The 57671-nt window shown below is 37.6% G+C and carries 60 protein-coding genes (2 of these 60 cut by a window edge); 57 read left to right on the plus strand and 3 right to left on the minus strand.

All coding sequences use genetic code 11. The features are described 5' to 3' along the window. Positions 1–177 carry the end of a beta-galactosidase gene (locus tag ACQRBN_RS04300; protein ID WP_427737731.1) on the plus strand. It extends 1851 nt beyond the left edge of the window, so the window shows 177 of its 2028 coding nt (coding positions 1852–2028); its start codon lies beyond the left edge, outside the window; it ends in the stop codon at positions 175–177. A gap of 110 nt (positions 178–287) precedes the next feature. On the opposite strand, the gene ACQRBN_RS04305 is transcribed toward ACQRBN_RS04300, so the two are convergent. Further along, positions 288–1352, minus strand: a complete 1065-nt coding sequence (locus tag ACQRBN_RS04305) for an Rpn family recombination-promoting nuclease/putative transposase (RefSeq protein ID WP_427737732.1) — start codon at positions 1350–1352, stop codon at positions 288–290. Positions 1353–1799: 447 nt separating this feature from the next. On the opposite strand from ACQRBN_RS04305, the gene ACQRBN_RS04310 reads away from it, so the two are divergent. The 43 genes from ACQRBN_RS04310 to ACQRBN_RS04520 all read left to right on the plus strand — a co-directional run bounded on the left by ACQRBN_RS04310 (position 1800) and on the right by ACQRBN_RS04520 (position 47877). Continuing rightward, positions 1800–3689 (plus strand): alpha-amylase family protein, encoded by a 1890-nt coding sequence (locus tag ACQRBN_RS04310; RefSeq protein WP_427737733.1) that lies wholly within the window; start codon positions 1800–1802, stop codon positions 3687–3689. 316 nt (positions 3690–4005) lie between these two features. After that, positions 4006–5862, plus strand: coding sequence for a polysaccharide biosynthesis protein (locus ACQRBN_RS04315; RefSeq protein ID WP_427737734.1), 1857 nt, complete (start codon positions 4006–4008; stop codon positions 5860–5862). 114 nt (positions 5863–5976) lie between these two features. Beyond that, positions 5977–6582, plus strand: a complete 606-nt coding sequence (locus ACQRBN_RS04320) for a sugar transferase (RefSeq protein ID WP_427737735.1) — start codon at positions 5977–5979, stop codon at positions 6580–6582. A 43-nt stretch (positions 6583–6625) separates the two neighbouring features. Continuing rightward, positions 6626–7459 (plus strand): aldolase/citrate lyase family protein, encoded by an 834-nt coding sequence (locus ACQRBN_RS04325; RefSeq protein ID WP_427737736.1) that lies wholly within the window; start codon positions 6626–6628, stop codon positions 7457–7459. A gap of 20 nt (positions 7460–7479) precedes the next feature. Next, positions 7480–8370 carry an NAD(P)-dependent oxidoreductase gene (locus tag ACQRBN_RS04330; RefSeq protein WP_427737737.1) on the plus strand — a complete coding sequence of 297 codons (891 nt, stop codon included), beginning with the start codon at positions 7480–7482 and terminating at the stop codon, positions 8368–8370. A 287-nt stretch (positions 8371–8657) separates the two neighbouring features. Next, positions 8658–10013: a hypothetical protein gene (locus tag ACQRBN_RS04335; RefSeq protein ID WP_427737738.1), complete on the plus strand. Its 1356-nt coding sequence runs from the start codon at positions 8658–8660 to the stop codon at positions 10011–10013. An 11-nt stretch (positions 10014–10024) separates the two neighbouring features. After that, entirely contained in the window at positions 10025–11395 is a 1371-nt protein-coding gene (locus tag ACQRBN_RS04340) for a Na+/H+ antiporter NhaC family protein (protein ID WP_427737741.1), read from the plus strand. A gap of 23 nt (positions 11396–11418) precedes the next feature. Next, positions 11419–12552, plus strand: coding sequence for a glycosyltransferase family 4 protein (locus ACQRBN_RS04345; protein ID WP_427737742.1), 1134 nt, complete (start codon positions 11419–11421; stop codon positions 12550–12552). Between the two features lie 23 nt (positions 12553–12575). After that, positions 12576–13661, plus strand: a complete 1086-nt coding sequence (locus ACQRBN_RS04350; protein WP_427737743.1) for a polysaccharide pyruvyl transferase family protein — start codon at positions 12576–12578, stop codon at positions 13659–13661. Continuing rightward, the gene (locus tag ACQRBN_RS04355) at positions 13661–14890 is read left to right on the plus strand and encodes a Coenzyme F420 hydrogenase/dehydrogenase, beta subunit C-terminal domain (RefSeq protein WP_427737744.1); all 1230 of its coding nucleotides are present in this window, start codon (positions 13661–13663) and stop codon (positions 14888–14890) included. The genes ACQRBN_RS04350 and ACQRBN_RS04355 overlap by 1 nt, the downstream gene beginning before the upstream one ends. Positions 14891–14930: 40 nt before the next feature. Continuing rightward, positions 14931–15917: a glycosyltransferase family 2 protein gene (locus ACQRBN_RS04360; RefSeq protein WP_427737746.1), complete on the plus strand. Its 987-nt coding sequence runs from the start codon at positions 14931–14933 to the stop codon at positions 15915–15917. Positions 15918–15969: 52 nt separating this feature from the next. Then, positions 15970–17076: a glycosyltransferase gene (locus tag ACQRBN_RS04365; RefSeq protein WP_427737748.1), complete on the plus strand. Its 1107-nt coding sequence runs from the start codon at positions 15970–15972 to the stop codon at positions 17074–17076. Continuing rightward, positions 17054–17872, plus strand: a complete 819-nt coding sequence (locus ACQRBN_RS04370) for a hypothetical protein (RefSeq protein WP_427737749.1) — start codon at positions 17054–17056, stop codon at positions 17870–17872. Before ACQRBN_RS04365 ends, ACQRBN_RS04370 begins: the two co-directional genes overlap by 23 nt. A gap of 141 nt (positions 17873–18013) precedes the next feature. Further along, positions 18014–18919, plus strand: coding sequence for a hypothetical protein (locus ACQRBN_RS04375; RefSeq protein ID WP_427737750.1), 906 nt, complete (start codon positions 18014–18016; stop codon positions 18917–18919). Positions 18920–18979: 60 nt separating this feature from the next. Continuing rightward, positions 18980–19984, plus strand: a complete 1005-nt coding sequence (locus ACQRBN_RS04380; RefSeq protein WP_427737751.1) for a glycosyltransferase family 2 protein — start codon at positions 18980–18982, stop codon at positions 19982–19984. Further along, on the plus strand, positions 19977–21161 hold the full coding sequence (locus ACQRBN_RS04385; protein ID WP_427737753.1) for a glycosyltransferase: 1185 nt from the start codon (positions 19977–19979) through the stop codon (positions 21159–21161). The genes ACQRBN_RS04380 and ACQRBN_RS04385 overlap by 8 nt, the downstream gene beginning before the upstream one ends. Before the next feature lie 106 nt (positions 21162–21267). Then, complete coding sequence (locus tag ACQRBN_RS04390; RefSeq protein WP_427737800.1) at positions 21268–22302, plus strand: EpsG family protein; 1035 nt, start codon at positions 21268–21270, stop codon at positions 22300–22302. 10 nt (positions 22303–22312) lie between these two features. Further along, positions 22313–23362, plus strand: coding sequence for a glycosyltransferase family 2 protein (locus ACQRBN_RS04395; RefSeq protein WP_427737754.1), 1050 nt, complete (start codon positions 22313–22315; stop codon positions 23360–23362). A gap of 13 nt (positions 23363–23375) precedes the next feature. Then, positions 23376–24536, plus strand: a complete 1161-nt coding sequence (locus ACQRBN_RS04400) for a glycosyltransferase family 2 protein (protein WP_427737755.1) — start codon at positions 23376–23378, stop codon at positions 24534–24536. 126 nt (positions 24537–24662) lie between these two features. Next, on the plus strand, positions 24663–25478 hold the full coding sequence (locus ACQRBN_RS04405; protein ID WP_427737756.1) for a LicD family protein: 816 nt from the start codon (positions 24663–24665) through the stop codon (positions 25476–25478). Between the two features lie 11 nt (positions 25479–25489). After that, positions 25490–26500: a capsular polysaccharide synthesis protein gene (locus ACQRBN_RS04410; RefSeq protein WP_427737757.1), complete on the plus strand. Its 1011-nt coding sequence runs from the start codon at positions 25490–25492 to the stop codon at positions 26498–26500. A gap of 5 nt (positions 26501–26505) precedes the next feature. After that, a complete protein-coding gene (locus tag ACQRBN_RS04415; protein WP_427737758.1) occupies positions 26506–26916 on the plus strand; it encodes a sugar 3,4-ketoisomerase in 411 nt (136 codons plus the stop codon). 1 nt (position 26917) lies between these two features. Further along, positions 26918–28018 (plus strand): DegT/DnrJ/EryC1/StrS family aminotransferase, encoded by a 1101-nt coding sequence (locus ACQRBN_RS04420; RefSeq protein ID WP_427737759.1) that lies wholly within the window; start codon positions 26918–26920, stop codon positions 28016–28018. Between the two features lie 4 nt (positions 28019–28022). Further along, a complete protein-coding gene (locus tag ACQRBN_RS04425; RefSeq protein WP_427737760.1) occupies positions 28023–28544 on the plus strand; it encodes a GNAT family N-acetyltransferase in 522 nt (173 codons plus the stop codon). Further along, complete coding sequence (locus tag ACQRBN_RS04430; RefSeq protein WP_427737761.1) at positions 28537–29520, plus strand: glycosyltransferase family 2 protein; 984 nt, start codon at positions 28537–28539, stop codon at positions 29518–29520. The genes ACQRBN_RS04425 and ACQRBN_RS04430 overlap by 8 nt, the downstream gene beginning before the upstream one ends. Positions 29521–29534: 14 nt before the next feature. After that, positions 29535–30371, plus strand: coding sequence for an ABC transporter permease (locus ACQRBN_RS04435; RefSeq protein WP_427737762.1), 837 nt, complete (start codon positions 29535–29537; stop codon positions 30369–30371). 18 nt (positions 30372–30389) lie between these two features. Beyond that, positions 30390–31670, plus strand: coding sequence for an ABC transporter ATP-binding protein (locus ACQRBN_RS04440; RefSeq protein ID WP_427737764.1), 1281 nt, complete (start codon positions 30390–30392; stop codon positions 31668–31670). Positions 31671–31715: 45 nt separating this feature from the next. Continuing rightward, the gene (locus ACQRBN_RS04445; protein WP_427737765.1) at positions 31716–32654 is read left to right on the plus strand and encodes a glycosyltransferase family 2 protein; all 939 of its coding nucleotides are present in this window, start codon (positions 31716–31718) and stop codon (positions 32652–32654) included. Between the two features lie 336 nt (positions 32655–32990). Further along, positions 32991–33941 (plus strand): glycosyltransferase family 2 protein, encoded by a 951-nt coding sequence (locus ACQRBN_RS04450; protein ID WP_427737766.1) that lies wholly within the window; start codon positions 32991–32993, stop codon positions 33939–33941. Between the two features lie 328 nt (positions 33942–34269). Continuing rightward, a complete protein-coding gene (locus ACQRBN_RS04455; RefSeq protein ID WP_427737767.1) occupies positions 34270–35133 on the plus strand; it encodes a metallophosphoesterase in 864 nt (287 codons plus the stop codon). A gap of 64 nt (positions 35134–35197) precedes the next feature. Further along, positions 35198–35557, plus strand: a complete 360-nt coding sequence (locus ACQRBN_RS04460; RefSeq protein ID WP_427737768.1) for a Wzz/FepE/Etk N-terminal domain-containing protein — start codon at positions 35198–35200, stop codon at positions 35555–35557. Then, positions 35479–36651, plus strand: coding sequence for a hypothetical protein (locus ACQRBN_RS04465; RefSeq protein ID WP_427737769.1), 1173 nt, complete (start codon positions 35479–35481; stop codon positions 36649–36651). The genes ACQRBN_RS04460 and ACQRBN_RS04465 overlap by 79 nt, the downstream gene beginning before the upstream one ends. Beyond that, on the plus strand, positions 36629–38971 hold the full coding sequence (locus ACQRBN_RS04470; protein WP_427737770.1) for a pentapeptide repeat-containing protein: 2343 nt from the start codon (positions 36629–36631) through the stop codon (positions 38969–38971). Before ACQRBN_RS04465 ends, ACQRBN_RS04470 begins: the two co-directional genes overlap by 23 nt. 18 nt (positions 38972–38989) lie before the next feature. Then, the gene (locus tag ACQRBN_RS04475) at positions 38990–39868 is read left to right on the plus strand and encodes a hypothetical protein (RefSeq protein ID WP_427737771.1); all 879 of its coding nucleotides are present in this window, start codon (positions 38990–38992) and stop codon (positions 39866–39868) included. After that, on the plus strand, positions 39822–41030 hold the full coding sequence (locus ACQRBN_RS04480; protein ID WP_427737772.1) for an alanine racemase: 1209 nt from the start codon (positions 39822–39824) through the stop codon (positions 41028–41030). Before ACQRBN_RS04475 ends, ACQRBN_RS04480 begins: the two co-directional genes overlap by 47 nt. Before the next feature lie 39 nt (positions 41031–41069). Continuing rightward, positions 41070–41330 carry an acyl carrier protein gene (locus ACQRBN_RS04485; protein WP_427737773.1) on the plus strand — a complete coding sequence of 87 codons (261 nt, stop codon included), beginning with the start codon at positions 41070–41072 and terminating at the stop codon, positions 41328–41330. After that, positions 41327–42466 (plus strand): radical SAM protein, encoded by a 1140-nt coding sequence (locus tag ACQRBN_RS04490; RefSeq protein WP_427737774.1) that lies wholly within the window; start codon positions 41327–41329, stop codon positions 42464–42466. Before ACQRBN_RS04485 ends, ACQRBN_RS04490 begins: the two co-directional genes overlap by 4 nt. A gap of 7 nt (positions 42467–42473) precedes the next feature. Beyond that, entirely contained in the window at positions 42474–43982 is a 1509-nt protein-coding gene (locus ACQRBN_RS04495) for a class I adenylate-forming enzyme family protein (RefSeq protein ID WP_427737775.1), read from the plus strand. Then, positions 43972–44913 carry a hypothetical protein gene (locus ACQRBN_RS04500; protein ID WP_427737776.1) on the plus strand — a complete coding sequence of 314 codons (942 nt, stop codon included), beginning with the start codon at positions 43972–43974 and terminating at the stop codon, positions 44911–44913. Before ACQRBN_RS04495 ends, ACQRBN_RS04500 begins: the two co-directional genes overlap by 11 nt. A 210-nt stretch (positions 44914–45123) precedes the next feature. Then, entirely contained in the window at positions 45124–45309 is a 186-nt protein-coding gene (locus ACQRBN_RS04505) for a hypothetical protein (protein WP_427737777.1), read from the plus strand. A gap of 457 nt (positions 45310–45766) precedes the next feature. Continuing rightward, positions 45767–46021, plus strand: a complete 255-nt coding sequence (locus ACQRBN_RS04510; protein ID WP_427737778.1) for a hypothetical protein — start codon at positions 45767–45769, stop codon at positions 46019–46021. Between the two features lie 40 nt (positions 46022–46061). Continuing rightward, a complete protein-coding gene (locus tag ACQRBN_RS04515) occupies positions 46062–46598 on the plus strand; it encodes a Pycsar system effector family protein (protein ID WP_427737779.1) in 537 nt (178 codons plus the stop codon). Between the two features lie 334 nt (positions 46599–46932). Continuing rightward, positions 46933–47877 carry a hypothetical protein gene (locus tag ACQRBN_RS04520; RefSeq protein ID WP_427737780.1) on the plus strand — a complete coding sequence of 315 codons (945 nt, stop codon included), beginning with the start codon at positions 46933–46935 and terminating at the stop codon, positions 47875–47877. A gap of 229 nt (positions 47878–48106) precedes the next feature. Here ACQRBN_RS04520 and ACQRBN_RS04525 read toward each other — a convergent pair whose 3' ends face one another. Further along, a complete protein-coding gene (locus ACQRBN_RS04525; RefSeq protein WP_427737781.1) occupies positions 48107–48349 on the minus strand; it encodes a hypothetical protein in 243 nt (80 codons plus the stop codon). Continuing rightward, positions 48336–48770 (minus strand): ATP-binding protein, encoded by a 435-nt coding sequence (locus tag ACQRBN_RS04530; protein WP_427737782.1) that lies wholly within the window; start codon positions 48768–48770, stop codon positions 48336–48338. Before ACQRBN_RS04530 ends, ACQRBN_RS04525 begins: the two co-directional genes overlap by 14 nt. Before the next feature lie 373 nt (positions 48771–49143). Here ACQRBN_RS04530 and ACQRBN_RS04535 point away from each other — a divergent pair, with 373 nt between their 5' ends. The 13 genes from ACQRBN_RS04535 to ACQRBN_RS04595 form a co-directional block, all read left to right on the plus strand. After that, positions 49144–49632 (plus strand): hypothetical protein, encoded by a 489-nt coding sequence (locus ACQRBN_RS04535; protein ID WP_427737783.1) that lies wholly within the window; start codon positions 49144–49146, stop codon positions 49630–49632. Positions 49633–49755: 123 nt separating this feature from the next. After that, the gene (locus ACQRBN_RS04540; RefSeq protein WP_427737784.1) at positions 49756–50094 is read left to right on the plus strand and encodes a hypothetical protein; all 339 of its coding nucleotides are present in this window, start codon (positions 49756–49758) and stop codon (positions 50092–50094) included. A gap of 488 nt (positions 50095–50582) precedes the next feature. Next, on the plus strand, positions 50583–50951 hold the full coding sequence (locus tag ACQRBN_RS04545; RefSeq protein WP_427737785.1) for a hypothetical protein: 369 nt from the start codon (positions 50583–50585) through the stop codon (positions 50949–50951). Between the two features lie 4 nt (positions 50952–50955). Then, positions 50956–51177 (plus strand): hypothetical protein, encoded by a 222-nt coding sequence (locus tag ACQRBN_RS04550; RefSeq protein ID WP_427737786.1) that lies wholly within the window; start codon positions 50956–50958, stop codon positions 51175–51177. Further along, entirely contained in the window at positions 51164–51757 is a 594-nt protein-coding gene (locus ACQRBN_RS04555) for a hypothetical protein (RefSeq protein ID WP_427737787.1), read from the plus strand. The genes ACQRBN_RS04550 and ACQRBN_RS04555 overlap by 14 nt, the downstream gene beginning before the upstream one ends. A gap of 506 nt (positions 51758–52263) precedes the next feature. After that, the gene (locus ACQRBN_RS04560; protein ID WP_427737788.1) at positions 52264–52692 is read left to right on the plus strand and encodes a hypothetical protein; all 429 of its coding nucleotides are present in this window, start codon (positions 52264–52266) and stop codon (positions 52690–52692) included. 461 nt (positions 52693–53153) lie between these two features. Beyond that, the gene (locus ACQRBN_RS04565) at positions 53154–54110 is read left to right on the plus strand and encodes a hypothetical protein (RefSeq protein ID WP_427737789.1); all 957 of its coding nucleotides are present in this window, start codon (positions 53154–53156) and stop codon (positions 54108–54110) included. 307 nt (positions 54111–54417) lie between these two features. Continuing rightward, positions 54418–54690 carry a hypothetical protein gene (locus ACQRBN_RS04570; protein ID WP_427737790.1) on the plus strand — a complete coding sequence of 91 codons (273 nt, stop codon included), beginning with the start codon at positions 54418–54420 and terminating at the stop codon, positions 54688–54690. Between the two features lie 378 nt (positions 54691–55068). Beyond that, the gene (locus tag ACQRBN_RS04575; RefSeq protein WP_427737791.1) at positions 55069–55308 is read left to right on the plus strand and encodes a helix-turn-helix domain-containing protein; all 240 of its coding nucleotides are present in this window, start codon (positions 55069–55071) and stop codon (positions 55306–55308) included. 10 nt (positions 55309–55318) lie between these two features. Beyond that, complete coding sequence (locus tag ACQRBN_RS04580; RefSeq protein WP_427737792.1) at positions 55319–56263, plus strand: hypothetical protein; 945 nt, start codon at positions 55319–55321, stop codon at positions 56261–56263. A gap of 150 nt (positions 56264–56413) precedes the next feature. Then, entirely contained in the window at positions 56414–56788 is a 375-nt protein-coding gene (locus ACQRBN_RS04585) for a hypothetical protein (RefSeq protein ID WP_427737793.1), read from the plus strand. Between the two features lie 77 nt (positions 56789–56865). Next, on the plus strand, positions 56866–57174 hold the full coding sequence (locus tag ACQRBN_RS04590; RefSeq protein WP_427737794.1) for a hypothetical protein: 309 nt from the start codon (positions 56866–56868) through the stop codon (positions 57172–57174). A 298-nt stretch (positions 57175–57472) separates the two neighbouring features. Continuing rightward, a protein-coding gene (locus tag ACQRBN_RS04595; RefSeq protein ID WP_427737795.1) for an ATP-binding protein crosses the window boundary here: on the plus strand, positions 57473–57671 show its 5' portion. It continues 1076 nt past the right edge of the window; only the first 199 of its 1275 coding nucleotides appear in the window; the start codon lies at positions 57473–57475; the stop codon falls past the right edge of the window.

A 57671-nucleotide genomic window follows, 5' to 3' on the forward strand; every position in this document is an offset into this window, starting at 1 on the left:
GCAGCAGTAAGAGAGAATGAGAAGGGAAGGACGCTGTTCCTTTTGAACCATGCGGTGGACAGTAAGCAGGTAGTGCTGGATCGGAATTATGTGGATCTTGTATCTAAGAAGGAATATCGGGCAGGAGAGAAACTGGAATTGAAAGGAAAAGATGTAGTTATTCTGAGTGCAAGATAGTGTTATATAAAATGTGAAGACGATTGCCGGATTGAGACAACAAAAAAACCCCTGTTATCCCAATCTGGCAATCGTTTATAGTAAAGATTGTTTAGAACATGGATGAATTATTATTTCTGTGTCCGCTGGGATGACCATATGGTTAGAAATTCTTCCGGTGTTTTTGCAGGGTTGGATTTTACAATATCATAGAACGCCTGAATTCGTTCCGGTGTTTCTTCCAGTTCATCTGCAATTTCTTCCAGGCTCTTTCCCTTGAGGATTTTTTTGTGGACTAAAGCAATCAGAGTGGATGCGTGTCCCTCGTTCCAGCCCGTATCATGCCCTTCGTTCCAGCCTTCTTCCCGGCTGGTGCGTCGAATCTCCTGTACATCATATGCTTCAAAACTATCGAATAGCATGGGAAATCTCCTTTCCAAGATCTGATCGGTAAAGTCTGCAATCTCATCCTTCGGGACATTGATACGATGCATAAATGTGGAGACTACCGTAGCAATCACCTCCAGCAGATGCCGTGGGGAATTCTCCTGCAGATTCTCTAGATAATCCAGTGGCAGATCTTTTAACTTCTTAATATCTTCTGAATTCTTCAACTTATTCACGAACATGACCAATGAAAATTCGTTTCTTTTGCTGATGATTTCATCATCCGAATAATCGTGCACTCGTATGACTTCATATCTGAAATCAGGGATATATTCAGCAAAAATATTATTTAGGGCAATACGGTCTGCAAAGTGAGTCGCAACGTTCCAATTAGTGGTTCCCTCGAAATAGACAATCGGAAGAATGGCAGGGTATTTGAAATCCTTTGTTTTTGTGATGCCCTTCTTCTTTCGCTCCATCTCTTTTTCATAATCGGTCCAGATCATTACCATATAGCGTAGTAATTTCATTACCATCGTATAGTCAACCTTTGACTGATGTTCAATAATAGTAATCAGGTACATGGCCAGATCGGGATTCAGGTGAATCCGTTTTACGACATCTGAATCACGTTCATTGTCCCACATGGTAACAAAACGGCTGCTCATGTCTTCAATCTGCTCGGCTTTCAGGCCTTTCAGGCAATCAATTGGCACATAGCCATCCAGGAACTGGGCACACATCTCGGCATTTTCGAAGATGATCTTGGCTCCTTGGTCTTGTTCGTTTCTAACAGTTCCTTCACTCATAGGCACTTCCTTTCTATACGGTATGAGTGGTCGGAATGGAAGATAACAGAATATTTCTGTTTCTTTTTATTATAGATGAATTATGTAAGAATTCCAACCAGTTTCTCATACGGTATCGGTATTATTCTGTTATAGAGTATCGTAATTGTTCTGTGAATCGTTGGCTGAATCAGTCCTGGAATACAAAGAAATTTATCGGATGTATAATATAGAGATAGTGTAACATAATGATATGGGAAATGCGACAAGAAATTTGCTTTTATAGTAAAAAATATTTATAACAAACTGGTGATAAGTTGTCAAGTGCTAAAATAAACAAATATTATGATGGATATTCTCACAGGCTCTATCTTGGAAAGTCTTGAAATGAATTGAGGCGAAAGTGTATAATAATCCATAATTAAAGGGAAGAAACAGGTAACTTTTCAGGAGGTTAAAGATATTGCTATGGAGAAAGAAACAAAGAAAGTAACGGCAGCAGAAAACGCAGCCGGTAAAACTGCCGCGAAGGAAGTATATAATAAGAGATTCGAGAAACATATGGATGAGTTGAGATGGCTCTACATGGAACTCTATGATAACAGTTCTATGTATGCAGAGTTATGTGATAATCTGCATCGTTTCTACGAAGAGCGTAATGATGATCTGAAAGCAATTGATCAGTTAAGAGAAGCATCTCCGGACTGGTATAAGAAGAATGATATGCTCGGAATGATGTTCTATATCGATAATTTTGCCGGTAATATGAAAGGCGTAGAGTCCAAACTGGATTATCTGGAAAAGAGCAATGTAAATTACATTCATCTGATGCCATTTCTTGATACGGTAGAAGGACGTTCTGATGGTGGATATGCAGTGGCTGATTTCCGTAAGGTTCAGGAGAAACTGGGAACGATGGAAGACCTGGAGAGTCTGACTGCAGCCTGCCATAAGAAAAATATGAATGTTTGCATGGATTTCGTAATGAACCATACATCCGAAGATCATGAGTGGGCGAAGAAAGCGCGTCAGGGAGACGGTGAATACATGAGCCGTTACTTCTTCTATGAGGATTATTCTATTCCGGCGGAATATGAGAAGACGGTGCCACAGGTATTCCCAACTACGGCGCCTGGGAACTTTACCTGGCTTCCGGATGCGGAACATTTTGTACTGACATCTTTCTATCCATATCAGTGGGATCTGAACTATAAGAACCCAAGGGTATTCAACGAGATGATGTATAACTTCCTATTCCTGGCGAATAAGGGGATTGATATTATCCGTATCGATGCGGTTCCATATATATGGAAAGAACTATATACACAGTGTAGGAATCTGCCGCAGGTACATACGATCGTGCGTATGATGCGTATGATCAGTGAGATCGTGTGCCCCAGCGTATTGCTTCTTGGCGAGGTTGTCATGGAGCCTGAGAAGGTAGTGCCTTACTTCGGAACGGTCGAGAAGCCGGAGTGCCATATGTTATACAATGTTACGACGATGGCAACTACATGGCATACGGTAGCAACCCGTGATGTCAAATTATTAAAGCAGCAGTTGGATGTTGTAAATGGTTTGCCGAAGGAATATGTGTTCCTTAATTATCTGCGTTGTCATGATGATATTGGCTGGGGACTGGATTATCCGTCACTTGCGAAAGATGGTATGTATGAACGCCCTCACAAACAGTATCTGAATGATTATTTCCAGGGATATGCAGGGGACAGCACCAGCCGCGGAGAACTCTACAATGCAGACCCGGTAACAGGAGATGCAAGATTCTGTGCAACAACGGCGTCCATGTGTGGTATCGAAAAGGCTGGATTCGAGCAGGATGAAGAAGCGATGGAGAAGGCGATTCAGAAGGATGTGATGCTTCATGCTTATATGTTCATGCAGTCTGGTATTCCGGTGCTGTACAGTGGTGACGAGATTGGACAGGTGAATGATTATTCCTATAAGGAAGATCCGCATAAGGCAGAAGATTCCCGATATATCCATCGTGGAGCGATGAACTGGGAACTGGCTGAGAATATTACAGATGCAAATACTGTGGAGGGAAAGGTATTCCAGAGACTGGATCAGTTGGAGAAGATCCGTAAGAGCGAGCGTGCATTTGTATCTAACGCGGATACATGGACGATTGAGACTTGGGATTCGAGCATTCTGTGTATCGGAAGATATTATGAAGGTGAGAAGATCATCGGATTATTCAACTTCAGCGAGCACGATAAGACGGCGTGGATCAATGAGACGGATGGCGAGTATGAGGATATGATCTCCGGAAATAAGATGGAAGCAAGAGGAGTGAATATTCCGGCATTCGGGTTCTATTATCTGAAGAAGGAATTCTAAAAAAAGAAAGAGTTCTAAAAGAAGAAAAAATCTTAACAAGAATAAAAAAGAGTCAATATGAATTCTATCTGAAACAGAAGATTCATATTGACGTTTTTTTAGTACTCAGCATCTACCAGAGCATTTCATTATTGAATACGAATGTTAGTTTAAAATATATGAGTCAGTTAAGTCTTTGTTAAATAAATATAAAATGTCACGAAGCGTAACAAAACGTCAATTGTAATAATTAAACCTTCCGAAGAGAATAAAATTGTGGTATAATAACAAATTGAATGTAAGTGAGAGAGATACTTTAGATAAGAGGGATATATAAATGAGAACGAAAAAATTCAATTATCAACTAGTGATACGCAGAATTTTTTTAATCTTGTTAGATATTATATGTATTATACTAGCTTCGTTTTTTGCTTTAGCAACAAGATTTGAATTCATTATCTATCAGATTCCGGAGGAATATCTGGCAGAATTGACAAGATACGAGCCGATGTTTGTACTATCGACAATCATCATATTTGCATTATTTAGAATATACAGCAGCCTGTGGGAGTACGCGGGACCGCAGGAGATTATAAGTATCGTATGGGCATGTGTCGTATTAGGAGTATTAGAACTTGGAATTGTCATATTGAGCGGAGGATTCCTTCCGAGGAGTTATTATCTTCTTAGGACCATCTATCTGGTTATATTCGTGATCGGAACAAGGTTCTCTTACCGCTTGATAAGACTTAAGAAGCAGAATCGCAGTCTTCCGTGGAAACAGCAGAGAAAAGTTATGATCATCGGGGCAGGAGAGGCCGGTAGGTCATTGCTTGTTGAGATTCAGAACAGTAAGTATTTGAATCAGAGAGTGTGCTGCGTGATAGATGATGACCCGAATAAGGTTGGAAAATATATACGTGGTGTTAGGGTGGTAGGAGATCGCTATAGTATTAAGAAATATGCACATAAATATAATATACAGCAGATTATCATTACTATACCATCTGCTTCTGTAGTCCAGTTGCGACCGATATTAGATATCTGTAAAGAGACAGAGTGTGAACTGAAGATGCTTCCGGGAGTATACCAACTGGTCAATGGAGAGGTGAGTACCAGTAAACTGCGTCCGGTAAGTATCGATGATCTGTTAGGCAGAGAAGAAATCCAGGTTAATCTGGATGAGATTATGAGTTATGTATCCGGCAAAGTAGTTATGGTCACTGGCGGAGGAGGATCCATTGGAAGCGAGTTATGCAGACAGATAGCCAGACATCATCCAAATCAGTTGATTATCTTCGATATCTATGAAAATAACGCATATGATATTCAGCAGGAATTGCTGCATGATATTCCTAAACTGAATCTGGTTGTGCTGATTGGTTCCGTAAGAGATGAGAACCGACTGGATGATATCTTCGGACAGTATCATCCGGACATCGTCTATCATGCAGCTGCGCATAAGCATGTTCCGCTGATGGAGAATAGTCCGAATGAGGCGATTAAGAATAACGTGCTGGGAACTTATAAACTGGTTCAGATGGCTCATAAGTGGAAAGTAGAAAAATTTGTCCAGATCTCAACAGATAAAGCGGTCAATCCTACGAATATCATGGGAGCATCCAAAAGAATCTGCGAGATGATTATACAGACATTCGATAAGCACTCCGATACAGAGTATGTTGCGGTGCGTTTTGGTAATGTGCTGGGAAGCAATGGAAGTGTAATTCCGCTATTCAAGAGACAGATTGCAAGCGGAGGGCCTGTAACAGTAACGCATCCGGACATCATCCGCTATTTTATGACCATACCGGAGGCGGTATCTCTGGTGCTGCAGGCGGGGGCCTATGCAAGAGGCGGTGAGATCTTCGTGCTGGATATGGGAGAGCCGGTTAAGATCATGGATCTGGCGAAGAATATGATTCGGTTGTCCGGGCTTATATTAGGGAAGGATATAGAGATAGAGATCACCGGACTTCGTCCCGGGGAGAAGTTATATGAAGAACTTCTGATGGATGAAGAAGGAATGACAGATACTCCGAATAAATTAATCCATATCGGGCATCCGATTGATGTAGATGAAGGAAAATTGTATCAGGCTCTGCAGGTGCTGGATGAGGCTGCTGAGAATGAGACGGATGATATGAGGATGATTGTGGAGAGTATCGTGCCGACTTATCATCCGAAGCCATAGGTAGCAGATAAAGGTAGGGATATGAAATATCGCTACCTTATGTTGCATAGTAGCATATGGAAAGATTTTGTGAAGTTATAAAATTCTTATAAGCAGAGTCGGGGGAAGAAAAGAATGTATAAAAATGGATTCAAAAGGGTGATAGATTGTATCGTATCCTTCCTTGTCTTAGTTATAGGTGCAATTCCAATGTTGTTGGTTGCTCTACTTATAAAAATTGATTCGCCGGGTCCGATTTTATTCAAACAGGAACGAATCGGAAAAGATGGGAAAGTGTTTAAGATATTGAAATTCAGAAGTATGTGTCAGGGAGCGGAACATACAGGTTCAGGCGTTTATTCCGGCAAGGGTGATTCGCGTGTTACACGGATAGGTAGGATTATCCGTGCTACTAGTATCGATGAACTTCCCCAGGCAATCAATATTTTAAGAGGGGATATGGCTTTAATTGGTCCGCGTCCGCCGCTTACTTATCATCCCTGGCCTTATGAAGAGTATACAGATGAGCAGAAAAGAATGTTTCATGTTCGTCCTGGTATTACCGGATGGGCACAAGTGCATGGGAGAAAGGATGTTGAGTGGCACAAGCGAATTCAATTAAATGTTTGGTATGTGGATCATGTATCATTTTTGTTGGATGTTAAGATTTTCTTTATGACAATATTCAAAGTTCTAAGTAACGCTGATAATGAGAATGTAGGAGAAACCGTAAAGAGATGAGATAAGTTTGGCATATGCTTGTTATTGAAGAAGAGGAAGAATTATGGGATTAAAATTGATGTACATAACAAACAGACCTGATGTTGCAAAGATTGCGGAGAACGCAGGTGTAGATCGTATCTTCATTGATATGGAGTATATTGGAAAGTCGGAACGTCAGGGTGGAATGGATACAGTCCAATCACACCATACAGTAGAGGATATTAAAAGGGTGAAAAAAGCTGTCCATACATCAGAAATAATGGTTAGAGTGAATCCGATTCATGATGCAACGGCAGATTACTTTTCTTCAAAAGAGGAAATTGATGCAGTTATTAAGGCTGGTGCAGATGTCCTTATGTTACCTTATTTTAAGGCGGTGGATGAAGTCAATGAATTCGTAGAGTTGGTGAATGGTCGGGCAAAGACATTGCCATTGGTAGAAACACCGGAAGCGGTTGGGATTATAGATGAGATTCTAAAAATCAAGGGAATCGATGAAATCTTTGTTGGCTTGAATGATTTAAGTTTGGGATATGGAAAGAAATTCATGTTTGAACTTCTTACAGATGGCACAGTGGAAAAATTATGTTTGAAATTCAAACTGGCCGGAGTCCCGTATGGATTTGGCGGTATTGCTGCGCTTGGTAAGGGGATGCTTCCCGCAGAATATATAATCAGAGAACACTATAGGCTTGGTTCTACATGCGTGATTCTTTCAAGAAGTTTTTGCAATGTAAGTAAAATAAACGATTTGGATGAAATAAATACAACTTTTCTGGATGGTATAAGAGGGATTCGTAATCTGGAGCAGGAATGTAAGAAATACAGCGATTATTTCAAAGAAAATGAACAGATTGTTGCAGAAAAAGTGCAAATGATTCGTGGCAATATGTAAGATAAAAAGGAGAAACCTACATGAATCTATTGATTACGGGAGCATGGCAAAGCGCAAAAGAGAATATTGGTAAAATTGAGCAGATGGGACATGTGGTTTCTTTTTGCCAATATGAAAAGGATGAACTGCCATGCGAATATGAGTGGGTAGAGGGAGTTATTTGTAATGGACTGTTTCTTTACCATCCTATTGAAAGGTTTAGTAATTTGAAATATATACAGTTGACAAGTGCGGGATTTGACCGTGTTCCTATGGAATATGTGAAAGAACATGACATTGAGATTCATAACGCACGGGGTGTTTATAGTATTCCTATGGCGGAGTTTGCTGTAAGCGGAGTGTTGCAATTATATAAACAGGCATCTTATTTTCGTGAGAATCAGAAATTACATAGATGGGAAAAGCATCGTGGTTTGAAGGAACTGTATGGTAAGACAGTATGCATAGTCGGATGTGGCAGTGTGGGCACAGAGTGCGCAAAGCGGTTTCAGGCTTTTGGGTGTAATGTGATTGGAATAGCGACTTCTGAAAGAGAGCAGTTATATTTTGATGAAGTGAAAGCGGCTGATACTTTAGATGAAGTACTTGTTCGGGCGGATGTAGTTGTGCTGACGGTTCCCCTTGCGGAAGATACCTGGCACATGATTGATGAAGAACGATTTGAGAAAATCAAGAATGGAGCAATTCTTGTTAATATTGCAAGAGGAGCAATAGTTGATGGTAATGCATTAGAGAAAGCATTGGATGGACGACTGGGTGGCGCAGTTTTAGATGTGTTTGAAGAAGAACCGCTAAGTGCCGATAGCCCTTTATGGAATAAGGGGAATGTAATCATTACATCACACAATAGTTTTGTGGGAGAAGGAAACCAGGAGAGACTTTGTCATACTATATTTAGTAATATGGAATGAGGAGCAAAAGAAAGGAAAGTAAGATGTCTTATTATTCACCAAATGAAATGAAAAAAGTTTTGAATGACTGTCCGGAATTCAGGGACAAATTATATTGCAGGGGATTCTTAATTACGAATGAAAAACAGAATCTTGCGGAGGGTTATCCTTTTTATTCGAATTGGATGGAATGTACTATTGCAGATGGAAAGTATTTTATCTATACACATAAAGAAACTTATGTGTATGTATATGAAAAAGAAGGATATACATACTTTTTGATTGGTCATGCATATGATCCATATAATATGGTGATAGATGAGAATGAACTTTTAAAACGCATGGCAGAAGCCAGACAAAGTGGAACTGATGCTTTCTGGAAGGAAGAAAGCAATCTGACAGGTGTTTTTTGCGTAGGATATGCTACAAAGAATGGAGTAGTATATTCAACGGATTGTGCTGGAATGCAGTTGGTTTATCATGGGACAATAGATGAAAAATTATTCGTAACTTCTCATAGCAAATTAGTTGCAGATTTAAAGGGATTGCAGCAAAGTAAATATATTAAAAAATTAATAAATAATAGATTTTGGCATTATTGGGGGACTTGGTTACCTGGAGATTTATCACCATTTACAGAATTAAGAAGAATGCAACCCAATTGTGCCGGGATCTATGAGGAAAAGAGCGGACGAATCGTTACAAAGAGGTATTATCCTTTTTATGAAGTGAAGGAAACCCGGACAGAGGAAGAATATCAGAATACAATTCATGAACTTGGACAAATTATGTCCAATACGATGAAATGTATTGCTGATAAATGGCCAGAAAAAAAAGTTTCTATTTCGGTAACCGGGGGACGGGATAGTATGACAGCGCTATCTTGTGCTAATGGGATATACGATAAGTTTTCTTATTTTAGTTATATTTCTAATGTGGATGAATCTGTGGATGCGGAAGCGGCACAAAAGATATGTAAATATCTGGGGTTAAAGCATGAACTGTACGAAATACCAGAGGAATGGGATGGATATAAATACTTAGATGTATTTAAGAAAGTAATGGAATGCAATGCAGGATGTATAGGAGAGAATAATACGAATGATTTGAAAAAAAGATTGTATTTTTCTCAGAACCCGCCATGCGATATAGAAGTTAAATCTTGGGTTAATGAGATGGGAAGAGGATGGTATTATAATAAATATAATAAGAAAAAATTCCCGAAATATCCATATCCAAGTTACTGGAGAGCTATGCATAAAGTGTATGTAACACCGTGGCTGATAAAAGAGACGGATAAAGTTTTCGCGAATTATCTGAAACGATATTATAGCAAAAAGACATTTGACAAGTTGTCGTGGTTGGAACTTTATTTTTGGGAATTTGCATGGAGTGGCGGAGAAGGTGTCTTTCTGACATCGGAGCATCGGGTATCTTATGATATTACGATACCATTCAATAATCGAAAATATATAGAGAAAATGCTTACAGTTCCTTTGGAAAAAAGAAAAATAGATGCGATTCCTAATGATTTAATAACATATATGGAACCTAGAATTGTTGAAACAGGCATTGTAATAAAAGATATTTCACATACGAGTTTCAGGGCATTTATTGTAAGAATTTATTTGGAGATTTTTTCAAAGATAAGATTCCGTATTTGAGGAGAAATGTTATGAGTTATGGAATATTGACATTGCTGCCAGCCGTGCTTGTAATAATGACGGCTATCAAGACAAAACGTACAACGGAAGCTTTGCTGATGGGAGTCGTTTCTTCGTATTTGATTATTTGTATAGCTGATGGAAAGAATTTTATTACAACTATAACGGATTCTTTCTTTAGTGTAATAACAGATTATGATACAATGTGGCTGGTAATTGTATGTGGTTTGTTTGGAAGTTTGATAGCACTTATTAATGCGGCAAATGGTACACATGCAATTGCAAGATTTCTGGGAAAGATATGTAAATCACAGAAATCCACTTTGCTTGTTGCCTGGATATTAGGTATTATTATTTTTGTTGATGACTATATGAATATCCTGACGATCAGTGCATGTACAAAAAAATTGTCTGATGAAAGGAAAACACCGCGAGAAGCATTGGCATATGTTATTGATTCAACGGGAGCGCCTGTTTGTGTCTTACTGCCGTTTTCTACGTGGGCCATATTTTTTGCAGGTGTTTTTTATGAACAGGAGAGTGTGAAGAATCTTGGATATGGAAATGCTATTCAGACTTATATTCATGTAATTCCATATATATTTTATGCGATTGCGGCATTGCTTATAGTTCCGTTATTTATTTTTGGAATTATTCCAAGACTTGGAGCGATGAAAAAAGCTTATGAGAGAACAGAATTAACTGGGGCAGTGTATAGTAAAGAAAGTGAGAAACTTAATAGGCAGGAGCATGAGGAAGTTGATATCAATGCCAGTATTTGGGACTTTTTAATTCCTATTGCAACTTTAATAATCGTACAGTTGGTAACAGATGATATGTTTGTGGCTTTAGTTGCCGCTATACTTGTTTGTGCTTTCATGTACATACCAAGAAAAAAGCTATCGGGTGGAAAATTTTGTGATCTTTGGATTCAGGGATTTGCAGATCTGGTTCCGGCTTTGGCCATTATTATTACAGCATTATTTATGAGACAGGCTTCTGAAGACTTGATGTTATCCGAGTATGTTATTGGAATCATTCAGCCATTGGTGAGTGCAAAAATATTTCCTATGATTGCCTTTATTACCGTAGCAGGATTAGGGTTTATTACGGGAAGTAATTGGGGAATACCGGCGGTTTGCGCACCTATTATTATTCCGTTGGGTGCGGCACTTGATGTAAATTTGTTGCTCGTTATGGCAGCCATTGTTTCTGGTGGTACGTTTTGCAGTCACGCTTGCTTTTATTCAGATGCAACAGTAATAACTTCAAGCGCTTGTGGAATTGATAATATGGATCATGTGTATACGCAGATTCCCTATGCAATTCTGGCACTGATAATTGCATGTGTAGCATTTTTGATTGCAGGATTGGTTATGTAATTTCATCAAAAGGAAATAGAATTATGAAAAAAGTATTGCTTACAGCGACGGTACAGAGTCATATCGGACAATTTCATCGCCCGTTAGCGGAGGTTTTACATGAGAATGGGTATGAGGTGCATGTGGCGGCGAGGAATAACCTGGCAGAGAAGAATGGGCTGGAGTTGGATTTTGCAGATAAGATATATGATGTTCCGTTTTCTCGTTCACCGAAAAGTCTTGATAACATAAAAGCATATCGACAATTAAAAAAGATTATTGAACAGGAATCTTATGAAGTGATTCACTGTAATACACCTATGGGTGGTATTGTAACTCGTCTTGCTGCTGTTGGAGCAAGGCGAAAGGGAACGAAAGTGTTTTATACGGCTCATGGCTTCCATTTTTATCAGGGGGCTCCTAAGAAGAATTGGTTGATATTTTATCCTATTGAGCGAGTTATGGCGAGATTTTGTGATACGTTAATCGCTATTACGAAAGAAGATTATTTGCTCGCTGGTAAGAAATTCCATACTAATATTGAGCGTATACATGGTGTTGGCGTATATACAGATCGTTATCATTCAGTGAATTCTGAGACAAGATGTGCCATGAGGCGAGCAGAGAATCTAGAGAAAGAAGATTATGTGATTCTATGTACTGGAGAACTGAATGATAATAAGAATCAAAAAACTCTGATAGCAGCGACACCTATTCTCCGAGATAAGATTCCGAATCTCAAAATTCTTTTGGCTGGGAATGGTCCCCTAGAGGAGAAATTGAGAAATCAGATTATCAAACGAGGACTAGAAGATAATATTAGACTTCTGGGGTATCGCACAGACTTGGAGAAAATTACTCCTGCTGTTGACTTAGTTGTATCTTGCAGTTATCGGGAAGGTCTTCCATTGAATATTTTAGAGGCTATGCTTTGTAAGAAGCCAGTAGTTACATCTATTAATCGGGGACATAAAGAATTAGTGAAAAACGATTTTAATGGTTACATGATTCCGGCGGATGATATGAAACAGTATATATCTAGAATCTGTATGCTTTATGCTAACCCTAGCCAGGCCGCAAAGATGGGAATGAACGGATACCGCAAGGCTCAGGCGTATACGGTGGAATCAGTAAAGCAGGAATTAAAGAGAATTTATAATCTGAATGATGTAGGATAGTATATACTCTATGGTGGTATGATATGAAGATTGGAATATTAACACATTACAATGTAAATAATCAGGGGGCACAACTTCAGATGCTTGCCATGAAGTATTATCTGGAAGATATGGGGCATCAAGTGTGTATCTTGACTTATGAGAAGAACTTTGATTTTGATCAAAGTGAAGCAAGTAAAAACAGTATGTCTTTGCGTAATTTTCCTTATTATGTAAAAAATTATCTGATTGAAAAGGGAATTGGTCTTACTTTATTTAATACTAGAAAGGTATTGGCTCACAAGAGATCATGGAAGGAGTTAGAGTTCCAGCCCTATAATCATAATGATTGTGATATTATTATTATAGGTAGTGATGAGGTATATAGCATTGATGTGGGGTGCAATAAGATGATGTATGGATATAATCTGAATAAACCTGCAATTGCTTATGCACCTGCATTCGGAAGGACTACAGAGGAAGTATTAAAAAAATTCAATTGTTATGATATGGTAAAGTCAGGTCTTAGCAGTATGTATAGACTTTCTGCAAGGGATACACATACCAGGGAAATGATTTACAATATGACAGGACAGCAGGTTCCTTTGGTTAGTGATCCGGTTCTTTTGTATGATGGGCATGAATTTATCACATCAGTAAAGCCAATAAAGAAGAAATATCTTTTGGTGTATTCTTATGATAGAAATATGGTGGATAAGGATGAGGTTCGTAATATTAAGCGCTATGCAAAGAAACATGGATTAATTACGGTATCTCTTGGGACATATCATAAGTGGTGTGATAAGAATATTGTCTGCAATGCAAGGGAATGGTATTCATATTTTCAAGATGCGGAGTGTGTGGTTACCGACACTTTTCATGGTACTGTTGTAGCAATCAAAAATCATTGTAATGTTGCAGTATTCATTAGAGAGAGTATTAATGCCTTTAAGTTGCAATCATTGCTCGAAGAAACAGGATTACAGAAAAGAAGATTAAAATGTCTAACGGCAAAAAATCTGGAATATGTGTTGTCTCAGACAATTGATTACAAAGAAGTAGATGCGAAGATTGATGTATTGCTTACTGTTAGCAGACGATACTTAGAAGAAGCACTGGAGAAAATTTAATGAAAGAAAATATCATGAAAATGGCAGAACACCCTTGCTCAGGATGCGGCGCATGTGTGGCTGTTTGTCCAAAAAAAGCAATTCGGATTTTTTTGGATTCAACTGGATTTTTCGTTGCAAAGGTAGAAGATAATCTCTGCATTCGTTGTGGACTGTGTGTTCAGGTCTGTAATCGTTTTGTAGAAAGCCGGAAAATGGTAAGTTTGTATAATGCAAAATTGTATGCTTTGCAGAGTTCCAATGAGAAAACAGTGAGGAAGTGTTCGTCAGGCGGCGTTGCCCATGAACTTGCAGTAATGGCAATTCGTAAGGGATATAAAGTTGTTGGTGCTGTGTATAACCTAAAAACTAATCAAGTGGAGCATAAGATTGTAAATGAGTTGAAAGATATCTCTAGTCTGGACGGATCGAAATATCTTCAGAGTAATCCCTCTGAGGCATTTCGAGAAGCAGTGTTAGATGCAAAAAACAATTCGGAGAGCCGATTCTATGTATTTGGAACGCCTTGCCAGATTGCAGGTATGGATAGGGTGTTGAAAAAGTATCATATCCGTAATCAGTTTTTATTAACGGAAATCTTTTGTCATGGTGTTCCAAGTTATAAAGTCTGGGAAGAAAATTGTAAAAAATTGAAGAAAAAACTAGGAACCAGTACTTTTGATTCAGTCCTGTTCCGATATAAGAAGAATGATTGGCATACCTATTGCTTAAGAGTAGTTGCCAATGGAAAGAAATATTACGGTGCCCGGGAAACAGAGATGTTCTGGCAGGTTTTTTTTGAGAATATTCTGCTTAGTGATGCTTGTTATAAATGTAAGGCTAGAAAAGAATATTCTTCAGCTGATCTTCGAATTGGTGACTATTGGGGGGCTAGGTTTCAAAGTCATACAGATGGTGTCTCAGCCGTTTTTGCCTGTACTTCTCAGGGAAAAGAAGTGGTGGAAGGTTTGATCAGTACTAATCGTTTCTATGTTCTGAAGGAATCAGATGCTACGGATATGTTAGCGGCGCAGAATATGGAAGGTTATTCCCAGCAAAAACTGCATGATGAGACAATGGAAATTCTCAGGGAAAGCGGTAATATCAGAACAGCCATTCACTATTACCGCTCAAGAATGACTGGAAAGCAAAAATTAAAACGTATTCTTCTGCGAATAAGTGCTGTAATTCCAGATGGCTTACGTGCTAAACTACGTAAGGCGAATAGTAGCAGATTACTAAAAAAGTAAAAAATTAATGTATATATGAAAATAAAAAGAGTAAGAGAAGATGGATATAAAATATTCGGTAATTATTCCCGCTTACAATGCAGAAAAAACTTTGGAGCGGTGTTTAAATAGTTTAATTGTAAATCGTCGTGACGATGTGGAATTGATTTTGATTAATGATGGTTCAACAGATCAGACAGAAAAAATATGTTTATGTTTTGCAGAACAAAATAAGAATGTCCATTATTTTTGGAAAGAGAATGGCGGTGTGTCTTCAGCAAGAAATTTGGGGTTGGACTATGCCAAAGGTAAGTATATTTTGTTTGTAGACAGTGACGATTTTGTTAAAAAGGAATATTTTGATGTGTTAGATAAAGCGTTGCAATCAAATGTAGATTTCTTGCTTTTTGGAAGAATCATTTATGATGGTATTGATTTTATCCAACAATCTGTTAAAACTTGTTTTGCAAATTCAGACGATATTGTATCAAATATTTTGAGTTTGGCATTAAAGCGACAATTATTAAATTCTCCCAGCAATAAGGTTTTTAAACGACAGTTAATTGAAAAAAATAAAATTAGATTTAATGAGAGATTACCAATTGGTGAGGACAAAGTTTTTGTTGTTCAATATATTATGTATGTTAAAACAGTTGAGTTCATAGATTATCCGATCTATGTCATTTCTGTTGAAAATGAGGATTCTTTATCAAGAAAAAAAAGGGACAATTTAAGTGATTATATATTATTAGAACATCTATTGCTGTTTCGGATGGTTTATGAATCGGATTTAAGTGATTTAAATAAACGAAAATACTTAAAAGCACTAAATTATTCTTATTATCGAAGCGCATATACAGTTATTGCAGAATTATATAAATTCGATTGTTCTAAAAAAAGTAGATTAAAGTATACAAAAGTAATATGTAATAGATATAATAAGTTAGTGAAATGTAAGTATAGAGATTTTAAATGTATGCTGATTGCATTTCCGATCAGATGGCAGTTATGTAGAAGAATAGATTATGTGTTGTGTAAGAAATTATAAATAAAAGAAGTAACTATAAAAAATTATTGATAAAAAATTGGATAATAAACAAATGGATAAAATATTAATTATTTCTGGAGGATTGCAAATTGGCGGTGCAGAAAGAGTGGCTGCAAATATAAGCAAGTATGCTCCTAGGGGAAAATATGAATTTCATTATTTGGTTTTTGAAGGAATTGGTAATGTATATGGAGCGGAAATCGAAACTAGGGGCGGAAAGGTCTTTATTTTACCTTCGCCAAGACAAGGCTATAGAATTTATATACGTTCGTTAAAACAATTATGTGACAAATACCAGTATGTTGCCGTTCATTCGCATACAATGTTTAATTCGGGAATTAATTTATTTGTTGCAAAGTGTTGTGGTATTCCTTGTAGAATTGCTCATTCACATACAACGAAGACGGAAGTTAAAGTTTCTTTGATTCAAAAATTATATCAGCAGATAATGCGATTTATAATAAGGATATTTTCTACGGATTTAATGGCTTGTGGAGTAGAGGCCGGATATTGGATGTTCGGAAAAAGAGCATTTGACAAAAAAGGGGTTGTTATTAATAATGGCATTGACATAGATATTTTTAGATGGTCTAAAGAGAATAGAGATAAAATTCGGGAAATATATAATATCTATGATAAATTTGTAGTAGGTCATTCGGGTACAATTATACCTTTAAAAAACCAACGTTTTTTGATTGAATTATTACCTGATTTATTAAAAAATAATTGCGATACAGTGCTGATGCTTATAGGTGGCGGTAAAAAAGAAGATATAGATAATCTAAAAAACTTGGCTAATCAACTGGGCGTGGAGGAAAATGTTATTTTTACAGGTGCTGTCATGAATGTAAATGAATATTTGAGTGCACTAGATGTATTTGTATTTCCCTCTTTTAGGGAAGGGACTCCACTTGCATTGCTTGAAGCACAGACAAATGGTTTGCCCTGTATTGTGTCGGATTGTGTTCCGAGAGATGCTTTTGTTACTGATTTGGCAATTCAGTTGCCATTGGAAAGGCGGCAATGGATAGAAAGGATTATTGATTCTAAGAGGGAAAATGCTGCTAAGTACGCGGAAATAGTTAATAGTGCAGGATATGGAGCAACTGTTGCTTATCAAACGATTTATGAAGTTTATGAGAAAAAAGGAAAAAGGTGATATTTTGAAAAAAGCACTTGTAAGTCTCTCTTTTGATGATGGGAGAGATGATAATTGGGACATAATAAACAATATAACAATTCCAAAAAATATTCCAGTTACAGTGAATGTAACAACTGGTTATATAGATAAAACGTGTCCCTTAAATCTTTTGCCTACTAGTAAAGATGCAATTACTGTTGATAATGTAAAAGAATTTTGGAATAGTCCTTTAGTGGAATTGGCTTTGCATGGGGACTACCATCTTAACACAGAGGAAGATCTTAAGAATGGAAAACATAAACTCGAACAATGGCTGAATTTACCATTGGATTCAAAATTTGGATTTGCTAGTCCGGGTTCTGGAATGGATGTAGATGAGTTTAAAACATCTGATAGTGTTTTTTTACAAAATGAAATTTTATATATGCGCACAAGTTTGCGAATACATAGTTATACTCAATTTAGAGTGTTTTGCCGTAAAGTGGGAAGGATAATTCACCTGCCTGTTTTTTATAAGATTGCATATAAGGATACTCTGATGTCTCAATGTGATGATAGAATTATATATAGTGTTCCAGTGTTAAAAGATATTACATTTAATCAAGTTAAGGGATTAATAGAGTTATGTATTCGAAGAAAAATGTCAATTACATTGATGTTCCATAGTATTTTGCAAGACACAGTTAAAGAAGATAATTGGACATGGGACAGAGAGAAATTTATAAAACTGTGTGATTATTTAAAGAAAAGAGAGAGAGAAGGAAAGATAGAAGTTTGTACTACAAATAAACTTTATGAGCAGATTAAAGTTTGAAAATAGTTAGTGCAGTGGGAGCATATATGAAATATTTGATGAATTAGTTTGAGAATAAGTATTCCCGAGAGGTGTTTAAGATAGTGAACGAGAACCTTCCATTAAAAATATATAAATCAAAGGAGAGTGTAAGAAAATAAAATGAATAATTTAAAAGGATTTGTGACAGTTGCTACAGGTAACGATAAATACTATCAGTTAGCATATAATCTTTGCTTGTCTTATCGTAAATGCGGTCAAGGGAAGTACCCGTTTGCACTGATTTGTGATAAGGAAACGAAATATAATTCTTTTTTTGATGATGTTGTAATTGTTGAGCAAGCAAGACATTCTACACTGGACAAGATGCTTGTGAAGTATTCTCCTTATGAAAAGTCGATTTTCCTTGATGCGGATACTTTGATTATTAATTCGATTGATAATCTTTGGGATATTTTTGAATGTCAGAATGATGTTACAGCGTTTGGCTGTAAGTTGCCTCTGGATTCTCGGAAAGGATGGTTTACATATGAAGGAAGTGGTAAATATAAATCTCAGATTCAGTACCTGATTTCGATGAATGGCGGAATTTATTATGTAAAAAAAGGTGAGGTGGCAGATCGTGTTTTTGAAAAGGCAGAGGAATTAGTTGACGAGTATACCTCTATAGACTTTAGATATTTTAAACAGCCAGCAGATGAACCAATTATGGCGATGTCTATGGTGCTTAATCAATGTGAACCGTGTGATATAGCGTATGAGATGATTATATTACCAGCATACAGTAAAAAGGTTACTATGGATTACTGCGGAAATATCTATGAAGATGGTAAATTAAGCAGTATGAAATTGATACATTTTTCTACGCCAAGGACAAAATTGTTCCTTTATCAGTATTTGGATGAGATCAATCACACTGGGAGACGAACAAAGAAAAATTATTTGAGGGTAAGATTTAAATGTCTGCCAGTTGATATAAAGTTTGATTTAAGGCACAATGCAGGAGCAATTATGCGTAGTATTGGCTTGAGTAATATTGTAGAGGAATTAAAAACAATCATCCATTAATTAATGCATATGGATAGAGGGTGGAATTTATACTAACGTTTAAGCAGGAAGAGTAGGCACATGGATATTCATTTTTCAATAATTATTCCAGCATATAATGCTGAAAAAACAATTTGCAGGTGTTTGAATAGTTTATTGCAATCAAATAGAAATGATTTTGAAATTATCGTTGTAAATGATGGTTCAACCGATGGTACAGAAGACATATGCCAAGCATACATTGCCAAAGACAACAGAATAAAGTATTATAAAAAGGAAAATGGTGGAGTTTCTTCGGCACGAAACCTTGGTCTGAAATGTGCTATTGGTAGATATATATGTTTCGTAGACAGTGATGACTTTGTAGTGCGGGATTATTTTGAGCAAATTACAGATATGCTTTTTGAGCAATGTGATTTGCTAATATTTGGGAGAAAAGTATATAATGGTCAAGTGTATAAAACAGATAGATATAAGTCTTGTTTAATTACAGATCAGAACCAGATTGTTTCTTTTCTGTGTTCTGAACTAAGAAAACAGAAACTTAATTTTGTATGCGACAAAGTTTTCAGACGAGATTTGATTGATAAATATGATATTACATTTCCTGAACGTTTACATATAGGAGAGGATAAGGTTTTTGTAATACAATATAGTACAGTTATTCAGAATGTGAAAAGTGCTGATGTATTACTCTATATTTCATCAACGGAAAATAAAAATTCATTATCACGGAAAATAAGAAATGATTTGTGCAAGAGTGCTTTTGTTGAACATGAATTAATGGTCGATGCGATTTGTGACTCAAATTTATTGACGAGACATAAAAATTTATTTTTATCTGCACTAAGTTTTTCGTTTTATCGAAGCGCATATACCGTACTTGGTGAAATGGACAGACTTCCTATGACTAAATCAAAGAAAGAAGAACTTAATAGATTGATATGCAGAAAATACAAATTACAAGGAAAGAAATATCATTTAGATATAAAAAGTTGGTGTATTGCTTTGCCAGTAAAACTAGAAATGATTAAAATGATAATGTTTATAATGAAATGCAGGAATTGGAAAGAAAAGGTTGAATAAAAATATGAAGCACATATTATTTGTAATAGATACACTTCGTATGGGGGGAGCGGAAAAGAGTCTGATTTCTTTATTAAAGGCTTTGGATCCAAATAGGATTAATGTTGATCTTTTTCTATTTGAACATGGAGGTGTATTACAGTCCCAAGTGCCTGAATGGGTTAATACCCTGGACTCTGATACATTAACAAGGGGGATGACTCTTGAACTAAGGAAATATCTTGGAGATGTTATAAAAGAAGGTCATCTGAAAGCAGCACTAGCAAGAATTTGGATGACATTAAAATCAAAATTTGCAAAAAATCCGGGATTTAATTGGGAGATAGTTGAACCTTATATTCCTGAGATAAACACGGAATATGATGTTGCTATTGGCTATTTAGAAGGATTCCCAGATTTTTTTGTTTTGGATAAGGTTAAAGCAAAGAAAAAAATTGGATGGATTCACATTGACATGACGGGAAGAAATCCGACATCTTCTGAAAAAAAATATTATGAAGCATTTGATGAGTTGGCAATTATTTCTGAGGAATGTAAAAAAGCATTTGTTACTTTATTTCCAAATACAAAGAGAAAAGTGAGAGTCATTGAGAATATTGTTCTTAAAGAAGAGATTATAAGAAAGGCAGAAGAACCAGTAGAATTGGAGTGGGATAAGGAAAAAATAAATATTGTATCTGTTGGGCGTCTGGATTATCAAAAGGGATTTGATATTGGTGCGCAGGCGTGTAAAATCTTAAAAGAACGAGGAGTAAATGTTTGCTGGCATGTATATGGAAAGGGTATTATGAGAGAAAAAATAGAATCGTATATCCATGATAATAATTTGGAAAAAGATTATATTCTTGAAGGTATTAGAACAAATCCTTATCCGTATATGAAACAAGCAGATATGATAGTTCAACCCTCAAGATGGGAAGGAAAATCTATAGTTCTGGATGAGGCGAAAATCTTAGGAAAGGTAATTGTAGTAACAGATTATCCCTCAGTAAAAGATCAAATAGAGAATAATTATACCGGCATTGTAACAAATATAGATGCTGAATCTATTGCAGTTGGAATTGAAGAACTAGTAAAAAATGCTCCGTTGCGCAGAAGGTTGGAGCAGATTTGCCTTCAAGAGGTAAATTATAGTTTTCGGGCAATTAATGATTTCTATGAAATGTTAGAAGTTTAAACTAGAGGGAGCGTTAAAATTGGATAAACAAATGATTTTGCTGCTTATTGTTATGATAGTTGCGTCCATATATGCAGCAGGACGAGAGACAAAATATAATAAAAAAATGTGTATACAAGTCATTACCATAATTATGGCATGTTTTAGTGGATTCCGTTCCTGGTGGATGGGAGATTTGATTAAGTATTATACTTTATATACGAATTGTAATGGTATTGACTGGAGGAAGCATGTGTTTTCAGATTACACGAATATGGGGATACGTATTTTGTTCCGTGGAGTGGGATTCCTTGGACTGCCTTATGAAGTGTGTGTGTTTGTGATTGCAGCATTTATCGCTATGACATTGGGACTGCTAATTTACAGATATTCTCCGTCACCTTATTGGAGTTATTTGATGTTTATTGCTATGGGATTTTATGTCTTCACTTTTAGCGGTCTGAAGCAGACATGTGCAATGGGGTTTGTTATGTTGGCGATGATGGGAATTTTAGATAATAAACCACGGCGCTTTTTTATATGGACTATTATTGCAGGTGTATTTCATGCTCCGGCATTTATCTTTTTATTTGCATATCCTATAGCAAAAAAGAAGATTGATATTGGATATATTGCAATTACGATTGCGGTTATTGGTGCAGTATATTTGTTCCGCGGGCAGATTGTAGAATTATTGGCTGAGGCATATTATGAGGGAGAGAAATTTTATACTGCAGATGGGACTATAGGTGGACGAGCATTAATGATGATATTCATTATGGCTTTCGGGCTTTTTATGCGACCATTAAGACGTGATGATGTGATGTACCGACAGGTATTTAATCTAATGGTTGTTGCAGTAATTATTCAGTATTTTTCTATGTATGACAATGTTTTCTCAAGACTGGCCGATTATTATTATCAGTTTATTGTGCTGTTTATGCCTTTGATTATGGAGGAGGGAGAGCATCAGGCTTTGGTGCAGCCAGAAAGAAAGTACACTATACGGTATTTTGCTCATAATAACTATGTACTTATTGGCTTAATGATTACATTATTTGCACTTTGGTATTACAATAGTTATGTTGGTAGTTCTCAGACTATTCTTCAAGACTTTAAGTTTTTTTGGCAAATTGATCCATATTCATTATATGGGCAGTAGGGAGAGTTATATGTATAACTATACTTTTGTAGTAACTGTATATAATTGTGAAGTTTATTTGGAAGAGTGTATTATTAGTTTATTAAAACAGACGATAAATGATTTTGAGATATTGTTAATAGATGATGGGTCGACAGATGATAGTGGACGAATTTGTGATCAATATGCTTATAAGTATGTAAATATCAGAGCGATTCATAAAGAAAATGGAGGCGTTTCTAGCGCGAGGAATTTAGGTATCGAAAATGCGAATTCTTTCTATATTATATTTGTGGACTGTGATGATACAATGAATGAAGATTTTTTACAAGATGTTAGTCAGATAATATACGAGTATAATCCTGATTTGATTATTTCAGGATTATGGTTTGACTTTTATAAAAAAGGCAAACACGTTCAATCACAATTACAGTCATCGATGAACAGAGGACTAATAGGACAAAGTCAGGTTGTAAATAATATATGGGAGATGTTTCAAGGAAATATATTGTCATCTTCTTGTGCAAAAGTGTATTCGATGAATCTGTTAAAGCAATATGATTTAAAATTTGATGAAAATTTGAAATTGTATGAAGACTTGGAGTTTGTTATTCGATATTTGAGCAAATGCAATTTTGTGTTTCTCAAAGAGACTGCATATTATCATTATAGAATTATTTTAGAGGCAAATAGATTTTATAGTCGAATATATGATTTGAATCAAGTGAACAATATAATTATGACTATTGATAGAACATGGATGCATTATTATAGTTCATACGTAAATAAGGAGGATGCAAACGTACGTGAGCAAATGATAAATATCGAATATAATATTCTGTGCCAGGTTATTTCAGAGACATTATGGAAATATTTATATAAAATCCCGTTATTTTGTGAAAAGGTAGACGTAATCAGGAACTTAAGCGAATATCAAAGAATTTATAAAGATAAAAAAGACCGTAGAGAGTCTATGTCTAAAGAGATACGTTTTATTTATAAAAATAGAAAGATATCTTTATGGGGATGGATTTTTTATAGAAAGAATAGGCATAAAGTAGCTCGATTTTTGAAACGATGAAGGGACAAAGAACATGATTCAAAAGACTATAGATAAAAGTGTACAATATTTTAAAAGACTTTTAAATAAAGTAGTTTTGTTAGAGAAGTCTATATTATATAAAGAGGGTACGGCTAGTAAAATTACGGTTACAGACGCGAAATGTGTTTTAGATAATGTATATAAACAGAATTCAAATTATGATTTGGTTTCTAGAAGTTTAAAATCAGACGATAATATTAATTTGAGTGTAATTATTCCAGTATTCAATAGTGAGAAATATTTGGCAACCTGTATAGAATCAATATTGAATCAACAAAGTAAATATACAATAGAACTTATTTGTGTAGATGATGGATCGACGGACAATTCGACACAAGTATTAGATCAATATTTGTCGTATGCTAATTTTAAAGTAGTGCATCAATCGAACAGAGGGATTTCTGCTGCTAGAAATCGAGGAATTGAAGAAGCATCTGGTAAATACCTATTATTTGTTGATAATGATGATTTTATTGATTCGGATTTTGTGGAGAAGATGCTCAATAGAGCGTATGAAACAAATGCAGATATTGTAAAATGTGGATATCGAGCTTTTGTAAATGGAAAAAATGGTAGAAGATATATTGAAGATAAGGATGTTATGTTGCGAGATGATACACTTGCTAGAATTTATGAGTTTAATGGTTTTTGTTGGGGAATGTTGATAAGAAAATCATTGTTTGAGTTTGTTGAGTTCCCTACAGGATATTGGTATGAAGATATGTGCACTAGATTGATATTATATCCTCAGTGTAAAATTTTTGCTTATATAGGTCAAGCGATGTATCATTATCGTTTTCATAATAATAATGCTTCAAAGAATGTATGGAAGGCAACAAATGTGAAAGTTTTGGATCAGTTCTATCTAACATGTGATTGTTTTTTTGTGTCGGAAAGAGCGAAATTTAAATACAATAATAGTCTATGTCTGGCATATCAATATGAAATTGGAAAAATGTTATATGAACGTACAAAATATTTAGATGAAAATATAAGAGAATCTGTTTTTGTTCTCGCGTGTGAATTCAATGATAAATTAAACGATAAGTGTAAGAATTATGCGAAAAATGGGAAAAAATCGGAAAGAGTATTGAATCGTGTATTTGTAGCAAGAGATTACGAAAATTGGAAGAAAGTATGTCAACTAATTTAAAATAAGCAAATAAATATATTATACATAAAAAGGATATTAACTATCAGGATTTTAATGTTACTAAGACTTGCCGAAAATTAGTTTAATAATTGAACTGTTAATAATGTATAGATTGGTATTATGATTATGAAAAAAATATCATTGGAAGAAATGCAGAAAATAGAGTTGGATATGTTGTTAATATTTGATCACATATGTAAGAAGTATTTACTCCGCTATTATATGGATGGTGGTACTCTTCTTGGAGCTATGTGCTATGAGGGATTTATACCGTGGGACGATGATATTGATTTAAAAATGCCTCGTTCAGATTATGAAAAGTTATTGACTTTGCAGAAAGAATTTCCAGATTATATTCGAATTGATGCACCGTCCAAGGAACATTGTGAATATACTATGTTAAAATTAATTGATGATCGAACTGTGTTGAAAGAAAAAAGCGGTGGTATAGAAAAGATTACAGGGATTTATTTGGATATATTGCCTATGGATGGTCACCCGGATGATGAAGAGGAATGTAGAAAACATATTAGAAAAATGCAACGCTATAATTCCCTGTTTCATTTGTCGTTGGAGAGATTTGATACTATGAGGAAAGGTGATTCATTTGTATCGAGATGGAAGGGACTGATATATGACAGAATCTATACTCCATGGAAATTGTATCAAAAGATGACAGATGAAGTAAAAAAATATGATTATGATAGTTGTAAGTATGTTGGGCTATTGGTTGAAGGAAATCCAATGAAAGAACGATTCGCAAGGGAGTGGCTGGATAATTCTGTTGATTTGGAGTTTGAAGGGCATTGGTTTCCAGCTCCTTCAGAATATAAAAGGCATATGGAGATTTTTTATGGAGAGCATATTACAAAGCCGGAATATTTTCATAATTTGCCGATGATTTTGCCGGATCATCATCATGAAGTATATTGGAAGGAATAGAGGAGTTAGTTATGGGATTTAATATTAGGCATATTAACAAATATTGGCGGTGGATAAAAAAGACAAATGCACAATATAAAGAAAATAAAATCTTCTCTAAGGATTATGCCAGAAGATGTCTTGATTTGGATATTGCCATTTTGTTAAACAAGTCTGGAGATCAAATGGATAAGATTGCGATGAGAAAGCATGAGTGGGTGCTAAACTATATAGAAGATAAATGTTCAGAAACGATTGCACGATATAGAAATATACAGGCACCTCCTAATTTATATGAGTTGAATCAGGATATAAAAGTATGGAGTATGTGGTGGCAAGGAGAGGAAAATGCAGACAAGCTTTTTCGGATGTGTATTGACAGTGCCAAAAGGCATACCGGTCATGAGGTAATTACTTTATCAAAGGATAATTATCAGAAATATTTTGATATTCCGGAATATATCCTGAGAAAAAATAAAGAGGGTAAGATTGCATTACAGCATATCTGTGATTTGATGGTAGTTTCTATCATGGCATCAGAGGGAGGCTTTTTTACAGGAGCTACCGTATGGTGGTCACAGGATAAAGGTGAGGAGTTTTTAAGAACACCGTTTTTTGTTTGTAAAGCAGAAACCGAGAGAAAGATGTTAATGTCTCGTTCTAGATGGGTTGGATATGTAATGGGTGGAAATAAGGAGTTTCCATTATTTGCATTTACTAGGGACTGTCTACTGGAATATTGGAAGAAATGTGACAAAGCAGTTGATTATCTTATGATGGATTACATCTTTGAACTTGCTTATCGAAATATTCCTTGTGTAAAAGAGGTCATAGATAATGTACCAGATAATAATTTGTTGCGTAATGAATTGATAAATGTTTTGGGAAATGAATATAATCCTGAACAGTTTAAGAGATATACGGAGGGAGATACATTTCTGTATAAATTGTCCTGGAAATTCGGAAATAAAGATGAACAAACGGTAGATGGTAAAGAAACAAATTATGGTCATATGCTTGCAGAATGCGGTGACAGATTGTGAGGAAGATGATGGATAAACCTTATATGTTGCAATTTCCTCAGCATGGGGATGAAAGAGGATGGCTTGTGGTTATTGAGGGAGTGAATGATGTTCCCTTTGACATTAAACGGATATTCTATATTTATGGGTCTGATGAAAGTGTTATACGTGGCAGGCATGCGAATCGAAAAAGTGAATTTGTATTGATTAATGTCTGTGGTAGTTGTAAAGTTAAAACGAATGATGGTCGGGGAAATGAAGACATCTTTGTTTTAGATAAACCACATGCCGGAATATATATTCCAAAGTTGGTTTGGAAGGATATGTATGACTTTTCAGAGGATAGTATTCTGCTGTGTATGGCAAGTGAGTATTATGATCCCGAAGAGTACATACGTGATATGGATGAATTTCTAAGCGAAATGAGCGAGGTTTGAAATGTCAGTTGATTTTGTAAAATTAAAAAGAACATATGATTTGTATGCGACAGAGTATGAACAGGCAGTGCTTCGCACGATGAAATCGGGTTGGTATATCTTGGGAACAGAATTAGATGATTTTGAAAATAAATATGCTGAATACATGGGCTCAAAGTATTGTATTGGTGTAAATTCTGGTCTTGATGCTTTGATTTTGGCAGTGCGAGCGCTTGGTATTGGTTCAGGAGATGAAGTGATTGTACCTGCCAATACATATATTGCCAGTGTTTTGAGTATTACGGAAAATGGGGCAACACCTGTTTTTGTAGAGCCGGATGAATATTTTTGCTTAGATGCAGATAAGATTGAAGCGGCTATTACAGAAAAGACGAAAGCAATTCTTCCGGTTCATCTATATGGGCAGGCTTGTGAGATGAGAAAAATCTGTGCAATAGCAGAAAAATATAATCTTTATGTAATTGAAGATTGCGCACAGTCTCACGATGCAACTATCAATGGTCAAAAGGCAGGAACATTTGGTACAATTGGCTGTTTCAGTTTTTATCCGACCAAGCCAATGGGAGCGTTGGGGGATGCAGGGGCATTATTGACCGATGATGAGAAAATAGCAAAAAAATTAAAAGCCCTGCGAAATTATGGAAGCGCTAAAAAATACATTAATGATATTGCTGGTGTGAATTCACGTATGGACGAAGTTCAGGCGGCAATTTTGAAAGTGAGTATGAAGCATTTGAAGGAAGGTAATGAATATAGGAATTGGATTGCGAGAAAGTATAGGAAAGGAATCTATAATCCATTTGTAAAACTTCCGGAATGTCGAGAAGAGTCTTATCATGTTTATCATGTATTTGCGCTTCTTTGTGAAAAGAGAGATGCATTACAAAAGCATCTGTTAAAACTAGGCGTTAAAACGCTGATTCATTATCCAATCCCGCCACATTTACAGCAATGTTATGGATATTTGAATCATATGAATGGAGAATTTCCTATCAGTGAAACTTATGCATTGCAGGAATTAAGTCTACCTATTTATGCCGGCATGCCGGAGGAAGACGTTGATTTTGTTATAGAGGCGGTTAATTCATTTGAAGGAGAGTAAGAAGATGGCGATTTATTTGCGTGAATTACAGGATAAGGATGCCCCTTACATGTTAGAATGGATGCAGGATCCTTCTATAGCATGTTTTTTTCGATTTGATGCTTGGAATATGACAGAAAAATCTTGTAGAGACTATATTATGCATTCCAGGCAAGATGGAAGATGTAAACATTATGCTATTGTTGATGAAACAGATGAATATTTGGGAACTATTAGCCTTAAAGAGATTGATTATGAGAAAAAAGAAGCCGAGTATGCAATAAGTACTCGAAAGAAAGTTCATGGAACGGGTGCTGCTTTGGATGCAACTCATCAGATATGGAAGATTGCTTTTGAAGATTTACAATTGGAACGGATTTATCTAAACGTGTTGACTGAAAATAAGCGTGCTAATGCCTTTTATATAAAAGTCGGATTTCAATTTGAGTATTTGGAGAAGGATGCGCTTGAGATTCGAGGAGAGAAGAAGTCCTTGAATTGGTATGCTGTCAATCGTGTTGAATATATGGAGAAGAAAAATGTCTGATCAGAATGAAATAGCTGTCAGTGTTGCGGTTATCACTTATAACATGCAGAGATATTTGCCACAGTTGTTGGACAGTATTCTAATGCAGAAAACAGATTTTCGATATGAGATTGTGGTAGATGATGATCACTCGCCGGACAATTCTAGAGAAATTTTGCTGGATTATCAGAAACGCTATCCAGATAAAATAGTGCTGTCACTGCGTGATTACAATGTAGGTGGTAGCCGTAATATGTATGGAGTATTGAAACAATGCAAGGGGAGATACATTGCAATTCTAGAAGGTGATGATTGGTGGGAATGCGATGATAAATTGCAATATCAATATGATTTTATGGAAAAACATTCGGAATATGTGGGAATGTATTGTAATTCCTGGTGTGAATTAAGCACTACTGAGTCCATTCAGAAGGTGAGAAGAGATATAAAGGAACCGATGGTGTTTTCATATAATGATTTTTTGAATTACCATTTTTTTGATCGTTTGCCCAATAGTACCGATACTGCATTCTTCCGTAATTTTTTTCAGGATTCTCCAGAGGAGGAATTAGATGTCTTTTACAAAGCGCATAATATGGTGTGGGATCAGTCTTTAGCATTGATATTATATGGGAAGGGAAAGGTGTATGTTGATCCGCGGCTGGTTAGCCACCATCGTACTATTGTGGAGAAAGGTGGCACCAATTATCAGTCAAGATATGCGGTAGAAGACCATAAAGTGTCTGATGCGTATATGTATGCCTGTCACGAAGAGTACATGGAACACGTATTGAAGCGTAATTGCCGTAAATTTTATAAAGTTCGTGGCATGCTTTTTGCAGAGGCGTTTTGGAGCGCGAAGAAGAGTGGGAAGGAAGAAGATAAGGAAAAGTATAGAGAGATTTGGAATCAAAGGAAGAAGAAATGGCCGCTTGTATGGTGGACTTTTTATTGGGGATGCGGTACGATTAAGAGAAAAATGAAAAAGAAATTATAATCAGGAGATAAATTATGGAAAAGTTTGAGACAGTAGTTAAGCCCAAAACAGGCTGGTTTGATATTAATATTAAAGAAGTGTGGCAATATAGAGATCTTATTACATTATTTGTCCATAGAAACTTTGTTTCCCAATACAAACAGACAATTTTGGGTCCTGCATGGGCAATTATCCAACCTCTGCTTACGACAGTAGTCTTTACAGTAGTTTTTGGGTCATTAGCGGGATTGGCTGCAGATGGTGTTCCATCGTTTCTGTTTTATCTAAGCGGTACAGTTGTGTGGACATATTTTTCAACATGTTTAACACAAACGGCTGATACCTTTACGGGGAATGCAGGGATACTTGGGAAGGTATATTTCCCTCGTATTGTCATGCCAATATCCACAGTCATGACAAATCTGATCTCATTTGCAATACAATTTGCAATGTTTATTATGCTTTTGATTATTTATTGTGTCAAGGGTGCTGTTCATCCTAATGCATATATGCTTTTTTTGCCTCTGTTGGTTATTCAAATGGCTATGTTGGGACTTGGAACAGGTGTGATAGTGTCCGCTTTGACTACAAAATATCGTGATTTAAAAATGTTGGTAAGTTTTGGAGTTCAGCTTTGGATGTATGCAACTCCTGTTACTTATGATATTAATATTATTCCACAGAAATACATGGGATTATATATGTTAAACCCGATGACTTCGATTATTAATATTTTCAGACAGGCTTTTCTGGGAATTGGAAATATTGAAATTTCTTATTATTTAATTAGTTGGGGTGTTACATTGGTTATTCTATTTATCGGTGTTATAATGTTTAATCGTGTTGAAAAGACCTTTATGGATACCGTCTAATGTGAGGTGATAGTGATTATGAGTGGCAATGAAACAATAATAAGCATAGATCATGTTTCTAAGGAATATCGATTGGGTGCAATTGGTGGGGGAACATTACGTGGTGATCTCCAATCATGGTGGGCAAAAAAAAGAGGGAAAGAAGATCCAAATGTGAAACTCGATAATGTCGGAAAAGCGGTTGATGGAAACACAAAATTTTTAGCACTGGATAATGTTTCTTTTGAAGTGAAAAAAGGCGAAGCATTAGGTATTATAGGTCATAACGGCGCTGGAAAATCAACCCTTTTGAAGTTGTTGTCCCGTGTTACAGCACCTTCCGTAGGAACAATCTCGTATAATGGACGTATTGCATCTATGCTGGAAGTAGGAACAGGATTCCATCCGGAATTGACTGGAAGAGAGAATGTGTACATGAACGGTGCGATTCTTGGAATGACAAAAGCGGAGATTAGCAGAAAATTTGATGAAATTGTCTCTTTTGCAGAGATGGAGAAGTTTATAGATACTCCTGTTAAGCGATATTCTTCCGGGATGTATGTAAAACTGGCTTTTGCGGTTGCTGCCCATCTAGATAGTGAGATCATGGTTATGGATGAGGTGCTTGCGGTTGGTGATATGAAATTTCAGCAAAAATGCCTTGGAAAAATGGGGGATGCAGCGAATAATGAAGGGCGTACAGTCTTATATGTCAGCCATAATATGAATACAATTCGCCAGTTGTGTACCCGTTGTGTAGTTTTGGGTCACGGCAAACTGATTTATGATGGAGATGTAGATACTGCAATTAGTATTTATTCTGATGCCCAGAAAAAGATGGAGTACCATTATGATTATCGTAATATTCCAAGATCAGTCGCAAAAAGCCGCACACTGGAATTTTTGGAAATGGATATTTTAAATGATCCAAGTGCTCCAATTAAAGTTGGTGATGAAATACGTTTAAAACTAAGATGTAAGGCAAATGGAATGTGCAATAATATGAAACTTCGGTTTGAGATAGTTGCTTCGGACAATACAATAGCAGGAACTATGTTTACTGATAAAACTGTACGTATATCTATGGGAAAAGAAAAAGAAATCGAATTGTTGATTGATACTTCACATATGACTCCGGGAAATTATCGATTTGATATGCTTGCATTTGAGCAAAATGATTTTGGGGTACAAGATTTTGTAGATAAAGTTGAAGGTGCTGCACAGATTGAGTTGGTTCGAAAAAATGAAACAGATTTAGAATGGCTTCCTCAGTTTTGGGGACATACTAGGTTTAAAGACATAATCATTTCTGATTTGTAAGTGCTTTTAAGGAAACATTCTTTTTGTTTAATGAAAGAGGTAAATATGACTGAGATTAGTATAATTGTTCCAGTATATAAAACAGAAAAATATTTGGAAAAATGTATTGAGAGTATCTTATCTCAGACATTTACTGACTTTGAACTAATTTTGGTGGATGATGGATCTCCTGATAGATGTGGGGAAATTTGTGATAAATATGCGCAAAAAGACAAACGCATCAAAGTCATTCATCAAAAAAATCAAGGGGTTAGTTCAGCACGCAATGTTGGATTAGAGAATGCTAGAGGCCAATATATCAGTTTTATTGATTCAGATGATTACTTGCTTCCGGATATGTATGAAAAAATGATGCCATATTTTTCAGAAAAAATTGATGTCGTAATGTGCGGATTTTATGTTGAGAAGGAGAACTTGGGGAAGTTGGAAAAACAATTATCCACAAGTGAATACTTTTCAACTGAAGAACTGCTGTCCGAATTGTTTGGAATGCCAAACAGAGTGGCAGGACCTTGCTGGAATAAGATAATCAGAAGAACTGTAATAGGGAATAAAAGGTTTATAGAAGAGCGGAAGCAGGCAGAAGACTGGCTGTTTTTGATAGATTGTTTTCAGAATTGTAAAGGGGGAGTAAAACTCTCGGATCCTCTATATGTTTTTTGTGAACGTTCAGGGAGTGCATCACGAACGGAGGATATAGATACAATTTACGAACGTCTAGCAGAAAGCAACCCTGCTTCTATTAAGATAGCCAAACGATATTCAAAGGAACTTGAAGGAAAAGCGATTGATAAATATTTGGATGATTGTCTCTTGTATCTACCAGAATTGAAGAAACGTGGAAATAAACTACAGATTAGATATGAGAAGAAGGTTGGTTATATTAAATGTGGTATGATCAGACAGATGATACGTGCATTTTTTACAAATCTTTTATCAAAAAAGAAAATACTTAGTTATTTTTTAGAAATGATAAAATTGTAGGATTAAACATATTTCTTGAAAGTTGTCGTTCTGGTGTAAAAACTTCTAAAAGTTCATCAATATGTGAATGAATGCTAGGAGGGATGATTAGTGCTGTAACTTTTGATTATTGTTCCTGTATATAATGTTGAAGAATACTTTTCAAAATGTATTAATAGTATATTGATGCAAACAATTTATTCTATGCCCATCCTATAGGTGGATGTATTTGGAATAAAATTTATAGAAGAGAAACAAGTATTACTATTATAAAGGCGTGGCTTGCACATTCGCTATTAAAGAAAAAATTCATGGTTATGTATTCGAATTAATTAAATTGAACAAAAGAGGTTAGAAATGAGGAATTTACTTTCCGTTATAGTTCCTGTATATAATGCGGGAGATTATCTGACACCACTGATTGAGAGTGTATTAAATCAATCATACAATAATATAGAAATTATTTTAGTAGATGATGGTGCTAAAGACAATTCAGGAAAAATCTGCGATGAGTTTGTAAAAATTGATACCAGAGTTCATGTTATACACAAAGAAAATGGTGGACAGAGTTCGGCAAGAAATACAGGGTTGTTGTATGCGCGTGGAGAATATATTGCTTTTGCAGATAATGATGATATTATTCATCCAGATATGTATCAAGATTTGATTACAGTAATGGAAAATACTGGTGCAGATGTATGTGCATGTGATTTTGAAAATGTAGATAATAATGTTATAGGCGATATTAAGTTTGAAAAGTTCTCTGTCTATCCACAAGTAATGGCAAAGAGAGATTTGTTGAATGACTTCTTTAAACCAACTTGGAGAATTCCTATATGGAACAAAGTATATCGAGCAAATTTAGTAAAAACTTTGCATTTTGGTGATTATCATCTCGGTGAAGATAATCTGTTTTCATATCAGATTATTCATAACTGTGATAAATATGTTTTCTGTAATCATGTTTATTATTTTCAGAGGATGCATGGCTTGAATTATGAGTTTACTGCTATTGAATATATGACGGATCTTCTTGATGCTAAGGAAATGATCTTGAATGAAATCAAGAACTGCTATTCAGAATGTTATAAGATCTGTCAGAAATTATTTCTTTACGAATGTGTTAGAGTATTTAACGGCTATTCTGAAGGAGAGAATGTTTTGGGGAAGAAAAACAATATTTTAGAAATGATCAAGAGAAATACAGGGGGAATTCTCTTTAGCGATATGCCCATTGGCCATAAGAAATTGTTCCTTGAGATTAGATATACCAGCAAATATAGTAATTGCCGAATTATACATATTTGATTTTGATTTGTTTGATAAGGATGTTGGGAGAATTAGTGTTAGATACAAATAGGAACTAATTGATCTTATAATATCGATAGTGTGGCTTAGGGAAAAAAGTGTGAGGATTGTTATGAGCGGAAATATTAATATGAAAAAAGAACGTATGTATACGGTAAATAGTTAGTATCGCGCAATACCTGAGATATCGTGGTCATACTATATTAAACCGAATAATCATCAGCAATATGCTTCATCATATTTGGGAAGAAATGTTTTTGGAGTAAGGTGGTTTGAGCAGAAATTTGATTTTGTTGGATTCTTAAATAAGTAGCAAGAGGTTAGGATTATGCGAAAAAAGTTGTTAAGGATATTAATAGTTTGTATTGCCATAATTGTAATTATATTAGGAGTCTCTCTTTGCTTATCAGCAAATCTATTAACAGTAACAAAGTATTCTATTGAAGGAAAGGTTACGGATACTATTCGTATTGTACACCTTACAGATTTGCATAATAAAGAGTTTGGCAATAATAATGGTAAATTAGTGGAAAAAGTTTCTGAACAAGATCCGGATCTGATTTTCATGACGGGTGACATGTTTAATCAGGATGATGATCTGGAAGTAATTTGTAATTGTATTGAACAATTGGTCAAGATTGCTCCGGTATATTATGGCTATGGCAATTATGAGATGGATTGGGATAATGGAAGTCTTGACAATTTGAAAGAGTCACTAACGCAAGCAGGAGCGACAGTACTTAATTGCGAGTATACAGATATAGAAATAAATGGTCAGGAACTCCGTATAGGCGGTTACTATGGTTATTATAGAGCACCGCATATGCGTACGGACGATGAGGGAGAGCAGGCAGAAGAGATAGCGTTTGCAGATGAATTTGAGAACACTGATAATTTGAAATTGCTGTTGTGTCATATTCCAACAGCATGGATAGATTGGGAATATATCGATAAATATCCGGTAGATGTTGTATTTTGCGGACATTATCACGGTGGTCAGATTCGAATTCCTTTTGTAGGAGGGCTGTATGCACCATATGTAGGGTGGTTCCCTAAGAACACGGAAGGTGTATTTTATGGAGATTATGCAGATTGTGTGTTATCTACGGGATTAGGATCTGAGCCAATGTTGCCCAGATTTAATAATCCGCCGGAGATTGTGGTGGTGGATGTGATTCCAGAGGAAAAGTAGAATTAATATATTGATTTGAAACAATCGATTCGGAGAATGACAGACGGAAGATGAGGAAGAAGATGTGCAGTGTGATGAAGGCTATGATATCGTATCATGTATCAGATTCATATGGAAGCACAGGATTATCTATGCTGCAGCGATATTGCTGGTTATGGCGTTAACTATCGTATATGATATATTCTGTGTGGAGAGCGTGTATGAAAGTAAGGCAGTCCTGTATTATCCGGAGGTGACAAGTGAGCGGGTGGAATACGTATCTTCGCGGGAACTTATGGATGATGCAATCGCGGTCATGAGCCAGAAGGTAATGATGGCTGAGGTGGAACGTGATACAGGGATATCATGGGAGCGGATACAGGAAGGATTCCATATCAATGGGGATCAGGCGGAAGCGGAAAGCGGCGAATGGTATTCCTGCTGAGGGAGAAAGCGAGAAATAAAATAGAGACTTATGAGGAGAATGCAGTACTGATGACATACTTAGATGATTTGAATTGCAGAATCAGGGCGGACCGTCCTTTGGCACGGAGAGAGACAATCGCCACCCTATGGGGCGAGGGAACAGAATTTGTACAGGTTTGCTTTCAGAGCAGAGGATGCCGTTATAGCGACATGGGTGCTTGTATTATGTGCGATTATGGATGTGGGCGCAACCTGGAACCTTATGAGATTGAGAATTATTGCAGTACAGCACCTGTTTTTGAGGATTCTGGGGTTAAAGAGATCTTGATTGGAACGTATGGAAGTTCTTTGGATGAGTATGAGATGTCAGAGACGTGCTTTCGCAAGATCCTTGAGCGGCTTCGTCAGACCGATATACCGATGATAGGATTTGAAACACATTGTGATACTGTGAGTTCAGGAAAACTGAAGGAGATAAAAGATTATCTTTTTGATAAAGAGATATACATTGAGATGGGGTTTGAATCGCTAGATGACAAAGTGCGTGAGCGGTATCTTAATAAGCGGCTGAAGATTAAGAATCTGGAAAAGGCAATGGAACTGGTTCACCGGTTTGGGTTTCTGGTAGTATTGAATATCTTGATTGGGGCGCCCTTCTTATCTCCCAGACAGCAGATTGAGGATGTATGCGCTTCAGTGAAGTGGGCATTTGACAATGGAGCAGACAACGTCGTCCTGTTTCCTATGAATGTGAAGCCATATACAGTTTTATATCGGATCATGCAGAAGGGAATGTACAAGCCTGTTTCCCATTGGCTGGTGATTAATACTTTAGATGAATTGGCACAGATCTTAACGGATGACCAGTTGGCACATGTGGGATTGTCATGGTATGGTGAGAGGTCTGATATCTATAAAAAGCCATTTCTGCAGATGGTTACACCGAGAGCCTGTGATAAGTGCAGGGGAAAGATATTCCGGTTCTATGGCATGTACCAGGCAGAAGCATCCGGCAGCAGGAGAAGAGAATTGATTAGAGAAATACTGCAGACTCCAGTGGAGTGCGACTGCAGAGAGGAGGAGCATTGGCTTGAAGGAATGGCTGTCAAATGAACTGATAATTGGAATGATAGCAGTGGTAATTATTGTTATAGTTCAGATCATAGTATATTTGAAGAGTTATAGCAAATGCTTTGAAGAGAATCTGCTTCATGACAGTGAAACGAGAAGAAAAGCGGTTGGGACATATTGGTGGGTCTGCATTGGGTTTGATATAATTAATGCCGTCGTATTTTCATTTCAGAAGATATGGCTGCCAACTTTGGGAGATGGCAAAGATATTATCACGGGGATTACAATTATCACTACTGTGCTGATCTCCTTTTTCGGGCTAACGGCGGCCTCTTATACATTTCAGATCAATGATATGCATGGGCAGCAAAGCGAGTATCCGAATTATGAGATTTTCATTGCGGAATACCTGGAGATCACCAGATTTAAGTTTACGATTGCGTTGTGGGCGACTGTTTTGATCAGCACGCTCAGTATAGGAATCTTTTTGATTAAGGGAATTTTAAAAAAGTACGGATTTACGGAGTATTATGTGCAAGAGTCTGGGTTTATATTATGCTGTTTGGCGGTCGAAGTAATTCTTTGGATGATGTATCTGAATTGGGTGTTGTTCTTTCATGAGAGGTATATAGATAAATATGCATTCAGAGTTCTTCAGATGGTGGAGAATAAGGCTGATGACGGGAACGAATCTTTTGCTATAGAGGCAGTGTTAAAACGTATCAATGATCTGGAATTAATCTTTCAGCGGTTATTAAAAAATAGTATCCATATCCGGGGAGCATATCCTTTGGAGAACAGGGATCTGCTGGCCATGTTTTCGAATGTAAATGCGGGGAATACAGCACAAAAGCAAAAGGCAGAAGAGTGTGTGGCAGACTACTATAAGATACTTACCTGGAGAAATGCTGTTGTCAGAAATGCGAATTCAAGAAGAAACAAGAAAAAGGAAGGGAAAAAGGTAAACGGGGATTTTCTGAAAAAATTAAAAAAAGTTGAAGCATATGTTAGGAAAAACAGGTTGAACGGGGAAAGTTTTTCCAGCATGAATCTTTCGGGAGCGGAATTGTTCGCAGGAGGGAATCTGGAAAGGGCGAATTTTTCTGATTCAAATCTGCAGAATGTGGATTTGACGGGAAGCGACTGTATGCGTGCTGATTTCTCCAATGCTCTTATAAACCGTGTCCATTTTGTAAAAGAAGGAGGACAGGCAATGCCGGGAGTCCGGATATCAGAAGGCACGAAAATGGCGAAGACTAATTTTTACAGCAGCAATATGGAGAGTTCGCGGATAGAATATGGGGAACATGCCGAGTATTCCAAAGTCGATACGGAAAGTGGCACATCTGGATATTTTTCTATGGAAGAGGGAAATTTCGATAATGCAGTCTTATCTAATTCTTCTTTTAAGAATGTGGATTTTATCTATTCTTCATTCGAGGGCGCTCAAATGTATTATACTAATCTGGGTCATTGCCGGGCGAGTCTGGCGGTATTCAGAATGGCTATGCTGTCGAACAGTCTGCTCCAGTATTCTGATTTTACAAAGGCGAATTTCACCAGTGCGATCATGGTATCAACCATGCTTTTGTACTGTAATTTCGAAGAAGCGAGAATGCATCGGGTCAATCTGGCGAATAGTAGTATTATTAATGGAATCTGGAATAAGGTTCTGGCTACGGGAGCCACTTTGAAGGGATCTGGGATATATCCTACGGCACAATATCCGGAAGATAATGATTCGCGAGGTGAAGTGGTGGATTTTACACAGATGGTTTTGAAGGATGTAGATTTTACAGAGTGTAAGATACACTATACGGATATGTCGGAGTCGCAGATCAATGGGTGTATATTTACTTTATCCACCGGACAGAATAATTATTTTACAAATGTAGATATGAGGGACTGTCTGTTCAATGGTACGATATGGAAAATAAGCATCTTTGATTATGCCCAGTTTGATGGTTCTACGTTTAAGAATACGGAGTTTTCTGACGGAAGGTTTATAAAAACTCAGTTTAATCAGTGCTTATTTATTTCTTTTGCCGGCGATACTGGGGCTTATCATGAAGAGAGAAAACGTTGGGAAGAAAGCCGGGGATATGTTAGTGAAGGATGGCGAAAGGAAGAATCCGGCAGCCAAAAGGCAATGTTTGAGGGGGCATATTTGGAACAGGTTTCTTTTGCCGGTGCAAAAGGGATGACAGAGGAGATGTTCAAGGGTGCAACGGTTATCGGAGTGGATTTCAGAGGGACAGGTATATCCAAAGGTAAGTTGAATTCCATTGCCTCAGGTATGAAGGATTGTGTATTTGACCCGGTATGGATGGATGATGTCGAAGGGGAAGAAAGTCAGGAATAGATAGTAAGGAAGTAAAAAATGTGGTATTATGGAAAAAGAATGGATACTTTTGCATATGCCTTGAATATGATGTTTGTGCATGCCGGAATTGGTAAGATTCCTTATCTGGATTGTATCGCAAAGCGGAATTTTGCGATGTGCTGTCAAGGGCAGCCTGTTGGCTGGTTTAAGCCTTGCATTACTGGTGAGGGGGCAGTGCAGGAATTGAACCAGCACATATTTCATGATCATCAGGTGGTCAGGTGTATGGAAGGTATCAAACTGGATAAGGGCGGCATGAGGCAGATGATTCGTGGAGGCTGTGTGATAGGTCCTCTGGTTCAGGAGCCGGCTATCCGGCATCTGAAGTATAAGATGTATCGGGGAGCGGAGCATTATATCGTGATGAGCGAAGACAGCAGAGGAAGGATAGAAGTGTCTGATCCGTTAGGAACGCCGATATGGTTTGTGGATGATGAGGAGTGCATATCTATGCTTCAAGCGCCTGGGGTAAGTATAATTTGGCTTGATCCAGCGGAATCAGATGTTTATGGCGAGATTGACTGGTATGAAGTTGTCAGGCAGGGATTTGAATATCACTGGAGATGTGCCCGCAGGGAAGAGAGCACGGAGCAATTCCGGTATGTGGAGCATTATTCGGGAAATAGTTCAGCACATTTGGGACTGCACATGGCGTTAAATTGTTATGTGCTGCGTCTGGGTGAAGTGGTTGATTTGCTGAATCCGGTATGTGGGCAAATGATCAATGTGGGGGAGATAACCGAATTATTTCGGGAGATGTATCGGATAAAATATACGCAAGAAGTAGAGAGGCTGTCTGACATAGACAGAACGGTTTGGGAGACGTTATATGAGCAATTTAAGATATCTACAATTAATAAATCCAGGAAAATGTGATTTTACGCATGAAGAACTGAAAGTACTGGAAGCATCTGCCGGCAGTTCCTTCTATCTGTTCGATGCAGGGAGGCTGCAGAAGAATATCAAGGATTTGAAAGAGATGCTTGGCGCCAAGGCTGAGTTGTGCTTTTCTATGAAGGCGAATCCCTGGCTGGCGAAAGAGGCGGGAAGATGGGCAGATTACCTGGAGATATGTTCTCCGGGGGAGTTGCGAAGATGTCTGAGGGAGCGTATCGATCCGAAGAAAATGGTCTTGGACGGATTGATGAAGACAGAAGAGGAAGTTGTTTCTGCTATTCGCCATGGAGTGCAAAGAATCTCAGTTGATTCAATGGGACAGATGGAACTGGTTGGGAGAATAGCGAAAGAGGCAGGAGAAGATGTCCATGTGCTTTTGCGTCTGAGCTGTGGGAATCAGTTTGGAATGGAAGAAGAGGAGATTATCCGGATTATCGGAGATTATAGAAGAGACAATAATATTACGATAGAAGGTTTGCATTATTATTCCGGGACACAGAAGAAGAATTCGTCAGAGATTGCGGCAGAATTTGAACAGTTAGATCATCGGATTGGGAAGATAGAACGAGAGAGCGGATACAGTATTAAGACACTTGAGATAGGCGGAGGAGCAGGAGTTCCGTATTTCCGTGAGGAAGCGCAGGAGAGATATGAGGATGTCTGGGATGTAATCATGGAAAAGATCAGCTGTCTGTCGGAAAGACTGCATATTGTATATGAGGCAGGGAGGATAGTGGCGGCCCCCGCGGGAGTCTATATAACAAAGGTAATGGAATGTAAGAGGCGTAAGGGCAGGGAGATCCTGATCCTGGATGGCGGCATGCACCATCTGTCATATTTTGGACAGATCGCAGGCAGGAAGACGCCATTCATACAAGTGGTGTCTGATGGAGAATATGGGGAAGAAGAGGTGACATTATGCGGTTCCTTGTGTACGGCACAGGATATATTGGCTAAGAATATATGTGTGAAAGGTGCCGTGAAAGGAACTTATATCATCTTTCAACTGACAGGTGCATATTCCGTAACAGAGTGCTGCAGTGAATTTCTTAGCCGTGCTAAGCCGGCGTTATTAATGAAGACAGATCATGGAGAACTGTCTGTTCTGAGAGACAGAGAGAGAATAGAATTCGATGATTAAGGAGACGCCGTATGTGCAGACGGTGGTGGTAATAATAAAATGCAAAAAGATATGATTAAAAAGAGAGTGCTGGATCTGATCAATCAGGAGTCCGGAAGAAGTTATAAGGGCTTAGAAGAGTCGTGTAGTATGGAACATGACTTGTGCATGGATTCTTTGGAGATGGTCGGTCTGCAGATCGCAATTGAAGATGAATTCCGGTTCGAGTTCGATCCGATGAATGATGATTTTGAAAAATGTTTTGCAACGTATGGTAATTTGTGTACATACGTGGAAGAAAAGATAAGAGAGACAAGATGAATGAAGTCAGTAATATTGTATTGAAGAAGATAACAAGGCATATATATGAAGAGCGTATGCCTTTGCCGGAGTATCAGAAGACGAATATCAGAATAGAAAGAGTTAACAATCGTAATTTCGCGGAATTGTGGTTTCTGACGGCGGGATGCCGGCATGACAGGCAAGGAGGCTGTACGATGTGCAATTATGGCAAGGGGAGAACCTGCTGGGAGGATGAGATTCTCCGGGAGATAGAAAAAACAATTGCACAGATGCCTGAAGAATACGAGGAATTCATCATTAGCCCGATTGGAAGCATGCTTGATGAGCGAGAAGTATCTGATCATATGATGCGTGGATTAAAGGATGCTTTGCAAAATATCCATAGTGAGACGTTAATCACAGAGACTAGGGCAGATACAGTTACAAAAGAACGGCTAATGATGTTGAAAAATATATTTGATGCGCGGTACAGATGTGTCGAGATTGGCGTGGAGAGCAGTAGTGACTGGATATTGAGAAACTGTGTGAATAAAGGCTGTACGGTAGAGGACTATAAGAGAGCGATTGCGGCAATTAAAGAAGCAGGCATGATTGCAATTGTTAATATTGGGATTGGAATACCGTTCATGAGTGAGCGTATGGCGGTGGAACATGCGATTGAATCCGTTTGTAGGGCAGATATGTGGGGAGCAGACAGTATTGTCCTGTTCCCTTATCATGTGAAACCGGGAACCTTAGCAGGAGTGTTATATGAACTGGGAGAATATCAGCCGGTCTCACTGTGGAGTCTTGTGGAGGTACTGGATTCGCTGGAATTGCGAATACAGAGTAAGACCAGGATATCCTGGTATAAGAATTATTATAAAGAACCGGACAAGATTATAAGTTCTCCGGGGACATGCCCGGCTTGCTATGAAGAGGTATTGAGTCTATTGGAAGAGTATAAGAATCTCATGAAGCCGGAGACGATTCGCAGCCTGGTACAGATGGAATGTTCTTGCAAGATACGTTGGAGGGAGCGGCTGCGGGATGAAGCCTTGCAGATTGATCTGGAAAGAATGGAGAAGAATTACAGAACTTTGTCCGAAAGGTATGGAGTCAGCCCGCGGTTATTAGAACGGGAACTGGAATTTATGAGAGATACATATAGGTGAAATTACAATGCTGTATAGAGAATTAGTGGAATCGCACAGGGAAGATGAGAGGATTGTCCTGCATGTAGATAACGTTGGATTATCTTATCAACAGATTGATTGCCTGGTAATGAATGCCCTTATTAATATGGAGAAAGAGGGACTATTAAGAGGAGACCGAGTCCTGATCGTAGGAAGTAATAATTTGGAAACGGTGCTGCTGATACTGGCATGCATTGCCGGAGGCTATGTGTTTGTACCGATTGATGCCGGGATATCTATAGAAAAATACAGAATGATCATTCAAAATTGTATGCCGAAAGTAATCTATATAGCATCAGAAGAAGCAGTCCGGGAAAGTGTGCCTGGAATCAGAATGATAACAGTCAGCCGGATTAAGGGCGAGTATTTTAAATTTGACAAAAAAGAAAAGGATAGGGAAAAGAGACTGGAGATTGATGCGGACGGGATGGCATATATCCTGTATACATCAGGATCAACAAGCGAACCAAAAGGAGTTGTAGCCTGTTATCGTCAGGTTATTTTTTGTATAGAGGCAATTAATCGTGTGCTGGAGAATGGAAAGGATGACCGGATATTGTCAGTGTTGCCGGTTGCATTTGATTATGGTCTTTATCAGATATTTCTGGCATTAAGTTCGGGCGCCGTTCTCTATCTGAAAGATCATTATATGGTTCAGGAACTGCCGGGAGAACTGATGAGATTGGGAATTAGTGGATTTCCGGGATTGCCGTCGATGTTTAGGCTGCTAATCAGGACTAGGTTGTTTGAAAGGATGGAAAGCCCGGCATTGCGGTATATCACAAGTACGGGGGAAGTGTTTTCTGAAAGGCTGATTCGGCAGTTGGAGAGAATATTTCCAACGGTCCATATTCTTCCGATGTATGGCCTGACAGAATGTAAGAGAGTATCGATGATGCCTCTGAATAAAGAGACACAACAGTTGAAGAAAGGATCCTGTGGCGTGCCACTGAGTGGAATCCGGGTTTGGCTTAGGGATAAAGATGAAAACACGGGAATTGGTGAACTTGTAGTATCAGGTCCGAATGTAATGGAAGGATACTGGAATGACAAGGCAGAGACAGAACGTTATTTTGTGCTAAGTAAAGAACAGGATAGCAACACATTGTACACAGGAGATTTATTTTCCATTGATTCGGATGGCTTTTTGTATTTTAAAGGACGGAAGAAGAGAATACTTAAGGTCCGCGGACATAGAATAAGCTGTTCAGAGATAGAAGCGTTTGCTGAAGAGATTGAAGGGGTAGAAGAGTGCGTGGTTTTTGGATATTTGAGTAAAAATGATGAGGAAAAGGCTGGGATATGTGCTGTCTCTGATAACGTAAAGTCGGGTAACAGAAAGATGGCAGACGTTATCAGGCATGAAGTGGAAGTGCAGTATCCCATGCTTAAAGGTTTTTCTCTGTGGATGCGGACCGAGAGTCTTCCGAGAAATATACATGGGAAGATAGATGTTATAAGAGTGCAAAGGGAATGTGAAGATTATGGTAAATGAATTTTTGGGTGACCGGATCTGCTGTGGAACTTATGCTTTTTTGAATCTGACCCATGATGAGAGAATAGATGAGGAATTGTTTGAAATCTCCACTTCTGTTCCCTTTGGAATTGTTCATAAAAGATATCCCCAGTATGATCATCTCTTGACACCGTATTGTGATCCCAATGAAGGGATGGACGGTGCGATCAGGTGCTGGGGCTATCAATTGGAGCGGGAATCATATAAGAACTCAGATGAAGTAATAGAATATCTGAAGAGGAACCTGCCGGTTAAGAGAAGGGTGATGATCGGACCGATAGACATGGGCAAATTGTTCTATCAGCCGCTGGTTAATCTTTATCGGAGATTGGATCATTATATAGTAGTGTGTATGATTGACAAGGGAAATGTTGAGATTGTCGATTCTGAGGGTATCGTTGGTGAAGTATGTACATTTGAACAATTAAGGAAGAGCCTCTCTGTAGCAGGCATTCCGGAAGCAAAAGACAGATATAATGTCAGAAGCATGCAGAAAATTGAGAATGTGGAAGAGAAGATGGTTGTTCAATATTCGCTTAAACGTGCAGTATATAATATGGGTATGTGCCAGAAAAGTGATGATGGATTTGAAGCGTTTCAAAAATGTTGGGATTATCTAAAGGAGATTCCGAGCCATCAGTGGAGCGTGGCGTTATTATATGATTTTAGTTATGTAATGCAGCGGAAGATCCTGCATAGTAAGCTGCTGGATCTGGCGGAAAGATATGGATTATTGAATGATAGAGAGAAAGCAAGGATGTCTGAGATAGTTAAGCGGCAGATGGTCTTGCTGGGGGAGATGTTCTCGGGACTGCGCAGGGGGGAAGGTCTGGAGGATGAGCTGTTTATAGAGATGGATGATGCGGAGGCGGGACTGGCGGATAGGATGTTGGCGTGGGATTCAAGATAGGAGTGGATGATTTTATAGTCCGCTGAACAGTGGTTTCCGAAATATGATTATGGTCAGTATAGGCTTGGGGATGCGGAGATGATTATTACCAGAGGATTGGGAGCGAATCTGAAGGTGCTGCCTAGATTCAATAATCCGCCGGAGATTGTGGTGGTGGATGTGGAATAGAGGATTTTATGTCTGCCAAAGGTTAAAAAGGAGATATTTGATTTGGATCATTATCAGACAGATAATCCGTTACTTCAGGCACAGTTGGATGCATTTAAATCAGCACTTTTAAAAGATGGCAAACCGAGTATATTTCAGCCAGAGAAGATTGAGATGTACAAAAAAGAAATCTATAAGGAGAAACATTGCAGTTATCTGGCAGCAGAGAAAGTAGAGGGAAGATTATGAGTATTTCGAATATAGAGGTTATGCCGATATATGGCACGGCGGTTTCACTGGATATCTGTGATTCAAAAATAAATTTGAAAAAATTTCGGAAAGCAGTGGGGGAAGTTTCAATTTATATCAGGTTGTAGATAAGGTACAGAAAGTAATTTTGTATGCACTTGGTGAATCGGCAGGGCATTTAGTGCGATTTACCGGAGATGGGTCGCTCATCTTTTTTGAGGAACCAATTGGAATCTCGTCTACGGAACTGGCAATTGAGTTTGGAATCAAGTTCTTGAATATATGGAGCAAATGCTGTGTATGGTTTCAAGAGTTGAAAGGGATTAAATTTTTCTGAAAGGGTGAAAAATGAGATACCTGAGAACAGTATATATCGTGCCTTGTTTTTGAAACTGGGACATGTAAAGTAGGTTCCAATCAAATTATATTGAATAACTTAGATGTCAGTAGATGTGCATTGACATCATTTGATAAACGTTCGGAATTAAGTAAGGAAATATCGGGAGAAGAAGATATCGATTTTACGTATAGAATTTATCAACAGGGTCATCGCTTGTTGATGCCTAATATTGATGGATTTCTTGGGGTACATTTAAAACATGGGGTAGGTAGTGATTCGGAAGATTTCGTGAAAAATGCCCAATATTTGCTGAGCAAATATCCCGAATTAAAAGAAGAGCGGGAATTACTATATGAGTTAATTGGACTGTAATTAGGATATGGAAATGTTTGATAGGAATGTGTAGAGTGGAATGGATAAGAAGGAATTAAGGAAAGAACTAAAAGAGATCTGGGCAAATGTGAATTATTGGCTGAGTTTTGCAGAGGCAAAGAATGCAGGAATTCTGGCGATTAATATTGCCTGTGCTGCGGCAGTTATGACCAGTGATATATTCGATGATTGTTTGGGGCTGGAGATAATATTGGTGGCAGGGCTTCTGATAGCGATGCTGATTACTTTAGTTTCGCTTACGCCGCTTATATCTGTTGTCAAAATAAGACGCCCAGAAAAAAGCGATAATGACAATCCATTGTTTTATGGAGATATTGTGAAATATGAATATAAGGAATATCTCGAGTATTTGGCAAAACGTTATGGCGAAGAAGAAATTAAGTGGGGAGATTACGAAGAAGATCTGGCAAGGGAAATCGTTAAAAATTCTAAAATTACACTCTTGAAATATCGATATTTTAAATTCACTGCGAGAATAGATATGCTGCTTATCTTATGTGGCTTTGTAAGATGTGTCATGGTGGGTATATTTTTCTTTAGGCAATATCTCAAGTGATGAATTCAAAAATTGCTTCTGCATATGTGATGGCATTGTGGCTTAATGTTAAGTAAGAAAATCTTACTTGAAAGGAGAATCATCCCATTATTGGCGAAATCTGTCGAACGATTCAGGAGATACCTTGCTCCATAACGGATGACATCCAAAGCCTTACATGCTATAATGCTGACAAGCATTATTTTTCTAAAAGTTCTATATGACAAGGTCATTCTATCATCTGACGCAATATATCATCTTAGAAAATTCGATGCTGAATCACAGGAATGTAATAGCAGAGAGGGTTCTAAGAAAAGATACGTGGGAGTCCTCTCGCCAAGAAGGAGGACAGTGTATGACAATGACAGCAGATGAGAAGATCGCGCGGGCGGCAGAAAAGATCGTGGTACGCGGCGAAGTGATCGGCATGCCGGCACGCGCCTACAAAGACCGGATCTTCCGCATGATCTTCAAGGAGAAGAAGGAACTACTGGAACTTTATAACGCCATGAATGGAACGGAATATACGAAGGAAGAGGATCTGATTGTAACCACATTGGAGAACGCTCTTTACATCGGGATGAAGAATGATGTGTCTTTCGTGTTGTATGACAAATTGACACTTTATGAGCATCAGTCTACCCAGAATCCCAATATGCCTTTGCGGGATCTGTTTTATGTGACGAATGTATATTCCAATCTGACTAAGGATGAGAATCTGTACAGTTCCACACGGGTGAAGATACCGGAGCCAAGGTTCGTTGTGTTCTATAATGGGACAGAGGAGATGGAAGAGCGACGGGTGCTCAGGCTTTCGGATATGTATGAGACAAGAAGCGGGGATCTGGATCTGGAACTGAAAGTCACGGAGTTGAACATTAACCTTGGCTATAATGAAGAACTGATGGAAAAGTGCCGGACGCTTAGGGAATACATGATTCTGGTAGACAAGATCCGTCGGTATAGCCAGGAGACATCCTTTGCAGAGGCGGTGGAGAAAGCGGTGGTTGAATGCATTAAGGAAGGGATTCTGGCGGAATTTTTACGAAAGAATAGAAGCGAGGTAATCAGTGTGAGTATATTTGAGTATGATGAGGAGCGCCATCTGCAGCAGGAAAGGGATGAAGCGTGGCTGAAGGGAAGAGCCGAGGGAAGAGCCGAGGGAAGGGAAGTTGGTGAAAAGCGGATTAATATGCTGAATGACTGCCTGATAAAGGAGAATCGAATGGAAGATCTGAGACGTTCGATCGTAGATGTAGAATATCAGAAACGGCTAATGGAAGAGTATGGAATAGAGTAATACGTGATAAATGCTTATTTCTCAACTTCGCACATACTGATGCCATTCATTTCAAGACGATAACTATGTCGTTTATTGGTAATACGGTGTTTTTTGCAAGCCCCTTTTGCATAAAATTGCAAAAACCAAGTTTTTGTAGGTCGTTGCACCTACATTTTGTAGGTAATTGCAAAGCCTCCTGTCAGGCAACCAGACCTGACAGAAATGCATTGCAAACATTATTCTATTATTACAGCGTGAGGTGTGGAAATGGCAAATCCGGTTCATATTCCTCATGCGCATGTTCCCTGAAATAGCAGAACTCCTCATCCAGCTTTTTATAGTGGATGAAATCATTCAGATATTTCAAATCTTCTTCAGCATGCTTGTAATCCTCTATGAGGTCAAGAAGGAAATCATTCATCTCTTCATAGCGTTCCCGAAGATTTTGATATATAGTTTGTTCCTTGATTACTTTATTATTTTTTGCCATTGTTACCTGCCTCCTGACTGTCGATCCTTGATTCCCGCAGCCGATTGTTGATTCCTGGAAACAAAATCAGTTCTATCAGGATAGAGAGCATTGTTTTACCGGTTCCGGTTCCTCCATACATGATGACATTTTTTCCTGCATGATAGAAATCCAGGTCCAGCAGGCTCTGGAAACTGATGCCTTCCGGGAAGTCGATCTCATCTGTCCTGAATTCTTCCACACGGTATCTGCGTGGGAATCCGGCGGTATTGAGGAACTTGCTCTTTCTTTTCGCTGTCCGGTATTTAATCTCGTTTGTCAGAAGGTTTAAAAGGTATTCCTGCGGTGAATCTCCTTTCCGCCCGAAAGCCTGTCCTGCAAAGTTTGTAGACAGTTTGAGCTGTTTGCAGCATGCTGCAATGGATTTTTCTATATCAGCCATTTGAGACACCTCCCTTCTTAAGGGCGGCATCCAGCATTAGCAGATCATTCCTGAACGGAATGACCTTATGCTGTGGCAGAAGAGCCTTATTTTCAAGCGGAGGCAGAAGCGGTACATCTACATAAGTGCGCCTGTAAAGGCTCTGCGTATTGGGAGATTTTTTGCCACTGAGAGATGCTAATAAGTGTAAGCAAAAGTATGAACTCCCGAAGGAAGAAATTGAAGAGATTATGGAAAGTGTTTATGGAAGAAAGTATAATTTCCTTATAACGCCGCCTATTTCTGATGTGGAGAATTTGGAAAAAGGCTATCTAAATATAGATTTTAATGGTCGTTTTTTTCTACCTACATGGATATTGGTGATTCTGCGAAGATGCAAAGTGGATTAAATCTTACATATCCGACTATTTTATGTGATGTAAAGTATATTCGTGCGGCTGGCGAGGAAAGGGGAGAACAGATACCTAGGGATTTGGTCAAAAAAGCAGGATATTTTCAATCTGAAAAAAATATTTTTGAAAAAATTTATATCGATATGGGAATGTATCCAGAGCGTGTTCGTTATCCGTTGGTATATATTATGGAAGCAGCAGATGATATTGCATATGGACTAAGTGATATTGCAGATGGCATAGAGAAGAAAATCATTTCTCTTGATTTTTTTGTAAATAAATTTTCGGAATTGTGGAAGCAGAATGGCTATGATAATCTTGAAATGGTTATTGACGACAAAATATATGATGTAATCCGAGACAATGAAAATAATATTCATAAGGATTTTAATAATTCACTTGGAAGTCAGTGGAAAAAGTGGATGATTGATGATGCCGTTGAAGAGTATGTAAAGAATATTGAGCAATAGTTGGGTGGGATGGCTGGACCGCTGATTGATAATGATAATAGAATAGCCGGGAAAATATTAAATATAATTAAGTAGTTTTCGAGAAAGTATATTTATCGTGCTCCGGAAGCGGAAGAGATAGAGATGGCGGGATATTCGATTATATTAGGCTTGCTTGAGTATTTTGGTGCGTTGTTAAAATTGACTTATAAGGAGTTTAAGGAATTTACCGAAAATAGTAAGGAAATAACTGGCAAAAATTTGGATTTGGAGTACCGCATTTTTAATAGATTATCGCCAACATGCGTAAATTCTTACAAGCAACAACTACAAGAGTTAAAACAATATTTTGATATACCGCATGAAACTCTTGAGTGGTGGCTTAGAGTTCATCTGATTATCGATCATATTTCTGGCATGACAGATGATTATGCACTAAAAACATTTCAAGTATGTAAGGGAATTGACGTAGGTATATTTTAGATGAACTTTGGTGTATATCGTCTCATAAAGGAAGTAAGTGCTGTAATTATGGCTATAAATTGTTTTGCAACGGAAATGTTTGATGGGAATGTAGAGAGTGGAATGGATAAGAAGGAGTTAAGGAAAAAACTAAAAGAGATCTGGGCAAATGTGAATTATTAGTTGAGTTTTGCAGAGGCAAAGAGTGCAGGAATTCTATTAGGAACTGTAATTAGCGCTGGGAAAGGGTACTCTTTCAAGAAGAAAAGAAGTGTTGAGGAATTGAGATGGTAAATTGCGGGATGTTTAGATATTATGGAGAATATAGGGTATAGAATGCTTTATTTACTATGATGTGATAGTTGAACTGACATGTATCTTATGAACAGTTTTTTCAGGGAGAAGATAAGTATATCAGTAACTATTTAAAGGAGTATGAAAACAATCCGGCTACTCCGTTTCTTGTTGGGAAGCCTATAGTTTACCATTTGCCAGATGAAGATTTGAGTATGTATCATGAGGTTGAAGCCGGAAAATCATTATTTGTCTATGAACCCAAAAGAAATTATCGAAGTGTACATTATATAATCAACTGTCAGGGAGTATATAGTGAAATTCAAGTACGTACTCTAAGTGATGAACTCTGGGGTGAGATTGAGCATGATTTTGTTTATAAGCAGGATATTAGTTCCATAAAAGATAAACTTTCGGATGCAGCGACTTTATTGAGGAGCATTCTGTCGGTGGGAGATGCTGTCAGCATGTATATGAAAGAGCGAATTAATGGCCGAGAAGATGTGGCGAAGAGATATTGGCGGCTGTGTCGAAATAAAATAGATGATGTAAATGAAATGCTAAAAAATAGTAGGAAGGAGTAGAAAGATGAAAATGGAGCAGTATAAGGCTGAAGGAACAAAATTGGCAGAAAAGTTCTTGGAAAAATTGCGCAGTGGGGAGATTGTGGAGGCAAGTCGTCCTAATAAAGGTAAAGAATATACCGGCGGATATGAAAAGATGGATTTAAAAGAGTATAAAGAATTTTTAACGTCGTACACATATAAAGATTTATTTGCAAATCAGGAGATTGAATATGGGGAATATTAAAGATGTAGATATTATGGCATTATTTCGTGGAGAAAAGTATTCTTATCTTTTGGAGGAATTTGAAGAAAGAAAGATAAAAGATAGGTTTAGATACTTATATGAGTATCTGTGTGCTTTCATAGAAGAAAATAACTTGGAAACGAAGGTATATATATCTATCGAGTTATTGGAACAGGTTGTGGTGGACTATTTTGTTGATATGTATCGCCTGAAAAAATTCCACCATATAGAAATATCTAATAACAATAAAATCCATGCATTTACAGCATATTGGTTGGCAAATGAAAAAGTTTTGCAGATTATGCCATCGGATGATGGTGTTGATAAAAGGTTGACTGCTGTAAATGCATGGATGGTGACCAGTTATTTGGTTTCATATCTTTTTGGGGAGAATGGGAAAAGTATAGCTATCAATGAAAAGAATTTTAAAGTGATTACAGAGTTTAAGGAGAATTTACAATATTCATTGCGTTATCGACAGTATACGCCATATACGTTGGAGACTATTTTAATTGCGTTTTCAGCAGGGGCTGGATGGCAACATTCTTTGGATTATAAAGATGAGGAAGAGTCGGAGTAATCCGACTCAGACTGTAGACAAAGTTGGTGCTGGAGAAAATCTCCAGCACCACTTTTCTATTAAAAATAACTTTTCTTTTAATTTCCGCCAAATATCATAGATAGTTAGTAAATGGTAAATAGTCGGTACCGTGTCGCTTGTTAGTTTTTGTGAGATAATTACTGAGTATTCCGGGCAATTCTGAACCGCCATTCCGGAGGCACAGTACCGCGAATCCGCTTTGATGGATACTGCAATTCCGGACATCAAATACCGAGATTCCGGTTGAATGATACCGGTTTCCTTTATAATGTATCCATGCGCTTTGAAGCGAAAATACATTACAAAGGAGTTCACCCTTTATGACCAAGTATCGAGAGATCATCCGGCTGTCCGGATTAGGTCTCAGGTAAACCAACATTGCTCTTAGCCGTAACGCGCCTAAGACAACAGTCAACAAGGTGTTGAAAGCAGTAAGAGGGCAAAATCTTTCATGACTTCTGAATCCTAAACTAACAGATCCAGTCTTGGGTAAGCTGATTTTTCCTGATTCGAAAGCAAAACCTGCCATATCAAAGCGGATGCCTGGTTATGAGCATATCCGCAAGGAGATTTTCCGCAATGGAGTGAACAAGAAGCTCCTCTGGACAGAGAACCTCGAGGAATGCCGTCTTGCCGGAGATGAGCCGCCCATGTATTTTCAGTTCTGCTATTATATCCAGCTGGATGGGCAGAAACGTCGCGCTATGCATATCAACCGCAAGGCATTTTTTTTCGGCGCGGCGAAGATTCTCTGGTGGATAGAAAGCCTCTTCGACTTTCTTCGGTGGCATTGCTTTCAAATCTTCCAGGGAAATCCCGAGGTTATGAAAGCGGTTCATAATGAGTGTTACGGTACTGTTTCCTATGTTGTACCGCTTCTTGGTAGTGCGGTATCCAATACCGCTCTGGCGTAATTTAATCACACCAATAATGGTTGAGTATTTTTGCATTTGGTGTTCCTTTCTCAATTTGTAATGAACGAGTTTCATTGCTCATTATAAAAGAAAGCGCACCGCTATTTCAGAATAAATTTACAATAAACAAAGATTGAAATGATACGCTGTAACAACGGGCAGTATCGTCTGGAATGTTTAGTGTAACTTTTTTGCAAAGTTAACATTATAAGAATCTTTGGCGAAATCTGTCGAACGATTCAGGAGATACCTTGCTCCCTAACTGATGACATTCGAAGTTTTACATGCTATAATGCAGACAAGCATTATTTTTCTAAAAGTTCTATATGACAAGGTCATTCTATAATCTGACGCAATATATCATCTTAGAAAATTCGATGCTGAATCACAGGAATGTAATAGCAGAGAGGGTTCTAAGAAAAGATACGTGGGAGTCCTCTAGCCAAGAAGGAGGACAGTGTATGACAATGACAGCAGATGAGAAGATCGCGCGGGCGGCAGAAAAGATCGTGGTACGCGGCGAAGTGATCGGCATGCCGGCACGCGCTTACAAAGACCGGATCTTCCGCATGATCTTCAAGGAGAAGAAGGAACTATTGGAACTTTACAACGCTATGAACGGAACCGAATATACGAAGGAAGAGGACTTGACCGTAACCACATTGGAGAATGCACTTTACATAGGGATGAAGAACGATGTATCTTTTGTGTTGTATGACAAATTGACACTTTATGAGCATCAGTCTACCCAGAACCCGAATATGCCTCTGCGGGATCTGTTTTATGTGGCTAATGTATATTCCAATTTGACCAGGGATGATAATCTGTACAGTTCCACACGGGTGAAGATACCGGAGCCAAGGTTTGTTGTGTTCTATAATGGGACAGAGGAGATGGAAGAGAGACAGGTATTCAGGCTTTCGGATCTGTATGAGACAAGAAGCGATGATCCGAATCTGGAATTGAAAGTCACGGAACTGAATATCAATCCTGGTCATAATGAAGAATTGATGGAAAAGTGCCGGACGCTTAGGGAATACATGATTTTGGTAGACCGGATCCGGCGGTATAGTCAGGAGACGCCATTTGCAGAAGCAGTGGAGAGAGCCGTGGATGAATGCATCCGGGAGGGAATCCTAGAGGAATTTTTACGAAAGAATAGAAGCGAGGTAATCAGTGTGAGTATATTTGAGTATGATGAGGAGCGCCATTTGCAGCAGGAGCGGGAGGAAGCGTGGGCGAAAGGAAGAGAGGCTGGGAGAGAACTTGGAAGAGAAGAAGGAAGAGAACTTGGTGAAAAGCGGATTAATATGCTGCATGATTATCTGATAAAGGGGAATCGGATAGAGGATTTGAGACGTTCGATTGTAGATGTAGAATATCAGGAACAGTTAATGGAAGAGTATGGAATAGAGTAATACGTGGAGGAAGACTTTGCCGTTGTGAGTAGTGCCTTCCTCTGTTTTTTGTCCGAAGGAACCCGCTTGGCGGAATAGAGAGTAAATGAAGACCAAGCGCTTACAAATAAATGATATTAAGATGAATTATGAGGCATCTAAGCATCAAAAAAATTCTATTGCTGAAAGGGGAAAAAAATCCTTGTTGACAAAATATAACATGTGTGTAATAATTATTACAATAATAAAATATTACGTGTGATATGATCTTTGAAAACTAAATAGTCCTTTATTATATAGATATCTATTTATGAAAGGAATGATGGCGATGAAAGTTGTTGCAATTGATGAGAACGGGAATAGTATTAGCGTTAATCAGTTCTTTAACACTTTTGAAGAGTTTTCTCTGAACAAAAGTTTACGGGAACAAACATCAAGACTTCTTAAAGTTATGATGCGCCATCCTGACCCACATGACATTTTATATATTGCTGAAAGATCAGGTCAGGGTTATTCATTTTCTGTAACAGGAAATGAGCGTACATATAGCATCAGTTTTGAAATCAAAGGCGATTCTTTAATCCTTATAACAATCCGTTGATAGTTTGGATTCAGCGGGGAGGACCAGTACCTCTCCTTGGATATATTCCTTTTAAGAGTAGAGAAAGAGAAGTAATGTCTTGCATTTATTGATAGTCTGTTATTATTGGAGGTTTAAGAAATATCTTAAAATAAAGTCAGATTTTTAATAAAAGAAAGGAGGAAACGAATATGAATAAATTGCCCGTGAATAAATTAGAAAAATTATTAATAAAACTGCAGATTTAGAGAACTAGCAGCTAGACATTATTTACATAAAAACCAGAGACTATTTAGTTTTTTACTGGCGAGATCGTATTTTCATACGTGGATACCGATTGTATTATAGAACAGATAAAAAGTTTGTTTCGGGGGTGTAGAGAATATGAAAAATATGTCTATGGAAGATTATTTAAATACACAAGATGTGATACAAGATCAAATAGACGATTTGATATTTGAATTGATAAAAGTACGAAAAAAGAATAAGATCACACAAATTAAATTATCACAAATGACAGGAATCCCACAAACAACAATATCCAGAATAGAATCATTAAATACAATACCGACACTCCCTATATTAATGAAAATAATTAATGCATTAAATTTTTCGTTAGTTTTAAATAAAAATATGTAGGAGACAAAGTATGGAATATATATGTTGTAATGACAAATTGAATCTTAGCGTGGAAGAGTATTTTCCGGATGCAGTGGACAGATATTTAGAAGGATATATTGTATATTTAGAGCGCAGAAATGTTGATCCATCAATTATTACAAACATAAAAGAGTTTTATAGAAATATACATACTTGCCTTTCCGAGTATTATTTTGGGCAACACGGTTCAGCAAGAGATTTTTTTAATGCGGCTATGGAATACGTTGATATTGGAGCGCTGTGTAGTCCTCTTCGTGAAGAGAATTTCTATAGAGCCAGGTCTGTTTCTGAAGATGAATTAGATCCCAGTGACGTACTTTCAAAAGAAGAACTGTTTCATATACCATTAGAAAAAAGGCATTTAGTATCGACAGAAAGATATAGTTTTCCCGGATTGCCGTGTCTCTATTTGGGATCTTCATATGAAGTGTGCTGTGAGGAGTTGGAAGACTGGAATGATGATTTGTTTATAGCTAAAATAAAAAAAAGAAATAATGTGAATATTAATATCTTAGATCTTTCTTTTTTTGATAGATATGATATACACAATATGGATGTTAAGTTGATGGAGAGAATGTATAGTTTATGGCCCATTATTGCGTGCTGCTCTTTTTCTTATAATATGAACAAAGAAATGAAATTTAGACCAGACTATATTATTCCGCAATTATTATTGGAATATATTATTGATACAAATTATGATAAGAAAATTCTAGGAATTGAAGAGGATATAGTAGGAATAAGATATCGTACAGTTAGGAAAACGTTTTATAACTTACAGGAAAATAGATTCGATAATAAATATGTTAATTATGTATTTCCTGTATTATCGAATGAGCAATGCGGGCATTGCTCAAAATTAAAAGATTTTTTTGACGTGACAGAGGTCTTTAGGCTAAAAGAATTAATGAGTAATGGGAGAGCAGGAGTATGAATCCATCACAGATGCGTGGATTTTTGTAGGAGTTCTGAATATAAAGCAAAGTTTTTTATGATTCTTGCAAAAGATATTGAATTTTCTCTTCATTTTCACTTGGCCGCTTGAAAGAATCGCAACATATGAAAGATAAGTTAAGAAATTGCATTGCAAAATGGGTATCGGCAGGAGATACCTTGCTCCCTAACTGATGACATTCGAAGTTTTACATGCTATGATGCTAATGACAGCAGACCAGTAGATTGCGCAGGCGGCGGAAAAGATCGCAGTATACGGCGAAGTGATCGGCATGCCGGCACGCGCCTACAAAGACCGGATCTTCCGCATGATCTTCAAGGAGAAGAAGGAATTATTGGACAGTCTACCCAGAATCCGAATATGCCTCTGCGGAATCTGTTTTATGTGGCGAATATATATTCCAATCTGACCAAGGATGAGAATCTGTACAGTTCCACACGGGTGAAGATACCGGAGCCAAGATTCGTTGTGTTCTATAACGGGACAGAGGAGATGGAAGAGTGACGGGTATTGAGGCTTTCGGATCTGTATGAGACAAGAAGCGATGATCCGGATCCGTCGGTATAGCCAGGAGACGCCATTTGCGGAGGCAGTGGAGAGAACCGTGGATGAATGCATCCGGGGAAGGAATCCTAGAGGAATTTTTACGAAAGAATAGAAGCGAGGTAATCAGCGTGAGTATATTTGAGTATGATGAGGAGCGCCACCTGCAGCAGGAGCGGGAGGAAGCGTGGGCGAAAGGAAGAGAGGAAGGGAGAGATATAGAAAAAAGGCGGGTTAATATTCTTAATGGTTATCTTATAGCAGATAATCGGATGGAAGATCTGAGACGTTCGATTAAAGATGTAGACTTCCAGAAGGAATTGATGGAGGAATACGGGATAGAGTAAGATGTGAAGGATATTGTATTGTGTAAACTGCTGCTTGATTGTTTCATAGATAGTAACCGCGGTATTATTTGGCGGTTACAATGCAACAAAAATTATATAGAATACGTTGCAAATAATCTCTCCCATTTTTGTAAAGCGCAGCCTGCAACATATCGCGGCAAATCTAAAACTGCATTTTAGATTTGCCGAATTTATGTTGACGAGCAGAAAAAGTTTGGTTATAATAAAATTATAATTTAGATTTGCCGAATATTTTTGCTTGAATTGCCTATACTGAAATTGGAAAGGAGAGAGCAACATGGCATATATTAAACGGGCTGCGGAAGATACGATTGTGCGGGTCTCTGAAATGTTTCCTGTGCTGTTAGTGACTGGCCCCAGGCAGGTGGGAAAAACGACCCTTCTGCAAAAACTCGCAGAAGCGCAGCGAAGCAAGGGACTGGTACGGAAGTATGTAACCTTGGATGATCCTGATGTGAGGTATTTGGCGAAACATG

It is taken from the genome of Bariatricus sp. SGI.154 (assembly GCF_050313795.1).
Taxonomy (GTDB): domain Bacteria; phylum Bacillota; class Clostridia; order Lachnospirales; family Lachnospiraceae; genus CAMBRQ01.

Excerpts from the sequence above, each read along its gene's own strand:
- ACQRBN_RS04305 (WP_427737732.1), bottom strand. The coding sequence starts at position 1,352 with ATGAGTGAAGGAACTGTTAGAAACGAACAAGACCAAGGAGCCAAGATC.
- ACQRBN_RS04310 (WP_427737733.1), top strand. The coding sequence starts at position 1,800 with ATGGAGAAAGAAACAAAGAAAGTAACGGCAGCAGAAAACGCAGCCGGT.
- ACQRBN_RS04315 (WP_427737734.1), top strand. The coding sequence starts at position 4,006 with ATGAGAACGAAAAAATTCAATTATCAACTAGTGATACGCAGAATTTTT.
- ACQRBN_RS04320 (WP_427737735.1), top strand. The coding sequence starts at position 5,977 with ATGTATAAAAATGGATTCAAAAGGGTGATAGATTGTATCGTATCCTTC.
- ACQRBN_RS04325 (WP_427737736.1), top strand. The coding sequence starts at position 6,626 with ATGGGATTAAAATTGATGTACATAACAAACAGACCTGATGTTGCAAAG.
- ACQRBN_RS04330 (WP_427737737.1), top strand. The coding sequence starts at position 7,480 with ATGAATCTATTGATTACGGGAGCATGGCAAAGCGCAAAAGAGAATATT.
- ACQRBN_RS04335 (WP_427737738.1), top strand. The coding sequence starts at position 8,658 with ATGGTGATAGATGAGAATGAACTTTTAAAACGCATGGCAGAAGCCAGA.
- ACQRBN_RS04340 (WP_427737741.1), top strand. The coding sequence starts at position 10,025 with ATGAGTTATGGAATATTGACATTGCTGCCAGCCGTGCTTGTAATAATG.
- ACQRBN_RS04345 (WP_427737742.1), top strand. The coding sequence starts at position 11,419 with ATGAAAAAAGTATTGCTTACAGCGACGGTACAGAGTCATATCGGACAA.
- ACQRBN_RS04350 (WP_427737743.1), top strand. The coding sequence starts at position 12,576 with ATGAAGATTGGAATATTAACACATTACAATGTAAATAATCAGGGGGCA.
- ACQRBN_RS04355 (WP_427737744.1), top strand. The coding sequence starts at position 13,661 with ATGAAAGAAAATATCATGAAAATGGCAGAACACCCTTGCTCAGGATGC.
- ACQRBN_RS04360 (WP_427737746.1), top strand. The coding sequence starts at position 14,931 with ATGGATATAAAATATTCGGTAATTATTCCCGCTTACAATGCAGAAAAA.
- ACQRBN_RS04365 (WP_427737748.1), top strand. The coding sequence starts at position 15,970 with ATGGATAAAATATTAATTATTTCTGGAGGATTGCAAATTGGCGGTGCA.
- ACQRBN_RS04370 (WP_427737749.1), top strand. The coding sequence starts at position 17,054 with ATGAGAAAAAAGGAAAAAGGTGATATTTTGAAAAAAGCACTTGTAAGT.
- ACQRBN_RS04375 (WP_427737750.1), top strand. The coding sequence starts at position 18,014 with ATGAATAATTTAAAAGGATTTGTGACAGTTGCTACAGGTAACGATAAA.
- ACQRBN_RS04380 (WP_427737751.1), top strand. The coding sequence starts at position 18,980 with ATGGATATTCATTTTTCAATAATTATTCCAGCATATAATGCTGAAAAA.
- ACQRBN_RS04390 (WP_427737800.1), top strand. The coding sequence starts at position 21,268 with ATGTGTATACAAGTCATTACCATAATTATGGCATGTTTTAGTGGATTC.
- ACQRBN_RS04395 (WP_427737754.1), top strand. The coding sequence starts at position 22,313 with ATGTATAACTATACTTTTGTAGTAACTGTATATAATTGTGAAGTTTAT.
- ACQRBN_RS04400 (WP_427737755.1), top strand. The coding sequence starts at position 23,376 with ATGATTCAAAAGACTATAGATAAAAGTGTACAATATTTTAAAAGACTT.
- ACQRBN_RS04405 (WP_427737756.1), top strand. The coding sequence starts at position 24,663 with ATGAAAAAAATATCATTGGAAGAAATGCAGAAAATAGAGTTGGATATG.
- ACQRBN_RS04410 (WP_427737757.1), top strand. The coding sequence starts at position 25,490 with ATGGGATTTAATATTAGGCATATTAACAAATATTGGCGGTGGATAAAA.
- ACQRBN_RS04415 (WP_427737758.1), top strand. The coding sequence starts at position 26,506 with ATGATGGATAAACCTTATATGTTGCAATTTCCTCAGCATGGGGATGAA.
- ACQRBN_RS04420 (WP_427737759.1), top strand. The coding sequence starts at position 26,918 with ATGTCAGTTGATTTTGTAAAATTAAAAAGAACATATGATTTGTATGCG.
- ACQRBN_RS04425 (WP_427737760.1), top strand. The coding sequence starts at position 28,023 with ATGGCGATTTATTTGCGTGAATTACAGGATAAGGATGCCCCTTACATG.
- ACQRBN_RS04430 (WP_427737761.1), top strand. The coding sequence starts at position 28,537 with ATGTCTGATCAGAATGAAATAGCTGTCAGTGTTGCGGTTATCACTTAT.
- ACQRBN_RS04435 (WP_427737762.1), top strand. The coding sequence starts at position 29,535 with ATGGAAAAGTTTGAGACAGTAGTTAAGCCCAAAACAGGCTGGTTTGAT.
- ACQRBN_RS04440 (WP_427737764.1), top strand. The coding sequence starts at position 30,390 with ATGAGTGGCAATGAAACAATAATAAGCATAGATCATGTTTCTAAGGAA.
- ACQRBN_RS04445 (WP_427737765.1), top strand. The coding sequence starts at position 31,716 with ATGACTGAGATTAGTATAATTGTTCCAGTATATAAAACAGAAAAATAT.
- ACQRBN_RS04450 (WP_427737766.1), top strand. The coding sequence starts at position 32,991 with ATGAGGAATTTACTTTCCGTTATAGTTCCTGTATATAATGCGGGAGAT.
- ACQRBN_RS04455 (WP_427737767.1), top strand. The coding sequence starts at position 34,270 with ATGCGAAAAAAGTTGTTAAGGATATTAATAGTTTGTATTGCCATAATT.
- ACQRBN_RS04465 (WP_427737769.1), top strand. The coding sequence starts at position 35,479 with ATGGGAGCGGATACAGGAAGGATTCCATATCAATGGGGATCAGGCGGA.
- ACQRBN_RS04475 (WP_427737771.1), top strand. The coding sequence starts at position 38,990 with ATGTGGTATTATGGAAAAAGAATGGATACTTTTGCATATGCCTTGAAT.
- ACQRBN_RS04480 (WP_427737772.1), top strand. The coding sequence starts at position 39,822 with ATGAGCAATTTAAGATATCTACAATTAATAAATCCAGGAAAATGTGAT.
- ACQRBN_RS04485 (WP_427737773.1), top strand. The coding sequence starts at position 41,070 with ATGCAAAAAGATATGATTAAAAAGAGAGTGCTGGATCTGATCAATCAG.
- ACQRBN_RS04490 (WP_427737774.1), top strand. The coding sequence starts at position 41,327 with ATGAATGAAGTCAGTAATATTGTATTGAAGAAGATAACAAGGCATATA.
- ACQRBN_RS04495 (WP_427737775.1), top strand. The coding sequence starts at position 42,474 with ATGCTGTATAGAGAATTAGTGGAATCGCACAGGGAAGATGAGAGGATT.
- ACQRBN_RS04500 (WP_427737776.1), top strand. The coding sequence starts at position 43,972 with ATGGTAAATGAATTTTTGGGTGACCGGATCTGCTGTGGAACTTATGCT.
- ACQRBN_RS04515 (WP_427737779.1), top strand. The coding sequence starts at position 46,062 with ATGGATAAGAAGGAATTAAGGAAAGAACTAAAAGAGATCTGGGCAAAT.
- ACQRBN_RS04520 (WP_427737780.1), top strand. The coding sequence starts at position 46,933 with ATGACAATGACAGCAGATGAGAAGATCGCGCGGGCGGCAGAAAAGATC.
- ACQRBN_RS04525 (WP_427737781.1), bottom strand. The coding sequence starts at position 48,349 with ATGGCAAAAAATAATAAAGTAATCAAGGAACAAACTATATATCAAAAT.
- ACQRBN_RS04530 (WP_427737782.1), bottom strand. The coding sequence starts at position 48,770 with ATGGCTGATATAGAAAAATCCATTGCAGCATGCTGCAAACAGCTCAAA.
- ACQRBN_RS04535 (WP_427737783.1), top strand. The coding sequence starts at position 49,144 with ATGCAAAGTGGATTAAATCTTACATATCCGACTATTTTATGTGATGTA.
- ACQRBN_RS04540 (WP_427737784.1), top strand. The coding sequence starts at position 49,756 with ATGGCGGGATATTCGATTATATTAGGCTTGCTTGAGTATTTTGGTGCG.
- ACQRBN_RS04545 (WP_427737785.1), top strand. The coding sequence starts at position 50,583 with ATGTATCATGAGGTTGAAGCCGGAAAATCATTATTTGTCTATGAACCC.
- ACQRBN_RS04550 (WP_427737786.1), top strand. The coding sequence starts at position 50,956 with ATGAAAATGGAGCAGTATAAGGCTGAAGGAACAAAATTGGCAGAAAAG.
- ACQRBN_RS04555 (WP_427737787.1), top strand. The coding sequence starts at position 51,164 with ATGGGGAATATTAAAGATGTAGATATTATGGCATTATTTCGTGGAGAA.
- ACQRBN_RS04565 (WP_427737789.1), top strand. The coding sequence starts at position 53,154 with ATGACAATGACAGCAGATGAGAAGATCGCGCGGGCGGCAGAAAAGATC.
- ACQRBN_RS04570 (WP_427737790.1), top strand. The coding sequence starts at position 54,418 with ATGAAAGTTGTTGCAATTGATGAGAACGGGAATAGTATTAGCGTTAAT.
- ACQRBN_RS04575 (WP_427737791.1), top strand. The coding sequence starts at position 55,069 with ATGGAAGATTATTTAAATACACAAGATGTGATACAAGATCAAATAGAC.
- ACQRBN_RS04580 (WP_427737792.1), top strand. The coding sequence starts at position 55,319 with ATGGAATATATATGTTGTAATGACAAATTGAATCTTAGCGTGGAAGAG.